This is a genomic window from Candidatus Agathobaculum pullicola, assembly GCF_052117205.1.
Taxonomy (GTDB): domain Bacteria; phylum Bacillota; class Clostridia; order Oscillospirales; family Butyricicoccaceae; genus Agathobaculum; species Agathobaculum pullicola.
Window position 1 is genome coordinate 1 of sequence record NZ_JBQKJP010000014.1, and the last position, 55,657, is coordinate 55,657.

Annotated in this window: 57 protein-coding genes, 1 tRNA gene, 1 pseudogene and 1 riboswitch; of the genes and pseudogenes, 33 read left to right on the forward strand and 26 right to left on the reverse strand. The window is 53.5% G+C overall.

Annotation, left to right across the window (positions count from 1 at the left end; translation table 11 throughout):
- Positions 1-158 precede the first annotated feature (158 nt).
- The 6 genes from ACTQ3V_RS06760 (at position 159) to ACTQ3V_RS06785 (ending at position 4,781) form a co-directional block, all read left to right on the forward strand.
- Entirely contained in the window at positions 159-1,025 is an 867-nt protein-coding gene (locus ACTQ3V_RS06760) for a hypothetical protein (protein ID WP_441466837.1), read from the forward strand.
- A 312-nt stretch (positions 1,026-1,337) separates the two neighbouring features.
- Positions 1,338-2,054, forward strand: a complete 717-nt coding sequence (locus tag ACTQ3V_RS06765) for a hypothetical protein (protein WP_441466838.1) — start codon at positions 1,338-1,340, stop codon at positions 2,052-2,054.
- 112 nt (positions 2,055-2,166) lie between these two features.
- A complete protein-coding gene (locus ACTQ3V_RS06770) occupies positions 2,167-2,796 on the forward strand; it encodes a manganese catalase family protein (protein WP_441466839.1) in 630 nt (209 codons plus the stop codon).
- A gap of 216 nt (positions 2,797-3,012) precedes the next feature.
- The gene (locus ACTQ3V_RS06775; protein WP_441466840.1) at positions 3,013-3,570 is read left to right on the forward strand and encodes a TetR/AcrR family transcriptional regulator; all 558 of its coding nucleotides are present in this window, start codon (positions 3,013-3,015) and stop codon (positions 3,568-3,570) included.
- A gap of 68 nt (positions 3,571-3,638) precedes the next feature.
- Positions 3,639-4,091 carry a hypothetical protein gene (locus ACTQ3V_RS06780; protein WP_441466841.1) on the forward strand — a complete coding sequence of 151 codons (453 nt, stop codon included), beginning with the start codon at positions 3,639-3,641 and terminating at the stop codon, positions 4,089-4,091.
- A gap of 3 nt (positions 4,092-4,094) precedes the next feature.
- Complete coding sequence (locus ACTQ3V_RS06785; RefSeq protein ID WP_441466842.1) at positions 4,095-4,781, forward strand: hypothetical protein; 687 nt, start codon at positions 4,095-4,097, stop codon at positions 4,779-4,781.
- A gap of 62 nt (positions 4,782-4,843) precedes the next feature.
- On the opposite strand, the gene ACTQ3V_RS06790 is transcribed toward ACTQ3V_RS06785, so the two are convergent.
- The 3 genes from ACTQ3V_RS06790 to ACTQ3V_RS06800 all read right to left on the reverse strand — a co-directional run bounded on the left by ACTQ3V_RS06790 (position 4,844) and on the right by ACTQ3V_RS06800 (position 7,575).
- Positions 4,844-5,572 (reverse strand): hypothetical protein, encoded by a 729-nt coding sequence (locus ACTQ3V_RS06790; RefSeq protein ID WP_441466843.1) that lies wholly within the window; start codon positions 5,570-5,572, stop codon positions 4,844-4,846.
- Positions 5,573-5,823: 251 nt separating this feature from the next.
- Entirely contained in the window at positions 5,824-7,401 is a 1,578-nt protein-coding gene (locus tag ACTQ3V_RS06795; RefSeq protein ID WP_441466844.1) for a recombinase family protein, read from the reverse strand.
- Positions 7,402-7,428: 27 nt separating this feature from the next.
- Entirely contained in the window at positions 7,429-7,575 is a 147-nt protein-coding gene (locus ACTQ3V_RS06800) for a hypothetical protein (protein ID WP_441466845.1), read from the reverse strand.
- A gap of 355 nt (positions 7,576-7,930) precedes the next feature.
- Between ACTQ3V_RS06800 and ACTQ3V_RS06805 the strand changes: the two genes are divergently transcribed.
- From ACTQ3V_RS06805 to ACTQ3V_RS06860, 12 genes are all read left to right on the forward strand, one after another.
- A complete protein-coding gene (locus tag ACTQ3V_RS06805; RefSeq protein ID WP_441466846.1) occupies positions 7,931-8,716 on the forward strand; it encodes an ABC transporter permease in 786 nt (261 codons plus the stop codon).
- Positions 8,692-9,483: an ABC transporter ATP-binding protein gene (locus ACTQ3V_RS06810; protein WP_441466847.1), complete on the forward strand. Its 792-nt coding sequence runs from the start codon at positions 8,692-8,694 to the stop codon at positions 9,481-9,483. The genes ACTQ3V_RS06805 and ACTQ3V_RS06810 overlap by 25 nt, the downstream gene beginning before the upstream one ends.
- A 79-nt stretch (positions 9,484-9,562) precedes the next feature.
- Positions 9,563-10,606, forward strand: coding sequence for an ABC transporter substrate-binding protein (locus ACTQ3V_RS06815; protein WP_441466848.1), 1,044 nt, complete (start codon positions 9,563-9,565; stop codon positions 10,604-10,606).
- A gap of 125 nt (positions 10,607-10,731) precedes the next feature.
- Positions 10,732-12,252, forward strand: a complete 1,521-nt coding sequence (locus ACTQ3V_RS06820; protein WP_441466849.1) for an ATP-binding protein — start codon at positions 10,732-10,734, stop codon at positions 12,250-12,252.
- Positions 12,249-12,914: a response regulator transcription factor gene (locus ACTQ3V_RS06825; protein ID WP_441466850.1), complete on the forward strand. Its 666-nt coding sequence runs from the start codon at positions 12,249-12,251 to the stop codon at positions 12,912-12,914. The genes ACTQ3V_RS06820 and ACTQ3V_RS06825 overlap by 4 nt, the downstream gene beginning before the upstream one ends.
- 33 nt (positions 12,915-12,947) lie before the next feature.
- Entirely contained in the window at positions 12,948-13,763 is an 816-nt protein-coding gene (locus tag ACTQ3V_RS06830; protein ID WP_441466851.1) for a sugar phosphate isomerase family, read from the forward strand.
- A 9-nt stretch (positions 13,764-13,772) separates the two neighbouring features.
- Positions 13,773-14,915 carry an N-acetylglucosamine-6-phosphate deacetylase gene (gene nagA, locus ACTQ3V_RS06835; protein ID WP_441466852.1) on the forward strand — a complete coding sequence of 381 codons (1,143 nt, stop codon included), beginning with the start codon at positions 13,773-13,775 and terminating at the stop codon, positions 14,913-14,915.
- Positions 14,916-14,928: 13 nt separating this feature from the next.
- A complete protein-coding gene (locus ACTQ3V_RS06840; RefSeq protein WP_441466853.1) occupies positions 14,929-16,077 on the forward strand; it encodes a class II fructose-bisphosphate aldolase in 1,149 nt (382 codons plus the stop codon).
- Between the two features lie 12 nt (positions 16,078-16,089).
- Positions 16,090-16,926 carry a triose-phosphate isomerase gene (locus ACTQ3V_RS06845; RefSeq protein WP_441466854.1) on the forward strand — a complete coding sequence of 279 codons (837 nt, stop codon included), beginning with the start codon at positions 16,090-16,092 and terminating at the stop codon, positions 16,924-16,926.
- Positions 16,927-16,937: 11 nt separating this feature from the next.
- Positions 16,938-18,398 (forward strand): lactate racemase domain-containing protein, encoded by a 1,461-nt coding sequence (locus ACTQ3V_RS06850; protein ID WP_441466855.1) that lies wholly within the window; start codon positions 16,938-16,940, stop codon positions 18,396-18,398.
- Between the two features lie 13 nt (positions 18,399-18,411).
- Complete coding sequence (locus tag ACTQ3V_RS06855; protein WP_441466856.1) at positions 18,412-19,575, forward strand: 6-phosphofructokinase; 1,164 nt, start codon at positions 18,412-18,414, stop codon at positions 19,573-19,575.
- A 6-nt stretch (positions 19,576-19,581) separates the two neighbouring features.
- Complete coding sequence (locus tag ACTQ3V_RS06860) at positions 19,582-20,361, forward strand: sulfite exporter TauE/SafE family protein (RefSeq protein ID WP_441466857.1); 780 nt, start codon at positions 19,582-19,584, stop codon at positions 20,359-20,361.
- 63 nt (positions 20,362-20,424) lie between these two features.
- Here ACTQ3V_RS06860 and ACTQ3V_RS06865 read toward each other — a convergent pair whose 3' ends face one another.
- From ACTQ3V_RS06865 to ACTQ3V_RS06905, 9 genes are all read right to left on the reverse strand, one after another.
- The gene (locus tag ACTQ3V_RS06865) at positions 20,425-21,027 is read right to left on the reverse strand and encodes an ABC transporter ATP-binding protein (RefSeq protein WP_441466858.1); all 603 of its coding nucleotides are present in this window, start codon (positions 21,025-21,027) and stop codon (positions 20,425-20,427) included.
- Positions 21,017-21,952, reverse strand: coding sequence for an ABC transporter ATP-binding protein (locus ACTQ3V_RS06870; protein ID WP_441466859.1), 936 nt, complete (start codon positions 21,950-21,952; stop codon positions 21,017-21,019). The genes ACTQ3V_RS06865 and ACTQ3V_RS06870 overlap by 11 nt, the downstream gene beginning before the upstream one ends.
- 10 nt (positions 21,953-21,962) lie before the next feature.
- Positions 21,963-22,787 carry an ABC transporter permease gene (locus tag ACTQ3V_RS06875; protein WP_441466860.1) on the reverse strand — a complete coding sequence of 275 codons (825 nt, stop codon included), beginning with the start codon at positions 22,785-22,787 and terminating at the stop codon, positions 21,963-21,965.
- On the reverse strand, positions 22,784-23,779 hold the full coding sequence (locus ACTQ3V_RS06880; RefSeq protein WP_441466861.1) for an ABC transporter permease: 996 nt from the start codon (positions 23,777-23,779) through the stop codon (positions 22,784-22,786). The genes ACTQ3V_RS06875 and ACTQ3V_RS06880 overlap by 4 nt, the downstream gene beginning before the upstream one ends.
- 132 nt (positions 23,780-23,911) lie before the next feature.
- Positions 23,912-25,501: an ABC transporter substrate-binding protein gene (locus ACTQ3V_RS06885; RefSeq protein ID WP_441466862.1), complete on the reverse strand. Its 1,590-nt coding sequence runs from the start codon at positions 25,499-25,501 to the stop codon at positions 23,912-23,914.
- A gap of 108 nt (positions 25,502-25,609) precedes the next feature.
- Positions 25,610-26,896, reverse strand: a complete 1,287-nt coding sequence (larC, locus tag ACTQ3V_RS06890; RefSeq protein ID WP_441466863.1) for a nickel pincer cofactor biosynthesis protein LarC — start codon at positions 26,894-26,896, stop codon at positions 25,610-25,612.
- Positions 26,893-27,657, reverse strand: coding sequence for a nickel pincer cofactor biosynthesis protein LarB (gene larB, locus ACTQ3V_RS06895; RefSeq protein WP_441466864.1), 765 nt, complete (start codon positions 27,655-27,657; stop codon positions 26,893-26,895). Before larB ends, larC begins: the two co-directional genes overlap by 4 nt.
- Positions 27,654-28,400, reverse strand: coding sequence for an ATP-dependent sacrificial sulfur transferase LarE (gene larE, locus ACTQ3V_RS06900; RefSeq protein ID WP_441466865.1), 747 nt, complete (start codon positions 28,398-28,400; stop codon positions 27,654-27,656). The genes larB and larE overlap by 4 nt, the downstream gene beginning before the upstream one ends.
- 358 nt (positions 28,401-28,758) lie before the next feature.
- On the reverse strand, positions 28,759-29,412 hold the full coding sequence (locus tag ACTQ3V_RS06905) for a sigma-70 family RNA polymerase sigma factor (protein ID WP_441466866.1): 654 nt from the start codon (positions 29,410-29,412) through the stop codon (positions 28,759-28,761).
- Between the two features lie 148 nt (positions 29,413-29,560).
- Here ACTQ3V_RS06905 and yajC point away from each other — a divergent pair, with 148 nt between their 5' ends.
- The 6 genes from yajC (at position 29,561) to ACTQ3V_RS06935 (ending at position 33,182) form a co-directional block, all read left to right on the forward strand.
- Positions 29,561-29,893, forward strand: a complete 333-nt coding sequence (gene yajC, locus ACTQ3V_RS06910) for a preprotein translocase subunit YajC (protein WP_441466867.1) — start codon at positions 29,561-29,563, stop codon at positions 29,891-29,893.
- Positions 29,894-29,954: 61 nt separating this feature from the next.
- The gene (locus ACTQ3V_RS06915) at positions 29,955-30,368 is read left to right on the forward strand and encodes a TIGR04086 family membrane protein (RefSeq protein ID WP_441466868.1); all 414 of its coding nucleotides are present in this window, start codon (positions 29,955-29,957) and stop codon (positions 30,366-30,368) included.
- Positions 30,369-30,381: 13 nt separating this feature from the next.
- Positions 30,382-30,525 carry a six-cysteine ranthipeptide SCIFF gene (gene scfA / locus ACTQ3V_RS06920; RefSeq protein WP_078096990.1) on the forward strand — a complete coding sequence of 48 codons (144 nt, stop codon included), beginning with the start codon at positions 30,382-30,384 and terminating at the stop codon, positions 30,523-30,525.
- An 82-nt stretch (positions 30,526-30,607) separates the two neighbouring features.
- Positions 30,608-31,987, forward strand: a complete 1,380-nt coding sequence (gene scfB, locus ACTQ3V_RS06925) for a thioether cross-link-forming SCIFF peptide maturase (RefSeq protein ID WP_441466869.1) — start codon at positions 30,608-30,610, stop codon at positions 31,985-31,987.
- 103 nt (positions 31,988-32,090) lie between these two features.
- Positions 32,091-32,582: a hypothetical protein gene (locus ACTQ3V_RS06930; protein WP_441466870.1), complete on the forward strand. Its 492-nt coding sequence runs from the start codon at positions 32,091-32,093 to the stop codon at positions 32,580-32,582.
- Positions 32,583-32,642: 60 nt separating this feature from the next.
- A complete protein-coding gene (locus ACTQ3V_RS06935) occupies positions 32,643-33,182 on the forward strand; it encodes a hypothetical protein (protein ID WP_441466871.1) in 540 nt (179 codons plus the stop codon).
- A gap of 88 nt (positions 33,183-33,270) precedes the next feature.
- On the opposite strand, the gene thiH is transcribed toward ACTQ3V_RS06935, so the two are convergent.
- From thiH to thiS, 4 genes are all read right to left on the reverse strand, one after another.
- Positions 33,271-34,461: a 2-iminoacetate synthase ThiH gene (thiH, locus tag ACTQ3V_RS06940; protein ID WP_441466872.1), complete on the reverse strand. Its 1,191-nt coding sequence runs from the start codon at positions 34,459-34,461 to the stop codon at positions 33,271-33,273.
- Positions 34,462-34,688: 227 nt separating this feature from the next.
- A complete protein-coding gene (locus ACTQ3V_RS06945; protein WP_441466873.1) occupies positions 34,689-35,453 on the reverse strand; it encodes a thiazole synthase in 765 nt (254 codons plus the stop codon).
- 43 nt (positions 35,454-35,496) lie between these two features.
- The gene (gene thiF / locus ACTQ3V_RS06950) at positions 35,497-36,132 is read right to left on the reverse strand and encodes a sulfur carrier protein ThiS adenylyltransferase ThiF (protein ID WP_441466874.1); all 636 of its coding nucleotides are present in this window, start codon (positions 36,130-36,132) and stop codon (positions 35,497-35,499) included.
- A 4-nt stretch (positions 36,133-36,136) separates the two neighbouring features.
- Entirely contained in the window at positions 36,137-36,331 is a 195-nt protein-coding gene (thiS, locus tag ACTQ3V_RS06955; protein WP_441466875.1) for a sulfur carrier protein ThiS, read from the reverse strand.
- Positions 36,332-36,398: 67 nt separating this feature from the next.
- Positions 36,399-36,501: riboswitch (TPP riboswitch) on the reverse strand.
- Between the two features lie 88 nt (positions 36,502-36,589).
- Here thiS and dinB point away from each other — a divergent pair.
- Positions 36,590-37,819, forward strand: a complete 1,230-nt coding sequence (gene dinB / locus ACTQ3V_RS06960) for a DNA polymerase IV (RefSeq protein ID WP_441466876.1) — start codon at positions 36,590-36,592, stop codon at positions 37,817-37,819.
- Positions 37,820-38,090: 271 nt separating this feature from the next.
- Here dinB and ACTQ3V_RS06965 read toward each other — a convergent pair whose 3' ends face one another.
- The 4 genes from ACTQ3V_RS06965 to ACTQ3V_RS06980 form a co-directional block, all read right to left on the reverse strand.
- Positions 38,091-39,734: a class I adenylate-forming enzyme family protein gene (locus ACTQ3V_RS06965; RefSeq protein WP_441466877.1), complete on the reverse strand. Its 1,644-nt coding sequence runs from the start codon at positions 39,732-39,734 to the stop codon at positions 38,091-38,093.
- Positions 39,735-39,747: 13 nt separating this feature from the next.
- On the reverse strand, positions 39,748-40,983 hold the full coding sequence (gene fabF, locus ACTQ3V_RS06970; RefSeq protein WP_441466878.1) for a beta-ketoacyl-ACP synthase II: 1,236 nt from the start codon (positions 40,981-40,983) through the stop codon (positions 39,748-39,750).
- Between the two features lie 422 nt (positions 40,984-41,405).
- On the reverse strand, positions 41,406-42,002 hold the full coding sequence (locus ACTQ3V_RS06975) for a 4Fe-4S binding protein (RefSeq protein WP_441466879.1): 597 nt from the start codon (positions 42,000-42,002) through the stop codon (positions 41,406-41,408).
- Positions 41,999-42,211, reverse strand: a complete 213-nt coding sequence (locus ACTQ3V_RS06980; protein ID WP_441466880.1) for a 4Fe-4S dicluster domain-containing protein — start codon at positions 42,209-42,211, stop codon at positions 41,999-42,001. Before ACTQ3V_RS06980 ends, ACTQ3V_RS06975 begins: the two co-directional genes overlap by 4 nt.
- A gap of 273 nt (positions 42,212-42,484) precedes the next feature.
- Between ACTQ3V_RS06980 and ACTQ3V_RS06985 the strand changes: the two genes are divergently transcribed.
- Positions 42,485-43,168 (forward strand): Crp/Fnr family transcriptional regulator, encoded by a 684-nt coding sequence (locus ACTQ3V_RS06985; RefSeq protein ID WP_441466881.1) that lies wholly within the window; start codon positions 42,485-42,487, stop codon positions 43,166-43,168.
- 138 nt (positions 43,169-43,306) lie between these two features.
- Here ACTQ3V_RS06985 and ACTQ3V_RS06990 read toward each other — a convergent pair whose 3' ends face one another.
- Together ACTQ3V_RS06990 and trxA are read right to left on the reverse strand one after the other, a co-directional pair.
- Complete coding sequence (locus ACTQ3V_RS06990; RefSeq protein ID WP_441466882.1) at positions 43,307-45,037, reverse strand: FAD-dependent oxidoreductase; 1,731 nt, start codon at positions 45,035-45,037, stop codon at positions 43,307-43,309.
- Between the two features lie 95 nt (positions 45,038-45,132).
- Positions 45,133-45,441 carry a thioredoxin gene (gene trxA, locus ACTQ3V_RS06995; RefSeq protein ID WP_441466883.1) on the reverse strand — a complete coding sequence of 103 codons (309 nt, stop codon included), beginning with the start codon at positions 45,439-45,441 and terminating at the stop codon, positions 45,133-45,135.
- Positions 45,442-45,943: 502 nt separating this feature from the next.
- Here trxA and ACTQ3V_RS07000 point away from each other — a divergent pair.
- Positions 45,944-47,227 carry an O-acetylhomoserine aminocarboxypropyltransferase/cysteine synthase family protein gene (locus ACTQ3V_RS07000; RefSeq protein ID WP_441466884.1) on the forward strand — a complete coding sequence of 428 codons (1,284 nt, stop codon included), beginning with the start codon at positions 45,944-45,946 and terminating at the stop codon, positions 47,225-47,227.
- A gap of 120 nt (positions 47,228-47,347) precedes the next feature.
- Here the strand turns inward: ACTQ3V_RS07000 and ACTQ3V_RS07005 are convergent, their stop codons facing one another.
- Positions 47,348-47,587 (reverse strand): hypothetical protein, encoded by a 240-nt coding sequence (locus ACTQ3V_RS07005; RefSeq protein WP_441466885.1) that lies wholly within the window; start codon positions 47,585-47,587, stop codon positions 47,348-47,350.
- Positions 47,588-47,737: 150 nt separating this feature from the next.
- Between ACTQ3V_RS07005 and ACTQ3V_RS07010 the strand changes: the two genes are divergently transcribed.
- Entirely contained in the window at positions 47,738-49,075 is a 1,338-nt protein-coding gene (locus ACTQ3V_RS07010) for a methyl-accepting chemotaxis protein (protein WP_441466886.1), read from the forward strand.
- A gap of 648 nt (positions 49,076-49,723) precedes the next feature.
- Here ACTQ3V_RS07010 and ACTQ3V_RS07015 read toward each other — a convergent pair.
- The 3 genes and pseudogenes from ACTQ3V_RS07015 to ACTQ3V_RS07025 all read right to left on the reverse strand — a co-directional run.
- Positions 49,724-50,071 (reverse strand): annotated as a pseudogene (locus ACTQ3V_RS07015) (replication initiator protein A); the annotation flags it as partial.
- The gene (locus ACTQ3V_RS07020) at positions 50,061-50,258 is read right to left on the reverse strand and encodes a hypothetical protein (protein ID WP_075671632.1); all 198 of its coding nucleotides are present in this window, start codon (positions 50,256-50,258) and stop codon (positions 50,061-50,063) included. The pseudogene ACTQ3V_RS07015 and the gene ACTQ3V_RS07020, both read right to left, overlap by 11 nt.
- Before the next feature lie 638 nt (positions 50,259-50,896).
- A tRNA-Arg gene (locus tag ACTQ3V_RS07025) sits at positions 50,897-50,973 on the reverse strand.
- Between the two features lie 594 nt (positions 50,974-51,567).
- Between ACTQ3V_RS07025 and ACTQ3V_RS07030 the strand changes: the two genes are divergently transcribed.
- From ACTQ3V_RS07030 to ACTQ3V_RS07050, 5 genes are all read left to right on the forward strand, one after another.
- The gene (locus ACTQ3V_RS07030) at positions 51,568-52,935 is read left to right on the forward strand and encodes a pyruvate carboxylase subunit B (RefSeq protein ID WP_441466895.1); all 1,368 of its coding nucleotides are present in this window, start codon (positions 51,568-51,570) and stop codon (positions 52,933-52,935) included.
- 2 nt (positions 52,936-52,937) lie between these two features.
- Positions 52,938-53,267, forward strand: a complete 330-nt coding sequence (locus ACTQ3V_RS07035) for a hypothetical protein (protein ID WP_441466887.1) — start codon at positions 52,938-52,940, stop codon at positions 53,265-53,267.
- 14 nt (positions 53,268-53,281) lie between these two features.
- Entirely contained in the window at positions 53,282-53,662 is a 381-nt protein-coding gene (locus ACTQ3V_RS07040; protein ID WP_441466888.1) for a biotin/lipoyl-containing protein, read from the forward strand.
- 16 nt (positions 53,663-53,678) lie between these two features.
- Positions 53,679-54,830, forward strand: a complete 1,152-nt coding sequence (locus ACTQ3V_RS07045) for a sodium ion-translocating decarboxylase subunit beta (RefSeq protein ID WP_441466889.1) — start codon at positions 53,679-53,681, stop codon at positions 54,828-54,830.
- A 162-nt stretch (positions 54,831-54,992) separates the two neighbouring features.
- Positions 54,993-55,568, forward strand: a complete 576-nt coding sequence (locus ACTQ3V_RS07050; RefSeq protein ID WP_441466890.1) for a TetR/AcrR family transcriptional regulator — start codon at positions 54,993-54,995, stop codon at positions 55,566-55,568.
- Positions 55,569-55,657 lie beyond the last annotated feature (89 nt).

A 55,657-nucleotide genomic window follows, 5' to 3' on the forward strand; every position in this document is an offset into this window, starting at 1 on the left:
ACCATCTTTGTCTTTTCTTCAATACTTACTTTTGACTTTTGTGACATAGAAGTGCCCCCTCCATGATTGACAGTGTTTTATTTCACTGTCTCTCATAGAGGGAGCATATCAAAATATATCGTGGTGGCTTTCGGCATCGTTACTCTGCATTTCATCCGATGCTATCGGAGATTATTGCTTCGTCAGATGCAGAACAAGGAGTAGCAGAATTCCTTATCTATAATCTCAATGTGATTAGTGCATATATCGAAAATAAGTATATTACTAATGGCCAAAGTGAGGATACTAAAATATATCGGCCAATCTATAAGTTATGCGATTATATCAATTTAGAGATGGCTCGTATAAATGAACAACGTGGGCAGGAAATACGGTTGCAGGAATTGTATGCCCAAATTCAGGTTGCTCAGAAAAACCAAGAACGAGCAAGTGCGGATGCGGAGGAAGCAGCGCGACGCGCTGCAAGTGCGTTGGAAAAATCAGCAGAAGCATCTAAGCATTCAGAGAAAGCTCGCAAAAAGGTGAATAGGGCGCAAACAGATGTGTTGGCAATTTTAAGCGTTTTTGCAGCAGTCATTTTGGCATTTATGGGCGGCATGACTTTCCTGAGTGGTGCGATGAGCAGCATCAGTGAAACGAGAATCTATAAGTTTGTGATTGCGTGCTGTATATGCGGATTTATCATTTTCAACACGATCTTTCTGTTGCTGTACATCGTATCGAAAATCATCGAGAAACCAATTTATGCTCGGTGTGAAAGTCCTGATTGCACTTGCAATAATGGGAAACCCAAATGCCGTGCGCTAAATCGATTGCGGAAAAGACTGCCCTATGTGTTCTATTTCAATGTTTGTACATTGGCCTTACTTCTGTCGGTTGTCTTTGTCCAGTATGGAGTTCCTGCGATGAAATCGTGGGGCGATACGCAAACGGTAACGAATGTGTCGGTACCAGAGGCTGTTTCCGATAAGGTTGCAAGCGATGATGGCGTAATGAGTTCAGAGAATGCACAGGTATCAGAATAAAATAACGGTGTTCAAATTGGACACGAGAAAGTCCCGGCCGGATGGTCGGGGCTTTTTGTAATAATTTGCATTATTGGGTAGCGTATGGTATGATGATCGCATAATAGGAGACAAAACGAGGGAATCAACATGGCTGCCAAGAGAATGCAGGAACAGCGCTTTATGGATCATGTGTACGATGGTTATCACGTCGGAGAGCGCTATTGCTTCATATTAGGCGCAGGCGCATCTCGATCCTTTGGAATATGAAACAGTGAACGGCTCTTGCGGGAATGGGATGATTTCTTAGAAAATAATAGAAGGGAACTTGTGATGAATAAGATTTGGCGCTGGATTCTTATAGTTATTTGTGTATTTGTTGCGATGCCTTTATTGTTAAGGCTATCGTTTATCCGCTTCGTGGTAACATGGTTTTTGCAGCCATTGGATGATGTAGGTTATAAGAGTATTTACATAGAAACATTGGGCGCACTTTTGGGTACATTTTTAGCTGTAGTGGGAGCTCTATGGGTGCAAAGAAAAGTGGATATGACGAAAGAAGAAAAAACAGAGCGAGAAACTGCGCTAGTTGTATTCTATGATTTTTTCTTTGCATCTAATGAAATCATTAAGTTCATGCAGGAATACCATTCATGCGATCTTAGAATGTTGACTAACGTCGTTTTGGATTGGGAGAATTACAAAAAAAGAAAAAGGAAACATCAATTATATATAGATGCCGCATGGATTCATAATGTTGCAAAATTGTCAAATGTGTTAGAACCAACGGAAATACAAAAAATATATGAGTTGTATGGCGATTTGTCGACCATTCAGAAAACCTTTGATTTGTTATCAAATAGTGTATCAAAAGAAGAAGATCAAGCAGCTTTCTCCATTATGCTCAAAAAATTTTGCTGCACAACGATGTCGCATGACGATTCCAGTTCCATTACAGTGACACTGAAGCCTGACGTTCAAGAAATAATTGACAAGCTAAAGCAAAAAGCCAAAATATCGGACGCACAAGTTGTGGGTAGTGAGAATTAGTAACGTATCCATATAAGTTGATTGCTAAAAACTATACATCTATGACGATGATTATGGTATTAGTGATAAGATACACGTTATTGGATCAGATTGTAAAGCAGCAGTGTTCCATTTGGACACGGAAAAGTCCGGGGCGTATGCCTCGGACTTTCGTCATCTGTTTTTGAAATTAGGTGGACCAGATGGAGAGATTGGAGCGGCGATGCGCTATCTCAACCAGCGCTATGCTATGCCCTATAAAGAGGGTAAGGCAATCCTCACCGACATCGGCACAGAGGAACTTGCGCATCAGGAAATGATTGCCGCGATTGTCTATCAGCTAACGCGCAATCTGACCCCGGAGCAGATCAAAGAGGGCGGCTTTGACGCTTACTTCGTCGATCACACGACCGGCATTTATCCGCAGTCCGCGGCAGGCATCCCGTTTTCGGCCGCGGCGCTGCAAAGCAAGGGCGACCCGATTACCGACCTGTTTGAGGATCTGGCGGCCGAGCAGAAGGCACGCACGACGTATGACAACCTGCTGCGTTTAATTGATAACCCGGATGTGCGAGAGCCGCTCAAGTTCCTGCGCGCGCGTGAAATTGTGCACTTTCAGCGCTTCGGCGATGCGCTGCGCGTCGTACAGGATCATCTGGACAGCAAAAACTACTATGCGTTCAATCCCGCGGTGGACCTGCGCAAAACCGCGCGCAAAACCGCAGTGTCTGCGGAGACGGATACTGCCGTCACGTCAGACTAAAGCGGGCAGCCGATATTTGCAGACATCAAAAGCGTGAGATAAAATCAATACAGGTAGGGAAAAGGGTGCTGATGGAATATCAGCGCCCTTTTTTTCTTAAAAATATAGGGGAGCGCAGACATGGGGATTTTCCGAATGAATACGCTTCATAGTATTTTGCTTGACATGCAGGTAATGACAGACTATAATGAACAATGTTCATATAGGGGTGAAAAAATGAATACCATCGTGACGTCAAAAGAAGAAATTCTGAAAACGAGCCGGGAACTGATGCAGCAGCAAGGATGGTCGGCGGTGCATATCCGTTCGGTTGCAGCGGCCTGCGGTGTATCGGTCGGTTCTATTTACAATTATTTTTCCTCTAAAACAGAGCTTGTCGGCGCTATTGTAGAAAGCGTCTGGTGTGAGATTTTCCATCGGCCGGAGGACGAGGCGGCATTTCAGGATATCCAAACATGTATCGCCTGGATGTATGAGCGCATGGAATATGGCTGCAAGCGATATCCCGGCTTTTTTGCGCTGCATTCTTTGGGCTTTATGCCGGAGGATAAGCCGGACGGAAGACGTCGGATGCAGCAAATATGGGAGCATATTTTGGACGGATTGTGCGCTGTTTTGAAGCGGGATACCAACATTCGGCCCGATGCCTTCGATGAACAGTTCACGGCTGAGAAGTTCGCGGATGCGCTGTTTTCTCTGATGCTGTCTGCATTGCAGCGGCAGGAATATGACCCCTCGGTCGTTTTGGAAATTGTGCGCAGGACACTTTATTGATGAAGCACTGTTCCGCGGAGGTTTTTGTCCCGAAAACGAAGCGGTATTCACACGAAAGGAAACAGAATATGAAAGTAAAGCGCAATACACTGCTGCTTATCGCCTGTCTGGTATGGTGCGCGGCGGGATTTAATATTTTCCGTATCGGCGTTCTGGCCTATCCGGCTTATATCACGGTATGGAATCTGCTGCTGTCCGTGCTGGTTTTTGCCATTTTCCAAAAGTTTATCTTTGGGAAATTGGTGCGCAAGCATACGGCGCGCATCACTGGCTATGCAGAGGAGCGGCAATTTTTCCTCAAGTTCTTTGACGGAAAGGCTTTTGGTATTATGGCAGTGATGATGGCTGGCGGAATCGGTCTGCGGGTGTCCGGCATCGCGCCCGACCGGTTTATCGCCGTGTTCTATTCCGGATTGGGCGCCGCGCTGCTGCTGGCCGGTGTCTGGTTTGGCCGCAACTATGGCAAAGCGGCCTTGGACGCTGTCAACATGCGGAAACGAGCGGAAGGAAAGGAAGTGTAACATATGCAGGCAATGATGGAAACGCTGTTTGATATTGTATATCTGTCCTTGGTCATCACCGTTGGGGTTTTGATGATTCGGGGCAGTCGTGGCAGCCGCCAATTCCGATTGTTTGGATGGATGGCTGTGATATTGGGAACCGGCGATGCCTTTCATCTGGTGCCGCGTGCAGTGGCGCTTTGCACGACCGGTCTGGAAAACTATACAGCCGCGCTGGGGATAGGGAAGTGCGTCACTTCCATTACCATGACCATTTTCTATGTGCTGCTGTATCGTGTTTGGCGGCAAAGGTATCAGGTCAGCGGACGTGGCGGTCTGACGGCAGCAGTGTATGGTTTGGCGGGCCTGCGCATTGTTCTGTGCCTGATGCCGCAGAATCAGTGGCTGCGCGCGGACGCGCCGCTCTCGTGGGGGATTTACCGGAACATTCCCTTTGCGCTTTTGGGACTGGTGGTCATTGTGCTGTTTTATCAGGCGGCGAAAAAGCATCATGACCGTGCCTTCCGTTGGATGTGGCTGACGATCGTGCTGAGCTTTGCGTTCTATATTCCGGTGGTTTTGTGGGCCGATGCTGTGCCTATGGTCGGGATGCTGATGATTCCCAAGACCTGCGCTTATGTATGGGCCGTGCTGATGGGTTATTTCGCCATGAAGCAGGAATGTCAAAAGGGAAAAAAGAAAACGGCATAGCGAAAGCTATGCCGTTTTTGCTGCTTGGTGATAGGAGACACCGTGGCGCGTCTCTCTTATATTCAGTTGAGAATCTTGAGAAACAGATCCCGGTTAAACTGCTTGTGGAACTGCTCTATCTGGTCGGCGATGCTCTCGCAGCATTGCTTGACTTCGGGGTTAGCGGAACCGGTTGCATTGCGTTCCTTGAAAACATGCCCCCATTCGGTCAGGTCAATTTTAAAAATGAAGTTGCTCGGAATACTCAGCATATACAGCCCGCGCTTGACATCCGGGTTGTCCGCCACGTCCTCTCGAATATAGCCATTGACCGCCTTGACGTATTTCACCCCGTCGTGCTCGATGGTCTGCGGCACTGTAAGCCCAAGCTCCTGCAGAGCAAGGTCGGTCGGCAGAATTTTGTCCTGATACCACGCCGACATCTCGTAAGAAAAGGAGGCAAGGCGGGTGCTCGAACGGATGATGCGGTTGTTAAAGCGCTTGGCGTGTGCGTCCCAGTCGTCCTGACCGGCGCGGTGCAGTCCCTCCACGGTGACAGACATATCGATAAACCGCAGCATGGTGGTGTGTTTCCAGCCCCATTTGGTCAGCTTGTCCATCCAGTCTGCGAATTCGGCAAAGGCATCGGCCAGTGTGCTGTCATACTCCCGCAAGCCGCCGTCCGCACGCAGTACCGTGCGGCAAATTTCGCGAATATGCAGTTCCTTTTCGCGCGTCCAAGACCGTTTGCTCATAAACATGGAAACGATTGCGTCGTCGATGCCCGAAATCTGATTCAAATACGTTTTCATCGGTGTTCCCTCGCTTTTTTACGTTGATTATAGCATGTTTGCCAATGCACCGCAATATCAGACCGGATAAATCCGTGCGGGACGGGCCAGACCGATGCTGTGGCCGCCGACACCACAGCATTGGCCTGTATAAAGCGGGGGGATATGCCCGGTGCAGCTATACGCTTTCGCGGAGCGCGTCGCGCAGCTTTTCCAGCGCGCGTTTTTCAATGCGCGATACATAGCGCCGCGCCTAATGTAAACGATGCCCGTTAAGAAATCGCCTCCAGCTCGTGGAAGCGGAATGTGAGGAGGATCTCTTTTTCCTCGGTCAGTTCGACCCGTTCGATGAGGCTGACCAGCAGTTCCCGGCTGGTCGGTGCCGCGTCCAAAAAGCGTTTGACCAGCGCCTTGGCTTTTTCATCGATGTTCACCGGTTGTTTTGCCTGCTCGTGCAGGCGTTTCAGCCGCTCCTCCAGAGCGGTGCGGTCCATCTTGACCTTTTGATAGATGCGCTGGAAGTCATCTTCGGAGAGCAGACCGCCCAGCCGGTCCAAGTACATCTGATCCAAATGGGTGGTCAGAGCCGTGATTTTGGCTTGCAGGGCTGGTATCTCTGCTTCACAGCCGGCGGATTTGCCGGCATGCTCTAAGGCCGCTTGCGCAATCGGGCGCAGCCGGTCGGGATTGAGATAGGCCTGACAGATCTCCCGCACCTTGGCGAGCACGGCTTGATTTACCGTTTCTTCCTTGATGGAGTGGCAGGTGCAGACGCCGGCCTTGGTAAACCGCTGGTAGGTTCGGCAAACAAAAAACAGGCGATCCTCACCAGCAGCATTTTTGCGGTTGAGCACCGCCAACGGATAGCCGCACTCGTGGCAGAAGATCAGCCCTTTCAGCAGAAAGTCGTATGTCCGGCTTCGGGTGTGCTTGCGGCTCTTTAGCAGCATCTGCACCTTTTGAAAGGTTTCCGGGTCAATGATCGGCTCGTGGGTACCTTCCACCACCACCCAGTTTTCCGGTGATTGCCGCAAACACTTCTTGGACTTATAGCTGATCTTCACCATGCGTCCCTGCACCATGTTGCCGATGTAAGTCTCATTTCTCAGCATTTCAGCGATTCGCTCGCCGCTCCACAAGCCGGTGTAGGGGCCGGGGTTCCTAACCTTCCAGCCGCAATAGGTGGCCGGTGTGGGTATGCCTGCATCATTGAGCGTCATCGCAATCTTTCGGCAGCTCATGCCGGAAAGCGCCAAGGCAAAGATGCGCCGCACCACCGGAGCTGCTTGCTCGTCAATGACGATCTTGTTTTTCTGCGTCGGGTGCATCCGGTATCCGTACAGGGGCTTGCCGCCGATAAACTGTCCCTTCCGCTGTTTATCCCGCTTGACCGACTTAATCTTTTTGGAGATATCCTTGGCGTACATGTCGTTCATGATGGCCCGGAAGGGAGTGATATCGTTGGCGGTAGAGTCCACGCCCGTGTCGATCCCGTCCAATAGAGAGATGTACCGCACCCGGTGTTCCGGAAAGTACCGCTCCATATAGTGGCCGGTCATGATGTAATCGCGTCCCAGACGGGAGAGGTCCTTGGTGATGACCATATTGACCTTTCTGGCCTCAATGTCAGCGATCATCCGCTGGAAACCGGGGCGGTCAAAGCGGGTGCCGCTCCAGCCGTCGTCTACATAGGTATCGTAAACAGACAAGCGGTGCTGCTCAACGAACTGTTGGAGCAAGGACGCCTGATTGGTAACGCTTTGGGATGGCCCTTCGTTCTCATCCTCCTTTGATAGTCTGATGTATAAAGCCACATGGTAGTCCGTGGGGTTGCTTATCTCTAAGTACATGCCAGACCTCCCGGGATAAGCGGCCATTTACGGCCGATTTTGTCCAATGGGTTGCTCCGTTACAGCAAGGGCGCGTGCAAGATAAAGCCGAAAAGATTCTTCCAAAATATCTGAAAGGCTTTTATCACCATCGGTGTAGTAACAATGTACGACAGGCAAGTCTCTTTTTTTCATACGCGTTCCCTCCTGTATTCATCGTATGTATAGAATTTGTCCGCTTGCCTGTCCGCTTAAAAAAAGTAAATTGCCTCTTGAAAAAATCATCCGGCAGTTTTTTAATGTATATATAAGCTTGAAACTTTTTCCGTCTCTTTCCGACGCCCTTTCAAATGGGCCATCAGCGTTCCACTCCGGTAAACCAGTAAACTTATGGGAAAGCATGGATTTATTGGAAGGCGAGAGATCTTGGGATGATAAAACTTCATACTTCCTATTTTACCAGAAACAACTATACTGGATATACAAAGGGTTGAGTACAGCTGTCTCAATCCTGCAAGCAGCAGATAGAAAGTAAGAAGGAGCGAAGAGAATGGAACAGAAGAAACCGTCCCTGGCTAACCGGATCCCACCAAAAGTCTGGTTGCTGATCTCTTTTGCGGTGGCCATGCTGGTTTGGTATATCATGTCCATCGTCCCCCAGACATCCCGGGCATTCCCCAACGTAGTTGTGACCTTTGAGGGTCTCGTGCGCATGGTGGAGGTAGGTGCCTTTTGGCAGGATCTGAGCAGCAGCCTGATTTCGGTAGGTATGGGCTATGCTATCGGCTTTATCATCGCACTGCCTGTCGCCATCCTGATGGCATGGTACGTGCCGGTGCGTAATATCTTGGAGCCTTGGATTCAGTTCGTCCGTAACATCCCCCCGCTGGCCTACGTACCTCTGATCGTTATCTGTGCCGGCGTAGGTCGGCGGCCTCAGATAATCGTTATTACCATCGCCTGCTTCCTCATCATGTGTGTGACCATCTATCAGGGTGTCATCAATGTGGATGAGACGCTTATCAAAGCCGCTCGGGTGCTGGGCGCTACCGATAAGGACATCTTTATCCGGGTCATCACCCCCGCAACCCTGCCCTTCATCCTGACGGCAGTCCGGCTGGGTGCATCGGTTGCGCTGACCACTCTGATTGCAGCCGAATCTACTGGTGCGATGGCCGGTCTGGGCATGCGTATCCGCTCGCTCAACAACACGTTTGACTCAGCTCCTATGCTGGCCTACGTCATTATCATCGGTATCATCGGCATTACATTGGAAAAAGTGATTAAATTCTTGGAAAGGAAGCTGACGGGATGGCAGGAGAAGAGAGAAATCTGATCGTCAAAATTGATAACGTCCGCAAGGTGTACAATACCCGCAACGGCGAGATGGTTGCCCTCAACGGGGTGAATCTGGATATCTATGAAAATGAGTTCATCTGCGTGGTAGGCCCTTCCGGCTGCGGTAAATCCACCCTTCTGAATATCATCGCCGGCTTGCATGACGCCACCTCCGGCGCCGTCTACTGCAAGGGCAAAAAGGTCACCGGTACCGGCACTGAGCGCGGCGTAGTGTTCCAGCAGTACGCTCTATTCCCTTGGCTGACGGTCAAGAAAAATGTCATGTTCGCGCTGGAGATGAAGGGTATCAAGGGAAAACAGGCGGAGGACGAGGCCATGAAGTACCTTGAGAAGGTGGATCTGGTCAAGTTCGCCGACCACTATCCCAAGGAGTTGTCCGGCGGCATGAAGCAGCGCGTGGCCATTGCCCGCGCCTACGCCGCAGATCCTGAGGTGTTGCTGATGGATGAGCCGTTTGGCGCCTTGGACGCACAGACCCGCACCCAGCTGCAAACCGAGCTGCTGGAGACTTGGGAGAAGGATCGCAAGACCTGCTTCTTCATCACGCACGACGTGGAGGAGGCCATCATCCTGGCCCAGAAGGTCATCATCATGTCCGCCCGTCCCGGACGCATCAAGTCCATCGTCAACATCGATATTCCTTATCCCCGTACACAGGAGACCAAGATGACTCCCCGTTTTCTGGAACTGAAAAACGAGATCTGGAGTCAGGTATATCAGGAGTATCTGGAGGTTCGGAAATAAGTTCGGTTGGAACGGCATAGGCCGTTGCAATAAAAAGAGGAAAAGAATCTACAAAAAATTGTAAACAGGAGGAATCAATGTGAAAAAGTTTTTTGCTATGCTTCTGGCTACTGCGATGCTGGGCGGTGCGCTGGCAGGTTGCGGCAATAATACCCAGGGTACGAATTCCGGCGGTGAGAGTGCCGAAGGTGGTTCCGGGTCATCCGCCGCTGAGACTGTGGACATCAACATCGGCTACATGCCGAACTATGGCGGCATGTGGAGCATGATGACCGCGCAGCAGAAGGGCTACTTCGCTGAGGAAGGTCTGAACGTCACCTTCACGCAGTTCGAGGACGGCCCCACCATCATCGCCGCTATGGAGAATGGCTCGGTCAACTTCGGTTACATCGGTCAAGGCGCCCATAAGCTGTGCGTTCAGGGCAACGCTACCATCATCGCCCTGTCCCACATCTCCAACGGCGACGCCCTCATCGGCGGCCCTGGCATCACCACCGTACAGGATCTGAAGGGTAAGACCGTGGCCTACTCTTCCGGCACCTCCAGCGAGGACATCCTGCGCAACTCTCTGACCGCCAACGGCATGACCATGGACGACATTCAGGCCATGGATATGGATGCCCCCTCTATCGTGACTGCTATGATGTCCGGCGGCGTGGATGCCTGCGCTACCTGGTCGCCCAACAGCCTGACCATTCTGGAGGGTATGCCGGATGCAACTAAGCTCACAGACAACCTGACCTTTGCCGACACCACTGTTTCGCTGGCAAGCTGGATCGCCACTCCCAAATATCTGGAGGAGAACGGTGACGTAGCCACCCGCTTTGTGCGCGCTCTGTTCAAGGCGATGGATTACGCTGCTGACGAGCATCAGGATGAAGTAGCACAGTGGTGCGCCGATCAGGCTAAGCTGGATTATGACACCATGTACAGCCAGCGCGGCGATGCAGACTGGCTCACCGGCAAGGAAGTAGTGGAAGGCGTTGCCGATGGTACTGTGAAGGGCTACTATGAGCTGCAGCAGCAGAATCTGCTGAGCGGCGGATCCATCACCGAAGCGGATGTATGCCCCGTAGAGGACTACGTTGCCTTTGATGTGATGACCGAAGCCGGCAACTATTAATGTGACCCCAAGAAGGGGCGGCGGCGGAACACCGCCGCCCCTTTCCTGCGTAATTCGATCATTTACAAAATGGGCGACTCACGCTACAATAGCATCAGACACCGTAAACATAAGGAGGGTGTGCCATGCTTTTGCTGCTGGCAGTAGGGCTGTTGATCGGCTCGATTCTGGTGCTGTGTGTGAAAAAGAACAAAGAGACCCTGCTGCTGATGGGACTGTGCCTGAGCCTGACGGTCTATTTCGTGGGGCTGATGATTTTCATTGCCAAAAAGGGCGGTTTGTCCCAAGAGGTTATGAATTTCCTGTTTTTCAACTGGAAGATCCGTACTTGGGTTCAGTACCGGTTTGTAACACTTGGGCAGCTGGGCTATACTGTGGCTTTGGGCCGCTATCTGTTTCCGCTGTTTCTGGTGCAGCTGGCCTTTCAGTACTCTATGCTTTCCGCCTTGCGGAAAGCGCCGCTGCTAAGTCGGCTGTCGCTGGTGTTGCCGGCGGTTTCTCTGGTGATCTATTACCCCAACGTCTACCGGGCGCTGGTGGCACGGTTTCCGGTGGCTCAGGACATACTGGTGCAGTTTTCCTACAGCTGGGTGCTGTGCTACGTCGTGGTATCGATGGTACTGCTGGTGGTGGAATACTGCTCCACTACCATGCGCTTCTCCCGGCGTAAGTTTTTGCCCATCGTGATATCGCTGACGGTGCTGTCCGTTTTGTACGTACTCTACTGCGGGCAGGATCCCGGTCAGATTTACCGTTTTTACAGCTATGATTACACCTGGATCAAGGGGGTAGGTTACCTCCAGTTTGCCCTCGGCGTGGGGGGCTATGTGATCCTGGTGGTCATCAACATCGTCTGCGGGATTTTCGGCTTGGGCAGCCTGCTGCGTTACACCCAGACCAGCTTTGTATCCGACCGGAACGAGGTGGTGCTGGAGCGCAAGTTCGACGTGGCCCGCACAGGGGCGTCGGTATTCGTGCATAGCATAAAGAACCAGCTGCTGGCTAACCGGGTGCTCTACAAGCGTATCCGAGGCGAACTGCAGAAGGAGGAGCCCAATCTGGACAAGGTGCGCGGTTACGCCGAAAGCCTGTGTGACAATAACGAGCTGCTCATCACCCGGTCGGAGGAGCTTTACCGCACGGTCAAAGCCAAGTCGGTGCGTCTGGTGCCGGTGACGCTGGGCCGTCTGGAGGAGATCACTTTGGATCGGTTCCATAAGAAGTACCCGGATGGCCGGGTGCGGTCGCTGGTGGATCGGCAGATCCAAGTCTTGGCCGATGAGAACTATCTGAGCGAGGCTCTGTACAACCTGCTGATCAACGCATGGGAGGCCACCATCGGATATGAGAAGGATAAGCCGGTGGAGCTGGTGAGCCACCAAGAACGGCTGTACACCGTTCTGGAGGTCAAGGATCACGGAACCGGCATCGAACCGGAGGCGCTCAAGCATATTTTTGAGCCCTTCTATTCCAGCAAGAATACCAACTTCAACTGGGGCATGGGCCTATACCATGTCCGTACCATTGTGCGCAGCCATCTGGGTTCTCTTCGGGTGGAGAACAGACCGGAAGGAGGCGCCTCCTTCTTCGTCCTGCTGCCCCGCTATGGTACTGCCCGCCGGAGGAAGGGAGGAGAAAAAGAATGATTCGCATTTTGGTTGCAGAGGACTTTGACCTGATCCGCGAGGATTTGTGTGATGTCCTCAACCAGCAGGAGGACATCACCGTAGTGGGGAGTGCTGCCAGCGGCAAGGAGATCGAAGCCTTGTCCATGGAAACTGACTTCGACCTTCTGCTAATGGACATCGAGATGGAAACCACCACCGCCGGCATCCACGCCACAGAGCACATTCTGGAGAAGAAGCCGGATGCTAAGATTCTCTTCCTGACCGCCCACGAGACCGATAACATGATCCTCACCTCAATGGGCGCGGGAGCGGTGGATTATATCGTCAAGGGCTGTGCGGATGAAGAATTGCTTCAGCACATCCGCAGCGCCTACGCTGGCCAGCCCATGCTGGATGGCAAGATACAGAACCTGCTGCTCAAGGAGTACTCTCGTCTTCGTACCTCGGAGCGCTCCCTGCTCTTCTTCATCAGTACAGTCTCTCAGCTTACCACCGCCGAGCGGGATCTGGTGCGACTGCTGCTGGAGGGAAAGAAGATACGGGAGATTGCCGCTCAGCGGTGCGTGGAGGTGGTCACCGTCAAGACACAGATCAAGAGCCTGCTGCGCAAGTTTGGCTGTACCCGCACCAAGGAGATCGTGGATACCATCCGGGATCTGAACGTATCCCACCTATTTTAATGTTGTTAAACCGTTATAGAAAGGAAGAACCACATGGACTATTATCACATTTCTGCGCAGGATCTGGGCAAGGATGCCAAGATCCCGGTGATTAAGCTGGGGGACTCCGGCGAAGTGTTTTATGAAATCGCCATGGAGATGATTAACACCATCAAGGCCCACAACGAGAAAGGGGAGAAGACCGTATTTATCTGCCCTGTGGGTCCGGTGGGCCAGTATCCTATCTTTGTCCGTTTGGTGAACCGAGATCGGGTCAGCCTGAAAAACTGCTGGTTTATCAACATGGACGAGTATCTCAATGACGATGATACCTACATTGACAAGGAGAGTCCGCTGTCCTTCCGAGGGTTCATGGAGCGCACCGTATACACCAAGGTGGATTCCGAGCTGCTGATGCCACCCGAGCAGCGAGTGTTCCCCAACCCCGCGGACCCCGGGTATGTGGATCGCCTCATCGAAGAGCTGGGGGGCGTGGATATCGCCTTCGGCGGTATCGGAATCAACGGGCATCTGGCCTTTAACGAATCCCGTGAGGACAAGACCGCAGAAGAGTTTGCTGCGCAGGGCACCCGGGCGCTCTCGCTCAACCCCGAGACCCGTACCGCCAATGCCATCGGCGACCGGTGCGGCGCCATTGACGCCATGCCCAAGCGGGCGGTGACCATCGGGATCAAGCAGATTCTGGGAGCACGCAAGGTTCGTCTGGGCGTATTCCGGGAGTGGCATCGCTCGGTGATCCGTCAGGCGGCGTATGGCGAGGTAACCGCCCATTTCCCTGCCACTTTGCTGCAAAACCATCCGGATGCCGTCATCTATGCCAACGCTGTTGCAGCCGGTCAGCCATTCTGAGGTGAGACTATGAGAAAAACACTCTTTACCCATGGCAGAGTTTATGTGAATGGATATTTTCAGGAGACCGATCTGCTGGTGCAGGACGGGCGCATTGCCGGATTCGGCGGGAAGGCCGATGAGGTGGTGGATCTGGAGGGACAGATGCTGGTCCCCGGTTTTCTGGATTTGCACACCCATGGCGGCGACGGGGTGGACGTTAACGCCGCCACAGCAGAGGATCTGGCCAAGATAGGACGGTTTTTCGCCAAAAACGGTACTACGGGCTGGCTGTGCTCGATTTTGACGGACACAGAGGAACAGACCCTGTGGTGCATCGAGCAGGCTAAGGCCGCCATGGGCGCTCCGGTGACCGGAGCACAGCTGATGGGTATTCATCTGGAAGGCCCCTTCCTGTCGGTGGAGTATAAGGGGGCCATGCCGGAGCATCTGCTGCAAAAGGGGAACGCCGAACTTTTCCGCAAATATCAGCAGGCCGCCGACGGCGCCGTGCGCTATATCACCGTCTCCCCTGAGGTAGCGGGGGTGGTGGATATGATTGGGGAAATCGCCGGTCATGTCACCGTGGCCATCGGCCACTCGGGGGCGGACTATGAGACCGCCTGCGCCGCCATTGACAAGGGGGCCGCCTGCTGTACGCATACGTTTAATGCCATGGGCCTGTTCCATCAGCACCGCCCCAGTATCATGGGGGCAGTGCTGGAGCGTCCCGTGTGCTGCGAGGCCATCTGTGACGGACGTCATCTGCATCCCGGCTCGGTCCGGATGCTGCTGGCCTGCAAGGGCTGGGACAAGGTGGTGGCGGTCACCGACTCCATTCAGGCCGCCGGCCTGCCCGACGGACACTATAAGCTGGGCGTCAATGACGTGGTGGTAGAGGATGGCGATGCCAAACTGGTATCAAACGGCGTCCGTGCCGGTTCCACCCTGACCACCGGGCAGGCCCTGAAGAATCTGGTGAAGTTTACGGGGGAGAGCGTGGAGAAAGTGCTTCCCTTGCTGACCGCCAACCCGGCCCGCCTCATTGGGATGGATCACCGAAAGGGAACGATCGATCTCGGTAAGGACGCCGATCTGGTGATTTTGGATCAGGATTTGAATGTAAAAGCAACCTATGTAGCCGGCATCAACGTGTACGCCGGAGAAAATTAAGGAGGAACTTATTATGCCGCTGGTACCCCTGAGACCTTTGATGGAAGCCGCTGAGAAGTATAACTACGCCCAGGGCGCCTTTAACGTCAACGCCGTGGCCCAGGCCAAGGCCGTAATCGAGATGCACGAGACCTTCCGTTCCCCTGCCATCCTGCAGGGCGCCGACCTGGCCAACGCCTTCATGGGCGGTCGGGTGGACTTTGCCAACGGCACGCTGGAGGACAAAAAGAAGGGTGCCCGCAATATTGCCAACGCCGTGAAGAAGTACGGCGAAAATTCTCCCATCCCTGTGGTGCTCCATCTGGATCACGGTAAGGACTTTGACTCCTGCGTGGCCGCCATCGATGGGGGCTACACCTCCGTCATGATCGATGGCTCCTCTCTGCCGCTGGAGCAGAACATCGAACTGACCCGTGAGGTGGTCAAGTACGCGCATGCCCGGGGCGTGTCTGTTGAGGGTGAACTGGGTGTGCTGGGCGGTCAGGAAGATCATGTTTTCGCCGCCACTTCCACCTACACCAACCCGCTGGATGCGGTGGAGTTCATCCAGAAAACCGAGGTGGACGCGCTGGCGATCTCCTATGGCACCCAGCACGGCGCCAACAAGGGCAAGGACGCCAAGCTTCGCCGGGAAATTCCCATCGCCATCAAGGAGTGCATCAACCGTCTGGGTATCTTCTGCGCGCTGGTGTCCCACGGCTCCTCTACCGTGCCCCAGTACATTGTCAAAGAGATCAACGACCTGGGCGGCGATATCCAGAACGCCTATGGCATCAACGTGGATGAGCTGGTTTCCGCCATCCCTTGCGGCATCCGCAAAATCAATGTGGACACCGATATCCGTCTGGCTGTTACCCGCAATATGAAAGAGCTGTTCGCGCAGCAGCCCGCTCTGCAAAAGAGCCCCTCCATCGGTGGTGTGTATGCCCTGCTGGAGGAGAAAAAGTCCGCCTTCGATCCCCGCGTGTTCTTCCCGCCCATCATGGATACGGTTCTCACCGGCAACGTGCCCGACGACGACGTGGCCCAGTTGATGAGCAGGGTAGAGGCCGGCGTGAAGGAGGCCGTAGGCTCCCTGATCGTCAATTTCGGCTCTTATGGAAGAGCGCCTCTGGTGGAGCAGAAGTCCTTGGAGGACATGATTGACTTCTATAAGAAATAAGGAGTGGCCGGAATGAAGCATCTGTATCTGAATTTGAAGCGGTTTGACGTGCCCGTGGAATTTGGCGGCGTCAACCGTATTGCTCCGGTGGCTGACTGGGGCAGATATATTGTGGAGCATACGCAGGAGGGTTTGAAGAAGTACGACCCTGCGGAGGCTGAGTTTGTCCAGTATTTCCCCGAGGCCCATATTCTGGGCGCTGTGGCTGCCCGCTGTGAAAACAGCCCGGTTCAGGTAGGCTCTCAGAGCGTTTACCGCATGAATACCGCCGTGGGTGGCAACTTCGGCGCCTTTACCACCAACCGCCCCGCCTCCATCGTCAAGGCCATGGGGTGCACCTCTACCATCATCGGACATTGTGAGGAGCGCAACGACAAGATGGGCGTGCTGGCTGAGGCCGGCGTCACCGACACCGCGGCCGTCAATCGCTTGCTCAATCAGGAGATCAAGCTGGCCATTGAGCAGGGCCTGAGCGTCCTCTACTGCATCGGCGAGAAGAGCGAGGAGCAGGAGCAGTGGCAGCAGGTGTTGGGCGATCAGCTGCGCATCGGCTTGGATGGCGTGGACACCTCCAAAGTGGTCATCGCCTATGAGCCGATCTGGTCCATCGGCCCCGGCAAAACGCCCGCTGACAAGCCCTATATCACCAAGATCGCCAAGTTTGTCAAGGAGCAGACAGGCGGTCTGGACGTGGTGTACGGCGGCGGTCTGAAGGTGGACAACGCCGAAATGCTGGCCTCTATTGACGAGATCGACGGAGGGCTTATTGCCCTGACCCGCTTCCAGGGGGAGATCGGCTTCTACCCCGATGAGTACCTGGAGATCATTAAGACCTATCTTGGAAAATAAGGAGAACACCCATGAAGCTTGATTTTGAATATGGCCACGGCCTGATGAGCGCTGAGCTGCCCGACAGCACCGATGTGTTTATCCCCGGTACCACCGTACCCGACCCTGCCTGTCTGCCACAGGACTGGGACAGCTTGTACAACGCTACGCTCGAGTCCATCCGGAACCCCATGGGCATGCCTCCCCTAAAGGAGCTGGCCGGCCCCGGCAAGACCGTGGTTTTTGTCATCCCGGATATCGTCAAGGGCGGCTGTCAGCCGACCAGCCATCGGAAAGTGTCCATCAAGGTATGCCTGGATGAGCTGTACGCTGCCGGTGTGGAGAAGAAGGATATTCTGTTCATGTTCTCCAACGGCCTGCATCCCCGTGCCACTGTGTCCGAGATGAAGCAGATTCTGGGGGAGGAGCTGTTCAACGAGTTCTATTACACCAACCAGATCACCAGCCATGACTCCGAGGACTACGAGCACATGGTGGATCTGGGCGTCACCGACCGGGGCGACCCGGTGCTGATGAACAAGTATGTCTTCGACTGCGACATCCCCATCCTCATCGGCCACACCCAAGGCAACCCCTATGGCGGCTATTCCGGCGGCTACAAGCACTGCGCCACCGGCATCACCCACTGGCGGAGCATTGCCAGCCACCATGTGCCTAAGGTCATGCACCGGGATGACTTCACTCCCGTGTCCGGCCACTCCCTGATGCGCACAAAGTTTGACGAGATTGGTATGCACATGGAGGAGAAGATGGGCCATCCCTTCTTCTGCTGTGACGCCGTGCTGGATACCTACTCTCGACAGATCGCCATTTACTCCGGCTATGCCAAGGTGATGCAGCCTGAGTCCTGGAAGATTGCCAACAAGCGTACCTATGTGCCGTTCGCGGATAAGAAATATGACGTGATGGTATTCGGCATGCCCCAGAACTTCCATTATGGCAACGGCATGGGCACCAACCCGATTCAGATGATGCAGGCTCTGTCCGCGCAGGTGATTCGCCACAAGCGAGTGATGAAGGACAACTGCGTGATTATCTGCTCCTCCATCTGCAACGGCTATTTCCACGACGAGCGGTGGCCCTACCTGCGGGAGCTGTACGAGATGTTCCAGCACGACTATATGAATATCCTGCCCGATATGAACCGGTACGGCGAATATTTTGCCACCAATCAGGAGTATATCCGCAAGTACCGCTTCTGCAATGCCTTCCATCCCTTCCATGGTTTCTCTATGATGAGCTGTGGTCACATCGCCGAGATGAACACTTCTGCCATTTACATCGTGGGCGCGCAGGAGCCGGGTATTGCCCGGGGCATGGGACTCAAGACCCGCGCTACCTTCGAGGAGGCGTTGGCCGATGCCATGAAGAAGTATGTAGGCCCCAACCCCAACATTCTGGCCCTGCCGCAGACCTTCAAACTGGGTGCCGTCCATCTGTGCATGAAGGACGACGATCTGACAAACGTGTAAGGAGGGGCCCGATATGCTGAAAGGAAATATGCTCATCGCTCACGGTGGCGGCCCCACTCCGGTCATCAACAGCTCTCTGCTGGGAGCGGTGCGGGAGGCCAAGACCCATGGTGAGATCGAGACCATTTACGGGGCTCGTTTTGGGGCCGAGGGTATTCTGGCCGGGGATCTGATCGATTTGGGCCGGTTTGCCGACGAGGAACTGGCCTTGCTGGCCAAGACGCCCGCTTCCGCTCTGGGTTCGTGCCGCCGTAAGCTCACCGATGCCGACTATCCTGCCGTGCTGGAGTGCTTCAAAAAGTTCAACATCCGCTATTTCTTCTACAATGGCGGCAATGACTCCATGGATACCTGCAATAAGATTTATCAGCTCTCCGTCCAAACCGGGTATGAGCTGCGGGTCATCGGTATCCCCAAAACCATCGACAACGATTTGGACGTCACAGACCACTGCCCCGGCTTCGGCAGCGCCGCCAAGTATGCGGCTGTCTCTGCGCTGGAGTTGGCGCAGGACGCTTCCGCTCTGCCCATCCACGTGGTGGTGATGGAACTGATGGGGCGTAACGCCGGCTGGATTACCGCCGCTTCCGCTCTGTATGCCGACCTGATGCCCTGTGAGCATCTGGTGTACCTGCCTGAGGTGGCTTTTGACAAGGAAAAATTCCTCGCCGCGGTGAAGGAGAAGTTTGCTAAGGGGAAAGGCCTGCTGGTGACCATCTCCGAGGGCATTCACTATGCCGACGGCTCTCCTGTGGCCGATTCGGGCGTAGTCGACGGCTTCGGACATAAGGTGCCCGGCGGTGCCGCTCAGGCCCTCAGCGACATGATTATGCAGGAAACCGGCCTCAAGTCCCGTTCCGAGAAACCCGGCCTGCTGGGCCGTGTCAGCGTGGCTTTGATGTCTGATATCGACCAGAAGGAGGCCGAAGAGGCTGGCGCTTGTGCGGTCCGCTCCGCTGTGGAGGGACAGACCGGCTTTATGGTGGGATTTGAAACCACCCGGAATCCCTATGTCTCCAAGACCTGCCTCATCCCGCTGGAAAAGGTGGCCAATGCCGAGAAGAAGTTCCCGCTGGAGTGGATCGGCGAGGACGGTGCCAGCATCAAGCCGGATTTCAAAGCCTACTGCGAGCCCCTGCTGGGGGACTATGACAGCCGGTTTATTTCTCTGCGGTAATCCGGAATGCAAACTTTGTTTTATTTTCTGGTCGCCATTCTGGCCACCACCATCGGCGGCATCAGCGGCGTGGGTGGCGGTGTCATCATCAAACCGGTGATGGACGCCGTGTCCGGCCTACCCGTGGACACCATCAGTTTTCTGTCCGGCTGCACCGTGCTGGCCATGACGATTGCCTCCATGCTCCGCAGCATTGGCGGTGAGGTGAAGGTGGAGCCGCGGCGGGGTACTCTGCTGGCCATCGGCGCTGCCATTGGCGGCATCGCGGGCAAGCAGATGTTTGACATGGTGAAGGATGCCGGCGGCTCCGCTGTCTCGGTGGCTCAGCAGATCCTGATGATTGTGCTCACGCTCGGCGTGTTGGCCTATACCTTGAATCGGCCGCGTATCCGCACACTGGATGTGCGCAACGGAGTGGCCTGCGCAGTGATCGGTCTGGCTCTGGGGGTGTTGTCCTCCTTTCTGGGGATCGGCGGCGGCCCGATCAATCTGGCCGTGCTCTACTACTTCTTCTCCATGGACTCCAAGACAGCAGCCCTCAATTCTCTGTATGTGATTCTGTTCTCTCAGGGAGCCAGTTTCCTTAACACCCTTATCGGGCACACAGTGCCTGAATTTGAGTGGTTCGTCCTCATTGCCATGGTAGTGGGCGGTGTGGCTGGCGGTACAATAGGCCGCAGTTTCAGCCGCCGTATGGATAATAAGGCAGTAGACAGACTTTTCTTCTGGTTGCTCTTGGTGATTACCGGTATCAGTATATACAACCTGATTCGGTGTTTCCTGTAGCATAAGCCGCCGCTCTATTTTGAACAAAACGCCGTAGGCAAGATGCCTGCGGCGTTAGTCTGTCTATGCAGACAGGTCTATAGTTCTTGTTGCAATTCTCTGTGCAAGATGCTTATTATGTGTGACCGCAATGATTCCCATATTGCGTTTTTCGGCTTCCTGCAAAACAACATTCCAAATCTGAGCTTGTGTAATCACATCCAGCATGGTACTGATTTCATCGCAAATCAGAAAATCCGCACCGCTCAATAAAGCTCTTGCTACGCAGAATCTTTGCAGTTCACCGCCGGATAATTCGCGTGGAAATCGGTCAAGCCATGCCGGTTCAATCCCGAAAGCACCCAGCATATCTCTCCGCAGCGCACCGCTTTCTTCCAATACGCTTTTTAATCGCCAACGGGGGTTGATCGCCTTTTCCGGATGCTGATAAATCAGCTGCACGGGGCAGATTCCTTTTGATGGCAGTGGTTTGCCATCCAGCAAAATTTGTCCCTGATCCGGCTTCAGGTAACCTGCCAGAAGCATGGCAAGGGTGGTCTTGCCATAACCGCTTGGGGCAAAGATCGCCAGACGTTCCCCTTTATCAACGGTTAAACTCCGGTCCTGCAGAATCCAAGGCTGTCTTTTGTCATATCGGAAATAGATATTCTTGGCTTCAAGTCCCATGATAACACCTCACTTCACCACCTCGGATTTCACGCACCGGGGGAACCTTTTTCACACAGTCCTCTGTTCTGTATGGACAGCGAGGTGCGAAAAGACAGCCCGCTGGCAAGTCTCCAGCGTATGGCTGGAACCCGTCAATGGGCTGAAAGCCGTTTTGCGGCAATGCGCGCCATAGAGCCTTGGAATAGGGGTGCCGCAGCGCGTCAGGACCTGTTTTGAAATCCGATGCGGGAGCGGTTTCAACGGTAGTTCCTGAATAAAATACAGCAACCCTGTCGGCAAATTCAAATGCAAGGTCTATGTCATGCGTGATGAGAATGATTGCCTTGCCTTCATTTGCCATTTCGCGGAACATTTTCAGCGCTTCCAGCGCCTGTTCAAGACTCATGCCCGGCGTTGGTTCGTCCGCAATGAGCAGCTGCGCGTCTGTAATCAGAGCGGTGGAAACGAGTACACGTCTTGCCATACCGCCCGAAAGCTGAAAGGGATAGAGCCGTTCGGTTTTATCAGGTAATCCCAAACGCTTAAAAATTTTTTTTCGCTTTTCTGTTGGTCGGGGATTTCGGTGCCCATCTGCCTGCTCGCCTACTTTCAGGAGGGGATCGAAATAAGCAACCGACTGTGGCACAAGAGCGATTTCGGTTCCCCGAAGCTGTTGCTGCCTTTTTTCAGACAATTCCTGTCCTTTATAGTGCAGATGGCCCTGTACCGTTGCGTTGCCGGGCAGAATACCGAGAATCGCAGAAGCCAGCAAACTTTTTCCCGAACCGGAAGAGCCTGCAATGGCAACGATTTCTCCGGGATATACAGTCAGGTGCAAATCCGAAATAACCCGCAAATCCTTTTGCTTTAAGCCGCGATCATACATGCGGAAAGAAACAGATAAATCATGTATTTCAAGTAGAGTTTCTTTTTTCTGTTCCATGTCTGCCTCCTTATTCCTGTGCGCTGTACGGGTCAAGGAGCATGCGCAGGTTATCTCCCAACTTGTCAACCAGCAGGACGATAAGCACAAGAGCGAGTCCGGGTAAAACCGCGGACCACCACATCCCCGTTGAAATATACCGCATACTTTCCGAAAGAATGATTCCGATTGCCGGCTGTTCCGGCGGTAGCCCAAAGCCCAAAAACGAGACCGATGCTTCATGCAAAATTGCATGGGGGAACATCAGGATTAAACCAACGAAAAACTGAGGAAGCAAATGGGGCAGCAGGTGATTGACCAATATCCATCCGCTGGACTTTCCAAGTTTACGGGAAACCGCCACATACTGCTGGGAGCGCAGCTGCAAAACCTCTCCTCTTATCAAGCGGGCAAGGCTGCACCAATGGGTAGCGGCAATACCGATGAGCAAGCCTCGCAATCCTCGTCCCAAAGCAAAAGAAATGAGAATAATCAGAATGGTATGCGGAACGCCCATGACAAGATCAATCAACCAGTTCATGCAAGCATCTACCCGCTTGGATCCCGTGGCGGCTGCAATACCCACAAAGACAGCCACGACTGCACTGATCAGCGATGCCGCAAACCCCACCGTCATACTGACGGACAGCCCTTTGAGTGTGCGCATGAGCAGATTGCGTCCCAACGCATCTGTGCCAAAAGGAGATTGCCATGATGGCGGCTGTCTGGCATTGAGAAAGTTTCCGGCAACGGCGTCGTCAGGAATCAGGACACCACAGGCATATACGGCAATCCAAACGATTACCATAACAACAGTAAGGAGGATAACCTTTGTGTAACGGTTGAACCGTTTCATGCCCCCACCTCCCGTATCTGCGGATCGATGATTCCGTAAAGCAGATTTGCGATCATATTACCGACGCATACGAACAACGCGGAAAACAAGGTGATGCCGAGAAGCAGCGGTACATCACAGCTCAGTCCCGCGGCAGATACCGTGCTGCCAAGTCCGGGATAGCTGAATACATTTTCCGCCAATACAGAGCCGCCGAACAACTCGGCAAAAGACGCAAATTGCAGCGTCAATGCAGGGATTAGAATATTTCGCAGTCCATGGCGGCGCAGAATGGTCCACTTTCCTTCCCCTCTGGCTCGGGCAAATAAAACATATTCGCTGTTCAATACATCCACCAGCTTTTGCCGGGTATGCAATGCTATATTCGCAAATGACAACAGACTGAGTGTAAAGGCAGGCAATATCAGATGATATATTTTCTGCCAAATCGTCACATTGTCGCTGGTAATGCCGATGGGGCTGGAAAACCCGATAGGAAACCATTTCAGCCAGACCGAAAATATCAGCAGAAACACGAGGCCAAGCCAGAAGGTGGGAACGGAGCTTAGGATATAACATATTTTTTTCAGTATGTTATCCTGCCATTTATCCTGATACATCCCCATGATACATCCCAGAACAAATCCAATCGCACCTGCCAGTGTCCATGCACACAGCATCAATGCCAGTGAATTAAAAAACCGTTCCCTGATGACATCCGAAACGGGTCTGCGATATATAGAGGATTCGCCCATGTTTCCCTGTAAAAGCTCGGAAAGCCAAGTAAAATACCGTTCCACCGGCGGCTCGTTCACGCCCCAATAATCCTCGATTTCCGCACGCTGCTCCGGGGAAACTGCGGTTCCCAGCCCTATGATATATTGCTGTACCGGGTCGACTGGAGACGCGCAGACCAATGCAAACGAGATAATGCTGACCGCCAGTAACAGAGAAATAATTTTTATACTGTATGTAACGAAAATGCGGGCAAGCCGCCTTAAGGTTTCTTGCATAAACACACCTCGATCCCATCGCTTTTTACAAACAAACGGTAGGCCGTTTCCTTGTAAAAAACGACAGAGTCATTTTAAGAACAGCCTACCGCACACCTGTGATGCGGCAGGCTGACTCTCATCGTAGTAGAGTTATTCCATCCAAGTCCACTCGTGGAGATTCTGAATCAGCGGCAGGCCATGACCGTGACCGTGGATTGGCTGCTCTCCAATGGAAAGGCCATCACGGACATAGGTCACATGATCCAGATTGACAATCCATACCCAAGGACATTCTCCCCGCATGGACGTTCCGGTTGTGCCGTCCCACTGTACTTTCTGCCAATTTTCATTTGCTTCTTCTACGGTAAGCGCCTCCATAGCGGCATTCAGATAGCCGTCCGTCACATCGCTCATATAGCCTTCCGGATTGTAAAAGTCATCTAAAAGAGCGCCTTCCGAACGATACAGATAGTAGGTTTCGTTAGGAATTGCGGACCCCCATCCCATCAATACGGCGTGAGAGAACATGACATTCATGATTTCATCCCAGCTCATGCCTTCGATATTGACTTTGATGCCAATGGCCAGCAGCTGTTCAGCGGCAGCCATACCAACCGCCTGACGCACAGAGTCCCCGGTAGGATAAACACAGTCAAACTCAGCCTTCAAACCATTCTTTTCAACAATGCCGTCGCCATCGGTATCGGCCCATCCCGCATCAGCAAGGAGTTTTTTGGCATAATCCACATCGGTTTCAATCGCGACTTCGGGGTTGTTCCAAGGCATACCGTCATTCTCAGAATAAGCGGGCCGGCCAAAACCATTCAGCACAGCGTCAACCACCTGCTGGCGGTCAATGGCATAGGCGATTGCCTGACGAATTTCGATATTGCAAGTTACATCGTTACCAATCGGTGCGCCGCTTTCCGTGGTATTGCCTTCATTCGGAAGAACCGGAAGGGTAAAGCCGCGGTTGTCTGCGGAGGTAATGGCTTCTACATGATATCCCTCGACTTCTGTTGTGCCGAGTGTGGCGGTAGAATACGCAACATCTACCTCTCCGGCCTGAACGGCAGCAAGAGCCGCATCCTCCGACATAAAGACAACCGTTACATCCTTGATGGCAGGGGCATCGCCGTAGTAATTTTCGTTTGCGGTAAAAATGATCTGTTCCTGTGGTCTCCATTCAACAAACTTGTATGGGCCGGAACCAATCGGGTTGGTGCCGTAATCCTCGCCATATGCGTGCTCGGGAACGATACCGATGGAGGCAAGGGTATTGAGGAAGATGGAAGTAGGTTTAGAGAGGGTGATGACAACAGTGGTATCATCCTGCGCAACGGCGCTTTTCATATAAGTAAGATCAACAGAACCCTGTGCAGCTTTTGCGGTTTCCAAGGTGAATGCAACATCAGATGCGGTCACCTTTTCACCATCAGTAAAGAAGGCGTCGTCCCGAATGGAGAATGTCCATGTCAGTCCATCCGGGGACAGTGCATATTGCGTTGCCAGATCGTTCTCAAAGGTCAGATCGGCGGTGTATTTTACAAGGGTGCTCTGGACAATCGGCGAGTTGCCATGCCCCCAGCCCTGGGTAGGATCGAGCGTTTCCGGCTCGGAACCAATCGCAATCACAACGCTGTTTTTGGGGCCGTTATTTGCTGTTTCATTTCCGCATGCGGCCATACCGCTCACCATAACCACAGCAAGGAGCAAAGCAAAAAGTCGTTTTATGTTCATCCGTAATGGTTTCCTTTCATTTATGCGCATTTGCATCGGAATCATGTCAGCGGCAGCAGAGTAGTCTGGATACTGTTCCTACCGTACGCTGCCCTGACGAATCTGTTTTTATATTTTTCCTATCTTTGCCAGAACCTCTTCCACAGAGAGGTTGTTCTCTTTCGCAATACGGAAAATATCCTCATATTCATATTTTCTGCGTTCAACGCTATAACCGGCAGATACCTTGCAGCGAACAGCCCCATACGCGGTATCAATGGTTTCGATTCGCCGGTCAAGGACATATCTGCGGAGTATATTCTCACGGATGCCGATTGTTGTGGTGTACTTGAAAATAGCCTGAATGATCGTTTCCTTATCGTTCACCCGGCACATGACCTGAATGAGGGTGCCGGGGCGAGATTTTTTCATGCCAATAGGTATTGTGCACACATCCACCGCACCGGCTTGAAACAGCCTGTCCATGGCAAATCCAATCGCTTCTCCGGTCATGTCATCCACGTTGCAGCTCAGTTCGCAGATTTCGTCTCCGGCACCCTCGCGCTCACCGAGCATCGCACGAACGCAGTTTGCGGCTTCGAAATCTTTTTTGCCCATACCATAGCCGATGGTCTGTGTTTTCATAATTGGCATGCTCCCGAAACGTGTTGCAAAGTGTTTGAGCAAAGCTGCCCCGGTTGGCGTACACAGTTCTCCGCGAATATTTCCGCCATAAATCGGTGTATCTTTGAGAATAAATGCCGTTGCCGGTGCGGGAACAGGGAGGATGCCGTGCGCGCATTTGACCTGACCGCTGCCTACATGAACAGGGGATACGACTACCTCATCCGGCGACAGGCGATCCATCAGCATACATACCGCGGTGATGTCCGCAATCGCATCCATTGTCCCGACTTCGTGAAAATGGATCTCTGATACCGGAATACCGTGCGCATGACTCTCGGCTTCTGCAATCAGTGTATATACCTGCATGACATCATCCTGCACTTTTTGCGTTAGGGAAAGATGTCCACGCACAATGTGCTCAATATCATGCAGTCCGCGATGGTGATGGCTGTGATGATGCGCATGGTGATGGCCATGTTCGTGCTCGTGGCTGTGTTCATGCTCGTGGCTGTGTTCGTGCTCGTGGCTGTGTTCATGCTCATGATCATGCGCATGCTCGTGATGACAGTCATGACTTTCTTCCTCCTTGCCATGTATCATCACAGTCATATGCGTTCCGGTGATCCCGCATTTTACGGAAGGTTCTGTTTTGAAAACAACGCCCGGAATCCCCAGCTGATTGAGTTCCCTTATCAATTCATCGGGATTGGGCAACAGTTCAAGCAGTGCAGCCGCCAGCATATCTCCTGCCGCACCCATACCGCAATCAAGATATAGCGTTCGCATCATTCACTCTCTTTCCTCACATTCATGTGATTGATCATATTGGCAAGATATCCGGCTCCGAAACCATTATCAATATTCACTACCGACACGCCGCTGGCGCAGGAATTGAGCATGGATAAGAGCGCAGATAATCCATGAAAGGATGCACCGTAGCCAACACTGGTCGGCACGGCGATAACAGGGCAGTCGGCAAGACCGCCTATCACGCTGGCCAGCGCCCCCTCCATACCGGCGATGGCGATAATAACGCTTGCGCTCATAATATCATCGAGATGCGCAAGCGTCCTATGAAGGCCGGCAACCCCAATATCATACAGGCGTACAACCTGATTGCCGAGAACCGAAGCGGTCAACGCCGCTTCTTCTGCAACCGGGATATCACTGGTTCCGCCTGTTACCACTACGATTTTTCCAATACCGTCAGGGACAGGCATCTGCCCGATAATGCCGCATCGAGCATCCTTATAATAGGTAAGCGGATGCACCTTTTTTACCGCCTCAGCAGCGTCCTCAGCCAGCCGGGTGATGAGAATGGTATTCTGTCCGTTACGCAGCATCGTCTCTGCAATGCCAACGATCTGTTCGGCGGTCTTTCCTGCACCATAGATCACCTCTGCCACACCTTGACGCAGCTTACGGTGCATATCCACTTTTGCATAACCGATGTCCTCAAACGGTTTTGTTTTCAGTTTTAGCAGGGCATCGTCGACAGAAACACTGCCTGTGCTGACACCTTCAAGCAGCTTCCTGATATCAGTATTCATCCTCGCACCTCCAGATCCAGCGATACGGTTTTGTAATATTCCTTCAGCTTTGTCAGGATTGCGCGGCGATGCTCCAACAGCAGTGTAAGCTGTGACTCGGGCAGTTGTATTCTTGCGTGACCATTTTGGGAACGGACACGAAAATCCGAAAAACCAAGGGAAAACATATAATTTTCAGCAGTTTCAGTTGCCAACAAATTTTCCGGTGTGATTTCCTCGCCGTGCGGTATTCTTGTGGCAAGACAGGCATATGCAGGCTTATCCCAAGTGAACAGCCCTGCTTCCTTTGAAAGCTGTCGTACCTGTGATTTCGTCAAGCCACATGCACGCAGCGGGGAAAGAACAGACAATTCTGCCAACGCCCGCATGCCCGGACGGTCGGCGGCGTCATCGGAGGCGTTCGTTCCGTCAAGCAGAACGGTGAACCCGTCTGATTTTGCAGCCTCCATGATAGCCCCGAATATCGCTTTTTTGCAGTAGTAGCATCGGTTAGATGGATTTTCCTTTACATACGGTGCAGAAAGAACGTGCAAGTCAAGACGCTGCATATCTGCGCCCAGCTCGTTGGCTAACCGCACTGCATCATCCAGTTCAAATTGAGGCTGAAACTCTGCTTTCACGTAGTAAGCCTTTACTTCCTCCGCGTATTGCTTTGCGGCATACAGCAGATATGCGGAATCCACACCGCCGGAGAAAGCAAGCGCAACTTTTGGATGCAGTTTGAAAAATTCTTTTAAGTTCAAATCATCACCTCTTACTCAAAAAAATAAAGCACACAAATCCCCTTCAGAGGAAGTGTGTGCTTTCTAAGCATACGATTCATGCAATATTGGTTGTTGACACATTGCGAAAACCTAATGCTTTTGCATTAGCAAGGATAGCTTCATACTACCTGAGATAGTATACACTTTCTTCACCAAAAAATCAATACCTGTTTTGAGTAAATAAACAGCGTTTGCGAAACAAACCATTGCGCTGGTTTTGATTGCAAAACAAGCGTTTGATAGAATAAAGCATAAAATGCGAAAAATGCGCCACCTTCACACATAAAACAGAAGCGGAAACAATAGCAGCTTTTCTGCCTTCCGGTCTTCGTTTACATTAGCCGCGCTCTGATACATACGATCGCGAGATGCCGAAGCGTTTGGCAATCTCGCGCTGGGGCAGCGGTGCGGCCATGCCGAGACCGTACCGCAGCCGTATGATTTCCCGCTCTCTCGGGGAAAGCGCGGCGGATAGTGCGCGATTCATGGCAAGATAGCGGTCGTGCTCTTCCACGGCGGCAAGGCCGTCGTCCTCGCAGCAGATGATATCCTGCAAAGCCAGTGCATTGCCGTCGCCGTCGGTTTCGAGCGTGTCGGAAAGGGATAACTCTCCTGCGTTTTTGCGTTTTTGCCGAAAGTGCATCAGAAGCTCGTTTTGGATACATTTAGAAGCATAGGTTGCCAGACGGATGCTCTTATCCGGACGGAAGGTGCTGACCGCTTTGATCAGCCCGATGGTGCCAATGGAAATCAGGTCATCCTGTTCGGCGCTGGAGGCATAGTATTTCTTGACAATATGCGCCACAAGCCGCAGATTGTGCTCAATCAACTGCTCGCGGGCCTTTTCGTCTCCCTCCTGCTGCATTTTTCGCAGCAGCTCGGCTTCTTTATCCGGCGGCAGCGGCTTGGGGAACGACCCGTCCGCGCCCTGCACGCGCAGGACCAGAAAAATGAATGCGCCGCCCAGCGCAAACAGGGCGGGAAACAGCATGCAAACGCACCTCGCTTTTTTCAAGATACCGTTACGTTATGCGTGTCGATGGCTGTCCTATGACGGAGAAAATAGGGCTTGTAATTTGCATGGGAATCCATTATAATATGGTAGTATTCATGGCTAAATGCACGGGGAGGTGTAAGCAATGCCAGGTGCTCAGGAATACCTGACAGCGATTGGGCAATTCGCGCCGTTTGTCGTTCTGATCGTTTTGTTCTACTTTCTGATAATCCGTCCGCAGCGTAAGCGCGATAAGGCCGAACGCGATATGCGCAATTCGATTGATGTGGGCGATGAGGTTTCCACAATCGGCGGTTTTATCGGCCGTGTTGTCAGCATAAAGGATGATGTGTTGGTAATCGAAACGTCCAGCGATCGTACTAAGCTCAAGATTTACCGTTGGGCCATTCGCGGCAAGGAGGCTCCGGCGACCGAAACGGTCGAGGCGCCCAAGGATGCGGATAAGAACGCAAAGTAATAAACCGGTTTCTTGCCGAATAGGATAAAGCAAAATCATTCGGCGGGAGGATGCGTAAGTTATGAGGAAAACCAATGAAGGACCTTCGCCTGTCGGCGTATTGCTGCCGGCGGCAGTGGTCGGCCTGCTGGCAACCTTTCTGCTGATGCTGGTTGGTGCGATTTTCGTGCATCGTCGTGTGTTGGCGGAACAGGCAATCGCGCCGTGTGCGCTGATCTTTATGGCAGTCGGCTGTGCGATAGCGGCGCTGATTTCGGCAAAGCGCGCTCCGGGCGGGAAATTCCTGTGGGCGATGGGCGCCGGAATTCTGGTTTTTCTGATTCTGCTGTTGGTGAGCATCATGCCGCTCGCCCAGCCAATCGATGTTGTGCGTATGGCGGTCAGCTTGCTTTGTGCGCTGGCGGCTTCGGCGATCGGCGGTTTTGCCGGCGCCAATATGCGTAAACGGAACAAATATCGTCATTTGAAAAAGTAGGAGGGAAATTTCCATGAAGCATGTTTCTACCCTGACCTCTGCAACTCTGAAGCAGACGGCGGCACACGGCGGCTGCGGCGAGTGCCAGACTTCCTGCCAGTCCGCATGCAAGACTTCTTGCACGGTGGCGAACCAGAAGTGCGAGCACGCGAAGTAATCGCGGGTTTTATGAAGTCAATCGCAAGGCGTGCCGGTTGCGGCGCGCCTTGTTTGTTTCGTATCGGAGGAAGATTAAAGAAATGATTCATCGCTATCAAAAAAACGGCTTGAATTTTGTGCTGGACGTCAATTCGGGCGCGGTGCATGTGCTGGATGATATCAGCTATGCGGTGTCCGGTCTGATTGACGAAAATATGGCGGATACCTGTCCGCAGCAGATTGTGGACCAGCTTTCGCAGTATCCGGCGGACGAAGTGCGCGAGGCGTACGGCGAACTGGCGGAGCTGAAAAAGGCGGGCCAGCTGTTCGCGCAGGATGATTACATCGACGTGAGCAAGTACATTCCGGTCGGCGCACCGGTCAAGGCGCTGTGCCTGCATGTCGCGCATGACTGCAACCTGCGCTGCAAATACTGCTTTGCATCTACGGGTGACTTCGGCCAAGGCCGCAAGATCATGCCACCGGAAATTGCCAGAAAGGCGATAGACTTTGTCATCGCGCGCTCGGGCAAGCGGCGTAATATCGAGGTGGACTTCTTCGGCGGCGAGCCGCTTATGGCGTGGGATACGGTTGTGCAGACGGTGGACTATGCGCGCAGTTTGGAGGAGAAGTTCGGCAAAAAATTCCGCTTCACCATCACCACCAACGGCTTGCTGCTCGATGAGGACAAGCGCGCTTATATCAACGAAAATATGGACAACGTCGTGCTGTCGCTTGACGGCCGCCCCGGGGTGAACGACGAGTTCCGCAAGACCGTGTCGGGCGCGGGCAGCTATGACGTCATCGTGCCCAAGTTCAAGGCATTGGTGGATGCGCGCGACCCGCAAAAGGATTACTATGCGCGCGGCACGTTCACCTCGCATAATCTGGACTTTGCCGACGATGTGGTGCACATTGCGGATGCGGGCTTTGACCGCCTGTCGGTCGAGCCGGTGACGGCGGAGTCCGGCTGCGGCTATGATTTAACCGAAGCGGACCTGCCCAAAATCGAAGCGGAATATGACCGCCTGACCGAGCTTATGCTTGAGCGCAGAAAGGCCGGCAAGCCGTTCTCGTTCTTCCACTTCATGGTCGATTTGGATCAGGGTCCGTGCGTGGTCAAGCGTCTGCGCGGCTGCGGCGCAGGCTACGAATATGTGGCGGTTACGCCGGACGGCGACATCTATCCCTGCCACCAGTTTGTCGGCAAGGATGAATTTAAGCAGGGCAGTGTGCTTGACCAGTCGTTTGATATGGACATTGCAGCCAAGTTTGCGGGCATGAATATTTACACCCGCCCGAAGTGCCAGAAGTGCTGGGCGAAGTTCTACTGTTCGGGCGGCTGCTCGGCGGCAAACTACAATATGAATCACGATATGGATGATTCGTACGATCTCGGTTGCGAGATGGAGCGCAAGCGATTGGAGTGTGCAATTTATCTGAAAGCGACGGAGAAAATTTGCGCAGATTCGGTATTGTGACAAAAATATATCAAAAAACCGTAAAAGTCGTTGCGGAGAGCTGTAAGACTGCCGTATAATGACTACTGTATTTTCAATGTCCCTCTGTGAAGGAGATGATGATATGCCGCAGAACGTATTGGTGTCCGTGCTGGGTGAAGGGGAATATCTGCCCCATCTGGTTCGTGCCATTCTGGAAAAAGAGGTAATCCCTGCGCGCAACTTGTTCCTGTCCTCTAAAAATCAGGTGGCTTGTCAGGCGGCTGAGGGCTATGATGCGCGCATCTGTGAGGATGACCTTTCCGCTGTGATGAAAAGCGAAATCGTTTTGGTAACAGCGTCCAAGCGCGAGATGCCGACCCAGTTGGCTATGATCTCCAGCAGTTCGCAGAAGCGTGTGGTTGTGAGTGTATGCGATAGCGAAAAGGTGGATTTGGCTTATATTGCCGATCGCATCGCAGCCGCCACTGAGCTGATTGCCGCGGTGCTGCATCGGGACGAGAACGGAAAACTGTATGCTACATATGAAATCAGCCAGAAAGCGCGTCTGTTCCTGCATCAGCCGTGCCGCGATTTGGTCAACGCCATGTGCGAGCGGATCAATGAAATGGGCTGAGTTCTAAAACGGTAAAACCGGGAATATGCTGTATCATGACCTTCCACGAGGGGGAGACGGATGAATAAGCAGCATATTCTCGGTTTTTTTGATGATCTGGTGCGCACGCCCGCATTTCTGTTTTTGTGCGCAATGTTTTTGTGCGGTGCGGTAGCGGGAGGACTGACCGGCCTGCGCGCCAGCGAAGGGGACAGCGCGGTAGAGCTGACAGCGTTTCTGGCGCAGCTGCCGGGACAGGCACTGAAAAGCATGTTGTGCGCGCTGCTGTGGATTGTGCTCGCGCCGCTGTGTGCGCTGCTGCGCCCGGCACCACTGTTCCTGTCCGCTGTGGTAGCCGCGCGCGGCTTTGTGCTGGCGCTGACGATGGCGGTCGGGCTGGGGCAGGAGGAAGGGGCGCTGCTGTCCCTTGGCATGGCGGCGCTGCCCGCGATGCTGGGTGTGCCTGCGCTGCTCGCCGCCTGCTCAATGGTGTGGCAGAGCGGGGAGGCAATGGGACGGTATTCGCTGCGCGCCTGTCGCGTACCGTTTGCGGTGTGTCTGTTGCTGGCGGCAGCGGGTGCGCTGTTGCGCGTGGTCTTTGCGCTGCTGTGGAACATATAGCAGGAGCCGGACGCATATGCGTCCGGCTCCTGTTCATTCTGCGGGGCAAAGCGGTGGGGAGAGGAGTGCCGCACTTGCCGGGGGATTGTCATACATACAGGTAGTCCGCCATGACAGGCTGTAAGCCGTGGGCCTTAATGGCCTGATAGACCTCGTCGACCGAGCGGTCGTCCGAAATCTCAAACTGCTCGTCGCCCTTGTCCTCGCCCGAGTGGCCGCCGATGCCGACGTCCACGCCCGCCGAAATCTTGGTCGCGGCAAGGCCGATGATGTGGTCGCGGAAACCCGCGCGCTCGCGTGTCGAGATGGTGATGGATGCGAACGGCATGAAGAGACGATAGGCGCACACGACCTGTAATAGCTGCGGCTCGTGTACGTCCTTGGGATTGATGGTGTCATTGTTGATAATCGGACGCAGACGCGGGCAGGAAAAGGCGATTTCCGCGTGCGGATACTTGCGCTGGAGGAGATAAGCGTGCAGACCGGTGGCAAAGGCGTCCTTGCGGAAGTCGGACAGGCCCAGAAGCGCCGCAAAGCCTACGCCGCGCATGCCGCCCATCAGGGCGCGCTCCTGCGCGTTCAGACGGTAGGGAAAAATGCGCTTGTGCCCGCCCAGATGCAGCGTTTGGTATTTGTCCGCATCGTAGGTTTCCTGAAAAACGGTGACGTAATCCACACCGCACTCGTGCAGGTAAGCGTATTCGCTGACGTTGACCGGGTAAATTTCGACGCCGATGACGCGGAAGTGCTGGCGCGCGAGCTTGACCGCTTCACCAATGTATTCCACGGGCGACATTGTGCGGCTTTCGCCGGTCAGCAGCAGGATTTCCTGCAAACCGGTTGCGGCGATGGCCTGAAGCTCCCGTTCGATTTCATCCATGTCGAGCTTGGCGCGGCGGATTTTGTTGTGGCAGTTGAAGCCGCAGTAGATACAGTAATTTTCGCAATAGTTGGCGATGTACAGCGGCGTGAACATCTGCACCGAATTGCCGAAATGCTTGCGTGTCTCCATCTGCGCGCGTTGCGCCATCTGTTCGAGGAAGGGCGCGGCGGCGGGGGAGAGGAGTGCTGCAAAGTCCTCGGGCTGGAGTACATCGCGGTTTAAAGCGCGCTGCACGTCAGCCGAAGTGTAGCAATCTGCATCGTAGGCGTTCATGCGGGCGATAACCTCGTCCTGAATGTCCGAGCCGATGTTGTCCATGCCGGGCTGGTAGGCCATGTGGTCGGTTTCGGCGGTGATATATTTTGCGGAGATAACCTCCGGCTTTGGTTCATACATGACAATACTCCTTTCTTGTTTTGTGCTCCCCACAAGGCGGTGCGGGCAATGCCGCTGCGCGCGGCGGGCGCACAAGAAGGGGACAACCTGCGGTTTTCTCCTTCTTGTGAATCATCCACTTTCCCTTGAGGGCGCGCTGCGCGCGCAAAGCAGGGTTCCGGTTTGCGCTTGCCGCCCGGTTTGCTGGTTAGAACAGCAAGGGCGGCTGCCACCCCAGAGGAGGTGCCTTAGTCGTGCAAAAAGCCGGTCAGCGGGGAGGAGGCCGCCGCGCTGTCGCGCACGCGGCCGAGTCCTGCGAGATACGCCGTGCGGCCGGCCTCAATCGCTTTTTTGAATGCCTCGGCCATCGCAGGAATATCGCCCGCCGTGGCGATTGCGGTATTGGCCATCACAGCCGCCGCGCCCATTTCCATGGCTTCGCAGGCCTGCGACGGGCGGCCGATGCCCGCGTCTACGATGATCGGCAGGTCAATCTCGTTAATCAGGATTTGAATAAACTCGCGCGTGGCAAGTCCCTTGTTGGTACCGATGGGCGCGCCGAGCGGCATCACGCAGGCCGCGCCTGCGCTCACCAAATCGCGCGCTACATTCAGGTCGGGATACATATACGGCATGACGACAAAGCCCTCTTTTGCGAGGATTTCGGTCGCGCGGATGGTTTCCTGGTTGTCCGGCAGCAGATATTTGCTGTCGCGCATGATCTCGATTTTGACAAAGTCGCCGCAGCCGACTTCACGCGCGAGCCGCGCGATGCGCACGGCCTCGTCCGCGTTGCGCGCGCCCGAGGTATTGGGCAGCAAGGTTACGCCCTTGGGGATGTAATCGAGGATGTTCGCCGTGCCGCCTTCATTGGCGCGGCGCAGTGCGAGCGTGATGATCTGCGCGCCTGCATGGTGTACGGCGGCGTTGATTAAATCGAGCGAATATTTACCCGAGCCCAGAATAAAGCGGGAAGTGAATTCATGCCCGCCCAGAATCAGCTTATCTTCCATTGTTTTTCTGTTCTCCTTTTTATCATATCTGGATATCTTACGTTTATGGGTCGGTATGTCCGAGCAGCAGCCGCAGCACCATGGTGGCCTGCTGCGCAGCGCAGACGGCGACGCGCGGCGCCATCAGGCCAACGCCGTCCGCGATGTCGCTGGTTCCGTCTCCGCAGACGTACAGCTGCCCGAAACGGCGCTTGGTGCGCATCTGGTTGGTCGAGCCATAGCCTGCCATGCCGTTGCCCGACACAATGGGGGTGTCCGGCAGTTCAGAGAGTAGTGTTTCAATCAGCATGGCTTTCTGGTCGGCGCGGTCGAATGCTTCGCAGACTACATCGCAGCCGGCAAACAGGCGCGCGGCATTGGCCGGGATGATGCGTTCGGTGTGTGGGTCGTATTGCAGATAGGGGTTGATAGCTTCGAGCTGCTCGAGCAAGGCCAGCGTCTTGGGGATACCGATGTCCTTCATCGTGTAGTGCTGTCGGTTGAGGTTGCTTACCGCCACCGTATCGAAATCGACCAGCACCAGCCGTCCCACACCCAGCCGCGCCAGATGCACGGCGATGTTAGAGCCGAGGCCGCCCAGCCCCGCGATGCCGACCGAAGCGTGGTCGAGCTTTTGCTGGATGTCCGCGCCGTGCCGCTCGACGAGCGCGGCGTGCAGTTCTTCTTTCGTCAGATACATGGTTTCAGCCTCCGCCGACGAATTGCACAATTTCAATCACATCGTCCTCGTGCAGCGCCTCTTGTGAAAACCGTGCGCGCGGCACAATTTGTCCGTTGCGCTCGACCGCGACGCGCTGTGGGTCGTGTCCGCGCTGTTCCAGAAGAGACAGAACAGTCATGTCCGGGGAACAGGTGTATATTTCGCCGTTTATCTTCATAAAATCCCTTCTTTCAGGCAATAAAAATACCCCGGTTTCACCATGCGGCAAAACCGGGGCATTGAGTTTTTGCGATGCGACAGCTTCCCTACGATGGTGCTAACCAACAGGTTCAAAAGGTTAGGCTCTCGCCCTCTCAGCCGCTCATCACGGCACCCTTGCTTGCAAATCCAGTATAGACCGGTGGAAAGAGGTTGTCAAGGCGCAAATTCTCTGCTACAATAAAAGAAAACAAATGTTCGATTGGAGGGAAGCCGTGTGGAGCGTACCATTTTGCATTGCGACTGTAATTCGTTTTACGCATCGGTAGAGACCTTGCTCGACCCGACGCTGGCCGATGGGCCGAGTGCGGTCTGCGGCGATCCGGAAAGCCGCCACGGCATCATCCTTGCCAAAAACGAAAAGGCCAAGACATTCGGGGTGCAGACGGCGGAAACCATCTGGCAGGCAAAACGAAAATGCCCCGATTTGCGGCTGGTTGCGCCGCACCGTGAGGAATACGTCAAGTATTCGCGCCGCTGCAACGAGCTGTACCTGCAATACACGGATTTGGTCGACCCATTCGGCATTGACGAGTCCTTTCTGGACGTGACCGGTTCGATGCACCTGTTCGGCACGGGTGAGCAAATCGCGGACGAGCTGCGCCGCCGCATGCGCGAGGAAATCGGGCTGACGATTTCGGTGGGCGTGTCGTTCAATCGCGCGTTTGCCAAGCTGGGCAGCGACTACAAGAAACCGGATGCGACGACCGTCTTTTCGCGTGAGAACTTCCGGGAGCGCGTCTGGCCGCTGCCGGCCAATGCGTTGCTGTATGTTGGCAGGCGCGCCGCCGCGCGGCTCGACGGGCTGGGCATACACACGATTGGCGACTTAGCGGCCTGTGAACCGGTATTTCTGCATAGCATTTTCGGCAAGCAGGGCGATATGCTGCTGCGCTATGCCCGTGGCGAGGATGACGAGCCGGTGCGCTCGTTTTATGCCGAGCGCGAGGTCAAGAGCGTGGGCAACGGCATGACCTTTGCACATAATCTGGTGGGGGAAGAGGCATGCCGCATGGGATTGACCGCGCTGTGCGATAACGTCGGCCGCCGCCTGCGGGCGCGCGGGATGGTGTGCCAAACCGTGCAGATCGGCATTCGGGACCCGGCGTTTCACAACCGCTCACGGCAAGTGACACTCGAGCAGCCAACCAATTCCACCCGCGTGCTGTTTGAAACGTCGCTTGCGCTGCTGCGCGCGCATTGGGCGATGGATAAGCCGGTGCGGCTGCTGTCGGTTACGGCCGCCAACCTGCTGCCGGAAAATCAAGCCTGCGAACAGCTTTCTCTATTTGATGGTCCGCAGCAGGCGCAGACGCGGCAGAAGCAGCGTGAGCTGGATAAGACCGTGGACGCATTGCGGCAGCGGTTTGGAAACCGTTCGGTGATGTTTGCCAACTCGGTGCGGAAAGACAAAAAAGGCGAACCGAAAGAACAAAAAAAGCCGTGAGCATGCAAAGTCTGCGAATCAGCGCTACCATGCCGGCCCTGATTGTTAAGCAACCGAAAGGGCTTGCTGCCCATTAACGTGCTATGCGTCCTTCAGAAAAGCCAGAAAAAACAAAGCTGTCAATGGTAGAGGGGGTATTGTTGTGTCAAAAAATACTTCAGCCCAAAAATAAGAGCGGGCATCTGACGATGCACCGCTCTGTATCAAACGGAATAAGTTCCAGCTTGGGGGAGCTGTTTACACAAGCCGGGACGATTCACTCGGGCTGTCTTTATTGTGATTCCTGCACCTGCTGACGCAGCTTATAGTGCATCAGCTTGCCGGTTGCCGTATGTGGCAACTCGTCAACAATGTGATAAATGCGGGGCCACTTGTAGGAGGACAGCATCGGGCTGTGCACGCAATAGTCCTTGAGTTCTGCCACGCTCAGGGTGTCATCCGACGGAACAACATAGGCCGCGACTACCTCGCCGCGCAGCTTATCCGGCACGCCGATGACCGCGCTTTCCGCGACCTTGGGGTGTTCGTTGAGTACCGCTTCAATCTGGGTGGGGTAGATGTTCTCGCCCGCGGACACAATCATGTCATCCTTGCGGCCGGACACAGTGATAAACTCATTTTCGTCCCACACGCCTACGTCACCCGTGTATAGCCAGCCCTTGTAGAACTTCTGTGCGGTCATCTCGGGATTGTTAAAGTAGCAGAACGCGCTCTTGGCGGGCGAGGAGATGATGATTTCGCCCGGCGTTTTGCCGTCGTGCGGCACGGTTTCCTCGGGCTCGGCGTGACTGCCGTCCTCGTGGATGGCGACCAGCCGCACCTCATCGTCCGTACACGAACGTCCGGCGGAGCCGGCCATATCCGGCAGGTCGAACGGGCGCAGGAAGGTATTCCAGAAGGTTTCGGTTGTGCCGTAGCCGTTGAAAATATTGGGAGTCAAAAGCTGCATGTATTTTTCACATGCGGCTTTCTCAAACGGCGCGCCCATTGTCACAATGCCGCGCAGCGCAGACAGGTCGGCGGGGGTGCGCTCCTGCGTGCGGGCGAGCATCGCGATGATGGTCGGCACACCGATGAGGAAGGAAATCTGATACGTTTCCGCATATTCCAGACAGCGCTTGGGTGCAAAATCGCGCAGAATGACGACCTCGCCGCCTGCATACAGCGTCGGGCACGGACCGCCCGCATGGATGCCGCCTCGGTGGAACCACGGGGTCATATTCATCGTGCGGTCGGTCGGGCCGAGCGGGAAGTGCATCATCACGTCATGCGCGGACAGCACTTCGTTGATATTGTTGATTGGCACGCCTTTGGGACGGTTGGTTGTGCCTGAGGTGTAAAGCCGCGTGGTTTCGTCATAGATGTGCGGCGAAAAATCGATGGGAGGGTTGGTTTCGGGCTGCCCGGCAACATAATCCGTATAGCGGGTATGGTCTGCGGGCGCGGTGGCGTCGCCTTTGTAATCGACCATGATGACACGGGCGGGCTTGTGTTCACACAACTCGAGCGCGCCGCCGGAGAGTTTGCCGAATTCTGCATCATAAAGGAACGCCTTGGGGCGGCTGTCGTCGATTACGAGCGCGATTTCGCCCGCGCCCTGCCGATAGTTGACCGGACAGGCAATGGCGCCGATCTTGTGCGCCGCCAGATAGCAGAACACAAACTCGGGCGAGTTGAGCAGAGTGAACATAACCACGTCATTTTTCCCCACGCCGTCCGTGCGCAGCGCATGCGCCAGACGGTTGGCTTCCGCGTTGAGCTGGGCATAGGTCCAGCGACGGCCGGAGAGAGGGTCGTGCAGTGCGGGGCGGCTGCCGAAGCGGGAGACGTTGCGCAGGAACCCGTTGAGATAGGTGAAGCGCGTTTCAAATGTCTCCCGGAACATGGTGACATCATAGGTATACTGATTTTGCAAAGTGGGGTTCGCCTCATTTCTGGTAGTTACAAACGATAATGCTGGAGTTTTGTCCGCCGAAGCCCAGCGAGTTGGACATCGCGGCGGAGATTTTGGCCGAGCGTGCTTTGTTGGGCACATAGTCAAGGTCACAGTCCGGGTCGGGAGTGGTCAAATGCAGCGTCGGCGGCAGGATACCGGTCTGAATTGCCTTGATGCAGGCAATTGTCTCGGTCAGGCCGCCCGCGCCCATCAGGTGACCGGTCGCGGATTTGGTCGAGGACACCGGAGGCGCGCTTTCCCGTCCGCCGAACACGGATTTCACCGCAAGCGTTTCTGCCTTGTCGCCCAGTGGAGTGGAGGTGCCATGGGCGTTGATATAGCCGATGTCGGATGGCTGCATGCCGGCTTTTTTGAGCGCCAGCTGCATGCAGCGCGCCGCGCCCGCACCGTCCGGACAGGGGGCGGTGACATGGTGCGCGTCCGAGGTGTTGGCATAGCCTGCAAGCTCCGCGTAGATGTGTGCGCCGCGTGCCAGCGCGTGCGCTTCGGTTTCGATCAGCAGCGCGCCGCCGCCCTCTCCGATGACAAAGCCGTCCCGCTCCGCGTCGAACGGACGGCAGGCGGTTTTGGGGTCATCGTTGCGGCGGGAAAGCGCCTTAGCCTGTGACAGGCCGGACACAACTATCGGACACAGGATGCTTTCGCCGCCCACCGCCAGCACGGCGTCCGCCTCGCCGGAGCGCAGCAGCATAGCGGCGGTCATGATCGCGTCGCCGCCTGCTGAGCAGGCAGTGTTGAGCGTCAGGCTCGGCCCGCGAATGCCGCGCGCAATCGCGATCTGCGCCGCGGCAATATTGCCGATGGTCATGGGCACAAAGCGCGGACCGACACGGTGACCGGCGTCATATGCTGCCTGTGTCTGCGCGACGGTAGTCACGCCGTCCATAGCGGTGCCCATGACGATACCGATGCGCTCCGCTTCCGGCTCAATGACAAGGCCGCTGTCCGCCAGCGCTTCCTGCGCCGCTACGAATGCAAACTGCATAAACGGGTCCATCGTGCGCGCAAGCGTTTTGGGCATATGCTCGGCGGGGTCAAAGCCCTTCAGTTCAGCGGCGATTTGCACCGGTAGGTTGGATGCGTCAAAGCGTGTGATTCGGTTGATGCCGCAATGGCCGGAAACCAGCGCCTCCCAGTAGGCCGAAACACCGATGCCAATGGGTGTCAGCGCGCCCATGCCTGTGATGACCAGTTTCTTTTCTTTCATAGTATTTCCCCATCTTAATATAAAGACTTCCACGCGTTTTTTGCGACAGTTTTGCACTGCCGTATAGCAAAACGGTGGATATTGATATATTTTTCTTATCTATTATACCAGAAAGTGGTGAAAAGTAAAAGTGCATTTCAGGTGAGGATTGCACGTTATGTAGTATTGTAGCCTGTGATTGTACATATATTCAGCAAATACGGGCCGGTGAAAACCGGTCCGCATGTTGCAGAGCAGAGCGTGGGAGAAAACCAGTCTGGCGTCAGGCTATTCTTCGATGGATAAGCGCTCGGTAATGATAGGTTTCATGGCGCTGCGGAGCGATGCGTGGGACAGCGGGCTTGAGAAGCATAAACGGGGCACGGTTTCCACCGCCAAAGGGTGGCAAACCATGCCCCGCATGATGCAAGAAAAGGAGGTATTTACTTTTCGTCGGGAGTATTGTTTTTTCCGATTTGCTTTGCTTTGCAAATCAGCTGTGTGGTGGTGCCCATCGGGCAGTAGACGCACCAGCTGCGCGGCTTGAACAGAATCATCGTAATAAAGCCAAGCAGTGTTGAGGTCAGCATCACACTGTAAAAGCCGAAAGCAAACTGCGAAACGCCGGGATGCAGCATCTCACCGTGATATGCCCACTGCCACGGAACCTTAAACGTCCACAGAAGGGTTACAACCTCCTTAAGATTGGACGCTCCCGCAAACACCAGATAGGTATTCCACAGCATTTGGAAGAACATGGCGAAGAAGAAAATGAGAAAACCATAGCGGAACCACTTGCTCTTCATCCACTTTGGGATATCCCGCTTGCGGGACAGACCAAAGCGGCCGCCCAGCAATCCCAACAGCTGGCCTCTGCCGCAATACCGGTTGCAGTAGCCCTTTGTGCCCGATGCAACCGAGATAATGAGCGGAATGAAAAAGCACAAAAGCCCCAGCCATGCAAACAGGATGTTGAAAAAGCCGAGTGTTAGGTACACCAAGGTTACTATCCACAGATAATCATACCATTTCTTTTTCATACCGTTACCTCCTGAATGGTAATAATCGATGCCGGGCACTCTTTGGCACATTTACCGCAGCCGACACATTTGTTGATATCCACTACTGCGTGAATTCCCTTGTATATAGTGATGGCATGCAGCGGGCATATCTTTGCGCAGCAACCGCATGCAACGCACTGTTCTTGTAAAACAGTAGCTTTGCGGGGTATTCTTTTTTCATTTGCCATGATGAAACCTCCAAGTTACAGAATATGTTTTCCTTACTGTCTGCATCAAGAGTGAGTTATGTTGCAGCATATGCGACACAATGTGCGTTTTGACTGCTTTTGCGGTCGCACTTATGGAAAATAGTATATCGGAAAAACGCCGCTGTTTCTGTGTGTCAATCACAGAAACGTCGGGTAACGGGGTGGCGGATTGATTGACCTGTGCCGTGAAATGTGTTACTTTATCGGTATCGGACATATAAACAATTAACTGCATATAAAGGAGATGGAGCGATGCTGCAAAACGAGTCCTGCGAGGCGTACCTCAAACAGTGCGCGTTCTGGGAGCATTTGGATGAAAAAGAAAAGCAGCAGCTGTGCGAGAATACGTTTTCTGCCCATTATCACAAGGGAGCCACGGTTCATGGCGGAAATACGGATTGCATCGGCGTTTTACTGGTGAAACAGGGGCAGCTGCGCACCTATATGCTCTCGGAAGAAGGGCGCGATGTGACACTGTATCGTCTATTCCCAGGCGACACTTGCATTTTGTCTGCTTCCTGCGTGCTGGATGCCATAACCTTTGATGTTTTCATAGATGCCGAGGAGGATACGGATGTTCTTTTGATAAATTCTGCGGTTTTTCATCAAATCGCCGAAGAAAATATCTATGTGAAATGCTTTGGTTATGAATTGGCGACCACACGTTTTTCCGATGTCATGTGGGCCATGCAGCAAATTCTGTTTATGGGCGCAGATAAACGTCTTGCGATCTTTCTGTGGGATGAAATCGCCAAGACGGGAAGCGACAGCATTAAAATGACCCATGAACAAATTGCGCGTTATATGGGAAGCGCACGGGAAGTGGTGTCGCGGATGCTCAAATACTTTGCCGGGGAAGGAATTGTTGCGCTTTCCAGGGGAGAAATCCGAATTATGGACAAAGAAAAGCTCCATAAGCTGATTTATGAGACGTAACACAGACACAACTCTTTCGATGCGGCAAAATGAACCGTCCCGGTTTGTGCGGAAAGCACAAACCGGGGCGGTTCAAACATAAGGGTGATGTGATGGTGTCAAAGGAAATATACGCAGCTTGCAATGCGTTATAAAGGCTTAGGGAGCGTCACTGCTTTTCACATCTCCCGTGTCGGAAATCCGCTCTGTTCCTGAAAGAGCGGGGGCGCCGGATCGCGGATAAAGGGATCGATAGAACCGTGATCCGCCGGGATATACCTTTACTTTTTCAAAGCCATGCTGCATCAGGATTCGGGCGGCGTTGTAAGCGCGCACGCCAATGGCGCAGAAGGTGATGATTTCCTTTTCGGGACTGAGCTCCTGCAAGCGGCTGCGTAGTTCACCCAATGGGATGTGAACGGCGTTGGGCACAGCATATGCCATGACTTCGGCGTTTTCACGCACATCCAGTAAAACAGCGTCGTCATTTTCCTTGGAAAGATCCCAGTTGGAAAACGTCACCAGATGACGCAGGACGTTTTCCGCGACAAAGCCCGCCATATTCACCGGATCCTTCGCAGAGGAGAACGGAGGTGCGTATGCCAACTCCAGATTTTTCAAGTCCCGAACGCCTGCGCCCAAACGCATGGACACAGCCAAGGTGTCGATGCGTTTGTCTACGCCGTCACGGCCGACAATCTGCGCACCGAAAATCTCAGATCCATCCATGGAGAAGAGCAGTTTCAACGTCAGCGGCACCGCTCCGGGGTAATAGCCGGCATGAGAATTTTGCGTTATGATAATGCTTTCGTAGTCTGTGCCTTTTTTCAGACCGAGCTTTTGCAGTGTTTTTTCATTTGCACCGGTAGAGGCTGCGGCCAGATCGAATACTTTGGCAACGCTTGTGCCTTGCGTGCCCTCATAGATTTCCTGCCCTCCGGCGATATTGTCTGCCGCAATGCGGCCCTGCTTGTTGGCTGGCCCAGCCAAAGGAACCATAGTGCGATTTCTAAAGGTGAAATCCTCTACCTCGATGACATCGCCAACCGCATAGATGCAAGCGTCCGAGGTGCGGAGCGATTCATCCACACAAATACCGCCGCGCTCATTGAGCAAGAGTCCGGCATCTTTCGCCAGCTGGCTGTTGGGGCGAACACCGATTGCCAGAATAACAATTTCGGCTTCCACCTTTTTGCCGCTGTTTAAAACCATGGTGACCGAATGATCGTTTTCTTCAAAAGCAGCTACGCCATCGCCCAGATAAAGGTCGACACCATTCTCGCGGATGTTTGCATGGAGCATGGCGGCCATTTCGGGGTCGAGCGGCGTCATGACCTGATCGGCGGCCTCGATCAAAGAGACGGTAAGGCCGACGTGGCGAAGGTTTTCAGCCATCTCCAGACCGATGAAGCCACCGCCGATGACCGCTGCTGTTTTTGCATACTGCTGCGTAACGGCCAAACGAATCCGATCGGTATCGTTTACCGTCCACAGCGTCTGAATACGTTCGGACGCAATACCGGGAATCGCAGGACGCAGCGGGGAAGAGCCGGTTGCTATCACCAAAGTATCGTAAGACTCCTCGTAGGTTTCACCGCTGTCCAGTCTCTTGACCGAAACGATTTTTTTATCCCGATTAATTGATACGACTTCATTTCGGACGCGGACATCAATGTTGAATTTCTTCTTCATCGCTTCCGGGGTTTGCACCAGAAGGGCGTTTCTCGACGCAATCACACCGCCTACATGATACGGCAAACCACAGTTGGCATAAGAGATGTAATCGCCCCGCTCGATTATGATGATTTGAGCGGTTTCATCTAACCTTCTCAGTCTGGCGGCGCAGCTGGCGCCACCGGCCACACCGCCAATAATTACAGTTTTTTTCATATGATGATCTCCTTACCCCATTCTCAATCGTCGTGCGCGGCAGTTCCGCAAAAACCAACGGAAAGGAACTCCTTTCCGTTGGTTCAGTTCAATACTTATCGTATCATGCTCATGATTGCTTCTTTGGGCTGAACACCGACAGACTGCTGCACAATCTTTCCGTTTTTCATGAAAACCAGTGTCGGAATACTCATCACGCCAAACTGACGCGCCAGCTCCGGCTGCTCATCCACATTGACTTTTCCGATTTTTACATCGGAAATTTCATCCGCAATCTTGTCGATGACAGGAGAAAGCATTTTGCAGGGGCCGCACCAGCTTGCCCAAAAATCAATGAGAACGGGCTGCTCGGAAGTCAGAACCTCAGAATCAAAATTTGTATTGGTAATGGTTAAAACAGACATTTTTAAGCGCTCCTTCATGTATCTTGTTGATGGTTATAGTATAGCCATCCGGTATGTCTGATTCTGTAATTCAGTCACAAAAAGAGAGAAGGGATTGAGGGCGCGAGTGTTTTAACAAATCCTCCAAGCGGGTGAGCGGAAGAAGGGGCGCAAAGAGCGTTTACGATTAGAACAAATTGGTATTTATTTTCTGAAAAGGGTTGACATATAAAATGCGGTACGCTATAATACCTGTAAACCAATCGAAAAAGTAGGTAATCATAGAAGGGGTGATTCGGTATGCAGAGCATTTTCTTTCATCTTCTGCGAAGCAACTTCCGCTGTGGACGAATGCTATACTCCCGGACTGACAAGATGGCCGGGCGCTTTGTAACGCCCACAACTTCCCTCTATTGTTGCTGAATCAGAGGTATTGCCATGTTGCGGTCCGGGAGCTGTTGCAAGTTTCCGGGCTTTTTCTTTGCCCAAATCAAAATAAAAACGTTGAAATGAGGTACATACCATGAATAACTATAAATTTGAGACCCTTCAGCTTCATGTTGGACAGGAGCAGCCCGATCCCGCGACCGATGCGCGTGCGGTACCGATTTATCAGACCACATCCTATGTGTTCCGCAACAGCCAGCACGCAGCCGACCGCTTTAGTCTGGCGGATGCCGGAAATATCTATGGTCGCCTGACCAATTCCACCCAAGATGTTTTGGAAAAGCGCATTGCGGCGTTGGAGGGCGGCGTTGCAGCACTGGCGACCGCATCAGGTGCAGCCGCGATTTCCTATACCATTCAGGCGCTGGCGCAGGCGGGGGAGCATATTGTCGCGCAGAAGACCATCTATGGCGGCACCTACAACCTGCTGGCCAATACACTGCCTCAGTACGGCATCACGACCACCTTTGTCGATGCGCATAATCTGGCCGAGGTGGAAGCGGCTATTCAGCCCAATACCAAGGCGATCTATCTTGAAACGCTGGGGAATCCGAACTGCGATATCCCGGATATTGATGCGCTGGCAGAGTTGGCACATCAGCATGGCCTGCCGCTCGTTATTGACAACACCTTCGGTACGCCTTATCTGATCCGTCCGATCGAGCACGGTGCGGACATCGTCGTACATTCCGCCACAAAGTTCATCGGCGGCCATGGAACTACTCTGGGCGGTATCATCGTGGACTCTGGTAAATTTGATTGGGCGGCATCGGATAAGTATGCCCCGATCAGCCAGCCCAACCCGAGCTATCACGGCGTGTCCTTCACCCAGGCTGCCGGTCCGGCGGCGTTTGTCACCTACATTCGCGCTATTCTGCTGCGTGATACCGGCGCGGCAATCTCGCCCTTTAATGCGTTTCTGCTGCTTCAGGGCGTTGAAACATTGTCACTCCGTATCGAGCGCCATGTAGAGAACGCCAAAAAGGTGGTTGCGTATCTGGCCAAGCACCCGCTGGTCGAGCATGTCAACCATCCGTCCCTGCCTGATCATCCGCAGCATAACCTGTATGAGAAATATTTTCCCAACGGCGGAGGATCGATCTTCACTTTTGCGATCAAGGGCGGCACGGCAGAAGCGCATCGGTTCATCGATAGTCTGCAAATCTTCTCCTTGTTGGCAAATGTCGCGGATATGAAGAGTCTGGTGATCCATCCGGCGACAACGACTCACTCTCAGCTTTCTCCCGAGGAGCTGGCAGATCAGGGCATTCAGCCTAACACGATCCGACTTTCCATCGGAACCGAGCATATCGATGACATCATCGCCGATTTGGAAAACGGCTTTGCCGCTGTCAAGTGAGAAAAGAGAAGCTGTGTCATAGGAATATGGGCACCCCAGCTATATTTTGGCGCGATATCTTTATGCCACCATGGCTTTGTGAAGGTTAGCGTCGCATACGGTATGGAGTCGAGATTCGGACTACACAGCGTCCCGGTCTGTCGCTTGGAACCACTGGTGCGACGCCGGGTTAAACAGCGCCGCCAGCAGGAGGAACAGGCGGCAAAAGCGGAACGCTCCCAAGAACTGAAAAAGGGGCAGCAAGAGAGAAGTAAGGCTGAAAAGCGGGTGTTTACCGCCGGAAAGCAAGCAGGGCTTCTCATGGCTGAGAAGGTGGAACGGCTGGATGCAGCCGCAGTCGGAAACATCCAGAAATTTCAAAAAGCATCTGGAAAAGTAAGGAGTAGAGTGAGTGTGCTTGCTCCAAGCATTAACTTTTTTAGAAAAATGTCGATACAGAAACTGACATCCGCTGAGACCCCCGCCGGGTTGTATCCCCTAATTGAGACAGAAAATGGGAGGAATTGCGCAATGATTGACCAAATGAAGGTGCTCAGAATCTGCTCCACCATCGTCAGCGCTGCCATAGCGCTATATGCAGTGATTTACGCTCTCTCCGGTAGCTGGCTGCTGGTTGCGATGCTTTTAGTGATGGGAGCCATACTGCTAATCCCGTGTCGGCTCCTGAACCGGCCTGAGACCATCCGTCCTTTGAGTTCCTTCATGGTGGTCTGGATTGGCATTGTCATCTTCGTCACGCAAATGTTTTCTCAAGAGCTGGCGCCGGGAACAGCTCTGTACGTCTGCTGCATGGCGCTTTCGGCGCTGTTCTTGTCCCGACCGCTGGTGCGGCTATCCTGCGTCAGCAACGTGGTGCTTTTCGTTGCCGAGTGCGTCATCCTCAGCGTGCAGAAGGGCCAGCCGATAGAGGCGCCCATGGTTTTGGGCGAGTGCCTGTTGGCAATTCTCGTGGCGTATATTCTTCTGGATCAATGCGTGAAGAACTGCAACTTCTACCTTACTGAGGCTAATACGCAGAAAGACTCCTCCACCCGTCTCCTTTCAGAGCTGGATGAAAAGCAGAAACAGAATCAGCAGGTTCTGGATAGCCAGCAACAGCTGCTGGCACAAATTGTTCAGGTATCCGCGCAAGTCTCCCAAGAGGCCAAAAGTCTGGCTGACCAGTCTGAAAATCTGGCTACCGGATCCACCAGTCAGGCGGCTTCCGTCGCCAATGTCTCCACAGCCGTGGAAAAAATTTACCAGCAGATTTCCGACACGGCCAGTCAGGCTGCCCAGGTGCGCAGTGCGTCAGAAACCATGCGCCGGAACGCTGGTGACGGCGACACCCAGGTTCAGGCCCTGCTTGCCTCCATTTCGGACATTGAATCCAGTGTGCAGTCCATCGAATCCGCTATCAATTCTATTCAATCCTTGGCGTTCCAGACCAATATCTTGGCGCTGAACGCTGCTGTGGAGGCGGCCCGCGCTGGCACATCTGGCAAGGGCTTTGCCGTGGTGGCCGATGAGGTTCGCAATCTGGCAAGCCACAGCAGCGAGGCTGCCCAGCAGATTATTGAGGTTCTCTCCAGTTGCCGGGATGCTGTCAGCTCTGGCAGCACTGTGGCCACACAGACCTCCGCCGTCATGGGACGGATTCGGGAGAGCGTAGAGACGGTCGCCGCCCAGTCCGTTCGCATCTCAGAACGGACTACCGCACAGTTGGATGCGGTCAATGGCATTAAGGAGGATCTGCAGCGTGTCTCCGATGTGGTTCAGTCTAACGCCGCCGCTTCTCAGCAGTGCTCCGCCATGGTGCGAGAACTATCGGAGCAGGCACATATGCTGGATAAGCTGAGCAAGGCATAATTTGAATAACATTTAAACCGCTAAGGGCAGCCGAGAAAATCGACTGCCCTTTTTCTATGCCTGCGGGCAGGAAGGAGCGACCACCCATGACAAAACCGAGAGAAAACCGGTGACAAACTGGCCGTAGGGATTGAGGACAGGAAGAAAAAGCGGCAATTTGAAAGCCGGGGAAAAAGGTGTTGCGGCAAAGCGATCCTAAGAGGAACGCAGAATGCACGGCGGGAAAAGCGAATAATCCTTTTGGAACAAAGGGCGCACTGATACATCCTTGCGGGTGTGTGCGCGCGTCGTCGCAAAGTCTGATTAGTCCGATTGCCTTCGTTTCTGCCTTGCGGCGAAAACTGCGTCCGCTCCATTGCGCCGCCTTTCCTCACAAAATAGTACACCTCCCCGGTGTTTGTGCTATCGAATGTTGCGATATAATGATATTTTGTTGAGAAATCGATATATTTGTGGTAGAATTATTTCTTGAGGGTGGATTGCAAAAGTAACTTCCAATTTGCACGATTTGCTTCCGGACTTCGAAAAGCCTTGCAAGATTAAATTCCGGGAAAGAAGCATTACCCCCTCAAACCCGGAAGTTAGTTTTACAAACAATACCGAAACCGGAATTTACTCTTGCAAAGGGAATTGTCTTTCCACAGAACCGGAAATGAAATTCTTTACATAGATCAGGTTCGGTTTCCCAAGTCCCTGTCGCTTGCGTTCTATCAGACCGCATTTCTTTTCCAGCTCATCCAGCAGCTTCACCGCTTTCTTTTCAGCACAGCCTAACGCACCTTTGATTTCTTCTATGGTGAATATGATATAGACACGGCCTTCCTCGTCCAGCCAACCGTTCCGGGCTGAGAGGTTCATGCGGTCAAGCAGAATACCGTAAAGCAGCTTGGCATCGGTTGATACATTCCAGAAGCAATCCTCGGTGAATAGCACCTTCGGAACACGGTAGAATGCGAACATCTCCGCTTGCTGCCCATAGAAATAATCATACGTCACTCATCCTCACCACCTCTTTCTGCGGGAAATACTCTTTTTTCAGAGGGGTTCTGCGGAAAGTCGTATCCTTCAGTTTGTACGGACATCTGACAAAATAGCAGAAGCGGTACTTCCATCGGGGCTGATAATACTCGCAGTCTTTGCAGCATTTCGGCTTGTCACGGCGATTGCGTTCATACTCATACATATCAACGCACCCCCACTTCCTTCATAATCTTCCTGGTACACCAGCCGATGCAGGGATGATCCCGCCCATAAGGACAACCTTCACATTCCGACTTCGGCTTTGGGGATACGGAGATTAAGTAGTAACATTTTTCTTCGCCCAGACAGCAGCCCGTTTTATTGTTTTTCCAGAAATGGCAGTAACGGCAGTCGTTTGGCTTGTCTGGGGAATAGACGATCTTACTCAAAAATCAAACCTCCAATCTTTCAGATTTACCCATGAATTTTGGACATAAAAAAAGAGCGTCTATCCATCCCCGATACAGGGGCAAATAGACGCTCTATGTACATGGTAATATTCAATTTTATTTCTTATAACGGCTTAGCACTCGGAACATCCGCCTTTTGTATTAGCAAGGTTTTTAGCACGATTTTTCGCCTAATTAGCTGGAAGGGCATTTTCATTAGCAAAAACGGCCCTTTTTCTGCTAATGATTAGCAGGATTTTTTGTCTTATCACAGCAGTTCGATTTTTTAGGGCTTGTCAAAAATCAGAATTTGAAGTAAAATTTGAAAACATAATTTCGTCTCAGCAATCACACTGGAATTTGTTAAAAAAGCCGAAAACCCTTGAAAACAAAGGCTTTCGGCGTTGTTTGCTGGCGTCGCTAAGAGGATTTGAACCTCCGGCCTACCGCTTAGGAGGCGGTCGCTCTATCCAACTGAGCTATAGCGACGTATGGCCATCTATGATTATAGCCCGACAAAAGTCGAACTGCAATCCCTTATTCAATTTTTCTCCGGTGGCCGTTGTAACGTAACCTTAGGAGGCGACCGCTCTATCCAACTGAGCTACGGGGGCTTATACAGAAATTATTCAATTTTGCAGGGCTCCAGGATTCGAACGATTCGATTTTTAGGAGGCGACCGCTCTATCCAACTGAGCTACGGGGGCTTATACAGAAAATATTCAATTTTGCAGGGCTCCAGGATTCGAACGATTCGATTTTTAGGAGGCGGTCGCTCTATACAACTGAGCTACAGGGGCATATACTTTATTCTGCGCCACGGGAGTGTGCAAAGTGCTGTTGGGTTGGCAAGTAGAAACACATCGCAGGCTATTTATTTATCTTACTGCATTTGAAATAAAATGTCAATCAAGCAGCGAGAGAAAATTAGAACAAAAAAAGGGTCAAAAACTTTGTGAAAAGAAAAACATTGCGTGTCGAATGAGAACATGCTATGATACAGTTATGTAAAATGGGGGAGTAGGTATAGTTTGACTCAATCCTCTGTTTTTCGGCTATAAGGAGGGCATATTTGTGAAACAAATGCATATCACCGAAACTGTGCTTCGTGATGCACAGCAGTCGCTGATCGCAACCCGTATGCCGTTTGATGACTTTGAAGCCGTGCTGGATGAAATGGATAAGGCCGGCTATCATTCTATCGAATGCTGGGGCGGTGCGACCTTCGACAGCTGCCTGCGTTATCTGAACGAGGACCCTTGGGAGCGCCTGCGAAAAATCAAGTCGCACATGAAAAATACCAAGCTGCAAATGCTGCTGCGCGGACAGAATTTGTTGGGATATCATCATTATTCGGATGATACGGTGCGCCGGTTTGTACGCAAGAGCGTGGAAAACGGTATGGACATCATCCGTATTTTCGATGCGCTCAACGATTTGCGTAACATCGAGACCGCTGTGGACGAGTGCCTGAAGGCGGGCGGACATGCACAGGGCTGTATCTGCTATACGCTCAGCCCGATTCACAATCTGGATATGTTTGTCTCACTGGGCAGACAGATCGAGCGGATGGGCTGTAATTCTCTGTGTATTAAGGATATGGCGGGTATCATGTCGCCGCAGGAGTGCTATGATCTGGTCACTGCGCTGCGGAAGAACATCCGGCTGCCCATCTATGTGCATACGCATGCGACGACAGGGCTGGGCTATATGACCTACCTCAAGGCCGCCGAAGCGGGTGCGGCCGGCATCGACTGTGCGACCTCCTGCTTCTCGGGCGGTACCAGTCAGCCTGCAACCGAGTCGGTGGTTTACGCACTCCGGCAAATGGGCTATGACTGCGGCGTCAATGCGCAGGAGCTTAACCGCATCAACAATTTCTTCCTGCCGATCAAGGATAAGTTTGCAGCAAACGGTATGTTCGATCCATATGTCCTGTCCACCAAGACGGATGCGCTGATCTATCAGATTCCGGGCGGTATGCTGTCGAACCTGGTGGCGCAGCTCAAGTCGCAGAATGCAATCGATAAGCTGGATGCGGTGCTGGATGAAACGCCTCGCGTGCGTGCTGATTTGGGTTATCCGCCGCTGGTGACGCCGCTGAGCCAGATGGTCGGCGTACAGGCGACCGTGAACGTTTTGCTGGGTGAGCGCTATAAGTCCATCGGCAAGGAAATAAAGAACTATATCAGGGGCGAATACGGAAAAGCGCCCGGTAAGATTAATCCGGAGTTGGCGCAAAAGGTGTTGGGCGATGAGCAGCCCATGACCGGCCGCTATGCGGAGAGTCTGGAGCCGGAGTTTGAGGTAGCCAAGGCGTATCTGGGCAGCCGTGCACGCTGCGACGAAGATGTGCTTTCTTTCATCGCCTTTCCGCAGCAGGCCGAGCAGTATTTCGATCGTCGTGAAAAAACCTTCACGGCAAGCTATTCGTTTAAGGAGGTCGGCTGATTATGGTTCGCGATCCTTTGAGTCAGTTGGATGCGCTGGTTGTGGCGTTATCCGGTTTTGTCATCGTGTTCCTCATGCTGGCATTGCTGTGGGGAGTCATTTTGGTCATTTCTCGCGCGGTATCCGGTATGGAGCGTCATCAGGTGCCCGCCATGTCTGCGTCGATGCAGGCGACCGCTTCGGCGCGTGGAGCAGCATCGGCTGCGGCATCGCCGCAGGTGGTGCTGGAGGGCATCGACGAGACGCAGGCGGCTTGTGTGATGGCGATTGTCAGCCATGAAACGGGCATCCCGATCGATCAGCTTGTGTTTAAATCCATCAAGGCGGTTTAAGGGGGAAATAAACGATGAAATATATGGTTACGCTCAACGGGAAACAGTATGAAGTGGAAGTGGAAAAAGGTTCAGTCAGTGCGGTAGCCGTTGGTAAAGCACCGGCTGCGCCGACGGCGGCACCGGCCGCGCCCGCTGCCGCTCCGGCGCCTGCCGCCGCCCCGGCATCTGCCGCGCCGGCAAGCGGTGAGGTCGTATCCGCGCCGATGCCCGGTACCATTTTAGATGTGCGCTGCACAGCGGGACAGGCTGTGAAGGCGGGTGACGTGCTGTTCATTCTGGAAGCGATGAAAATGGAAAACGAAATCTGCGCGCCGCATGACGGTACGGTAGGTTCGGTCAGCGTACAGAAGGGCGCGACGGTGGAAACCGGCGCGGCGCTTTGCACGATGTAACGGGAGGCGCAGGAATATGCAATTTTCGTTTATCGGTGCGCTGGGGGAGATTCTGGCAGGTTCGGGCTTTGCCGCGATGGCGGATGATCCGCGCAGCCTGATCATGATTCTGATTTCCTTTGTGCTGCTATATTTGGGTATTGGCAAGAAATTTGAGCCGCTGCTGCTGATTCCGATTGCGTTCGGTATGCTGCTGGCAAACTTCCCGATTACGGGTCTGCTCAATGCGCCGACGGCGACCTCCAGCCCGGGCATGCTGTGGGTGTTCTATCAGGGCGTGGAGCATGCGATTTATCCGTCAATTATTTTCCTCGGTATCGGCGCGATGACGGACTTTGGTCCGCTGATTGCGCGTCCGTCCTCGCTGCTGCTGGGTGCGGCGGCACAGCTGGGTATTTTCGCCGCGTTCCTGCTGGCGTTGGCACTCGGTTTCCCGGGCGCAGTAGCCGCCGCCATCGGCATCATCGGCGGCGCGGACGGTCCGACCGCCATTCTGGTTGCCTCGCGTTTGGCGCGTGATTATCTGCCCGCAATCGCTATTGCAGCGTATTCGTATATGGCGCTCATTCCGATGATTCAGCCGCCGCTCATGCGCTTGTTGACCACCAAGGAGGAGCGCGAGGTCAAGATGGAGCAGCTTCGTCCGGTTTCCAAGACTGAAAAAATCGTATTCCCGATCGCGGTAGCAACCGTGGTCATTCTGCTGATTCCGGATACCGCACCGCTGATTGGCATGCTGATGCTGGGCAATCTGCTGCGTGAGTGCGGCGTGACCGAGCGCTTGTCTGACACCGCGCAGAATGCGTTGTGCAACATCGTGACCATCTTCCTCGGCCTGTCGGTTGGCTGCAAGGCGGTTGCCAGCACGTTCCTGACGTGGGATACCATCAAAATCATCATTCTCGGCCTGATTGCGTTTATGTTCTCCACCATCGGCGGCCTGATTTTTGGTAAGATCATGTGCAAGCTGACCGGCGGCAAGGTCAATCCGCTGATCGGTTCCGCGGGTGTTTCCGCAGTACCGATGGCAGCGCGCGTGTCGCAGGTCGAGGGGCAGAAAGCCAATCCGGCCAATTTCCTGCTGATGCACGCCATGGGCCCCAATGTCGCAGGCGTTATTGGTTCTGCAGTGGCTGCGGGTTTCATGCTCAAGGTTTTCGGTGTATAAGAAAAATCAGTCCATGCGTCAAAGGACGCCGGTATGCTCCGGCGTCCTTTTTTTGCCCTTGTTGCGGTCTGATAATATCCAATGGGAAAGAAATCGATCGATTGTTGACAAAGAATGAAGAAATGCTATAATGAAATAAGAAATGAACAGGTGGTCTTTATTGTGCAGGTGTTAAAGGATGAACTTCGGCATAAGATTTTGCTGGAAGCGGAGCATTTGTTCTTGCAGCGGGGATACGACCGCACATCCCTGCAAATGATTGCGGATAAGGTCAATATCAGCAAGAGCAACTTGTATCATTATTTCAAAAACAAAGAGGAATTGTTTTATGAACTGACCGACGGGGCGGCGGCGGGACTGAAAAAGCTGATTTTGCGCTTGAAAGATAAGCGGTTTGATCTGCGTACCGGTCAGCGGGAATATCAGGTGCTGCTGACCGAAGAGGTCATTTCGCTGCTTCTGGCGGAAAAGTACGGGCTGCTGCTCATCATGGAGCAGTCCCACGGCACGCGGTACGAGGATCTTCGTAAGAGCATGATTGACCTGCTGGCGGCTAAGGCCGCTCCACTGCTTGCAGATGAGGATAACAGTATGCTGCTGGCGCAGATTATGGCCCGTAACTTGCTGGATGGCACCGTGCAGATTCTCAAAAACCGTGTTCGACCGCGCGAGGTGCGCACGAACCTCAATCGTCTGGTGGAATATCATACCAATGGCATCAATGCGCTGCTCAAGTGAGAGCAGCGCATTGTTTTTGTGTTATGCAGACGCTCTGATGGGACGGGCTGCAAACAACGACATAAGCCGCGTTCTACACGGCCGAGATG

Bases quoted from the DNA above. Each gene is read 5' to 3' on its own strand.
- ACTQ3V_RS06760 (WP_441466837.1), top strand. From the start codon at position 159: ATGCTATCGGAGATTATTGCTTCGTCAGATGCAGAACAAGGAGTAGCA.
- ACTQ3V_RS06765 (WP_441466838.1), top strand. From the start codon at position 1,338: ATGAATAAGATTTGGCGCTGGATTCTTATAGTTATTTGTGTATTTGTT.
- ACTQ3V_RS06775 (WP_441466840.1), top strand. From the start codon at position 3,013: ATGAATACCATCGTGACGTCAAAAGAAGAAATTCTGAAAACGAGCCGG.
- ACTQ3V_RS06780 (WP_441466841.1), top strand. From the start codon at position 3,639: ATGAAAGTAAAGCGCAATACACTGCTGCTTATCGCCTGTCTGGTATGG.
- ACTQ3V_RS06785 (WP_441466842.1), top strand. From the start codon at position 4,095: ATGCAGGCAATGATGGAAACGCTGTTTGATATTGTATATCTGTCCTTG.
- ACTQ3V_RS06790 (WP_441466843.1), bottom strand. From the start codon at position 5,572: ATGAAAACGTATTTGAATCAGATTTCGGGCATCGACGACGCAATCGTT.
- ACTQ3V_RS06795 (WP_441466844.1), bottom strand. From the start codon at position 7,401: ATGTACTTAGAGATAAGCAACCCCACGGACTACCATGTGGCTTTATAC.
- ACTQ3V_RS06800 (WP_441466845.1), bottom strand. From the start codon at position 7,575: ATGAAAAAAAGAGACTTGCCTGTCGTACATTGTTACTACACCGATGGT.
- ACTQ3V_RS06805 (WP_441466846.1), top strand. From the start codon at position 7,931: ATGGAACAGAAGAAACCGTCCCTGGCTAACCGGATCCCACCAAAAGTC.
- ACTQ3V_RS06810 (WP_441466847.1), top strand. From the start codon at position 8,692: ATGGCAGGAGAAGAGAGAAATCTGATCGTCAAAATTGATAACGTCCGC.
- ACTQ3V_RS06820 (WP_441466849.1), top strand. From the start codon at position 10,732: ATGCTTTTGCTGCTGGCAGTAGGGCTGTTGATCGGCTCGATTCTGGTG.
- ACTQ3V_RS06825 (WP_441466850.1), top strand. From the start codon at position 12,249: ATGATTCGCATTTTGGTTGCAGAGGACTTTGACCTGATCCGCGAGGAT.
- ACTQ3V_RS06830 (WP_441466851.1), top strand. From the start codon at position 12,948: ATGGACTATTATCACATTTCTGCGCAGGATCTGGGCAAGGATGCCAAG.
- nagA (WP_441466852.1), top strand. From the start codon at position 13,773: ATGAGAAAAACACTCTTTACCCATGGCAGAGTTTATGTGAATGGATAT.
- ACTQ3V_RS06840 (WP_441466853.1), top strand. From the start codon at position 14,929: ATGCCGCTGGTACCCCTGAGACCTTTGATGGAAGCCGCTGAGAAGTAT.
- ACTQ3V_RS06845 (WP_441466854.1), top strand. From the start codon at position 16,090: ATGAAGCATCTGTATCTGAATTTGAAGCGGTTTGACGTGCCCGTGGAA.
- ACTQ3V_RS06850 (WP_441466855.1), top strand. From the start codon at position 16,938: ATGAAGCTTGATTTTGAATATGGCCACGGCCTGATGAGCGCTGAGCTG.
- ACTQ3V_RS06855 (WP_441466856.1), top strand. From the start codon at position 18,412: ATGCTGAAAGGAAATATGCTCATCGCTCACGGTGGCGGCCCCACTCCG.
- ACTQ3V_RS06860 (WP_441466857.1), top strand. From the start codon at position 19,582: ATGCAAACTTTGTTTTATTTTCTGGTCGCCATTCTGGCCACCACCATC.
- ACTQ3V_RS06865 (WP_441466858.1), bottom strand. From the start codon at position 21,027: ATGGGACTTGAAGCCAAGAATATCTATTTCCGATATGACAAAAGACAG.
- ACTQ3V_RS06870 (WP_441466859.1), bottom strand. From the start codon at position 21,952: ATGGAACAGAAAAAAGAAACTCTACTTGAAATACATGATTTATCTGTT.
- ACTQ3V_RS06875 (WP_441466860.1), bottom strand. From the start codon at position 22,787: ATGAAACGGTTCAACCGTTACACAAAGGTTATCCTCCTTACTGTTGTT.
- ACTQ3V_RS06880 (WP_441466861.1), bottom strand. From the start codon at position 23,779: ATGCAAGAAACCTTAAGGCGGCTTGCCCGCATTTTCGTTACATACAGT.
- ACTQ3V_RS06885 (WP_441466862.1), bottom strand. From the start codon at position 25,501: ATGAACATAAAACGACTTTTTGCTTTGCTCCTTGCTGTGGTTATGGTG.
- larC (WP_441466863.1), bottom strand. From the start codon at position 26,896: ATGATGCGAACGCTATATCTTGATTGCGGTATGGGTGCGGCAGGAGAT.
- larB (WP_441466864.1), bottom strand. From the start codon at position 27,657: ATGAATACTGATATCAGGAAGCTGCTTGAAGGTGTCAGCACAGGCAGT.
- ACTQ3V_RS06905 (WP_441466866.1), bottom strand. From the start codon at position 29,412: ATGCTGTTTCCCGCCCTGTTTGCGCTGGGCGGCGCATTCATTTTTCTG.
- yajC (WP_441466867.1), top strand. From the start codon at position 29,561: ATGCCAGGTGCTCAGGAATACCTGACAGCGATTGGGCAATTCGCGCCG.
- ACTQ3V_RS06915 (WP_441466868.1), top strand. From the start codon at position 29,955: ATGAGGAAAACCAATGAAGGACCTTCGCCTGTCGGCGTATTGCTGCCG.
- scfA (WP_078096990.1), top strand. From the start codon at position 30,382: ATGAAGCATGTTTCTACCCTGACCTCTGCAACTCTGAAGCAGACGGCG.
- scfB (WP_441466869.1), top strand. From the start codon at position 30,608: ATGATTCATCGCTATCAAAAAAACGGCTTGAATTTTGTGCTGGACGTC.
- ACTQ3V_RS06930 (WP_441466870.1), top strand. From the start codon at position 32,091: ATGCCGCAGAACGTATTGGTGTCCGTGCTGGGTGAAGGGGAATATCTG.
- ACTQ3V_RS06935 (WP_441466871.1), top strand. From the start codon at position 32,643: ATGAATAAGCAGCATATTCTCGGTTTTTTTGATGATCTGGTGCGCACG.
- thiH (WP_441466872.1), bottom strand. From the start codon at position 34,461: ATGTATGAACCAAAGCCGGAGGTTATCTCCGCAAAATATATCACCGCC.
- ACTQ3V_RS06945 (WP_441466873.1), bottom strand. From the start codon at position 35,453: ATGGAAGATAAGCTGATTCTGGGCGGGCATGAATTCACTTCCCGCTTT.
- thiF (WP_441466874.1), bottom strand. From the start codon at position 36,132: ATGTATCTGACGAAAGAAGAACTGCACGCCGCGCTCGTCGAGCGGCAC.
- thiS (WP_441466875.1), bottom strand. From the start codon at position 36,331: ATGAAGATAAACGGCGAAATATACACCTGTTCCCCGGACATGACTGTT.
- fabF (WP_441466878.1), bottom strand. From the start codon at position 40,983: ATGAAAGAAAAGAAACTGGTCATCACAGGCATGGGCGCGCTGACACCC.
- ACTQ3V_RS06975 (WP_441466879.1), bottom strand. From the start codon at position 42,002: ATGAAAAAGAAATGGTATGATTATCTGTGGATAGTAACCTTGGTGTAC.
- ACTQ3V_RS06980 (WP_441466880.1), bottom strand. From the start codon at position 42,211: ATGGCAAATGAAAAAAGAATACCCCGCAAAGCTACTGTTTTACAAGAA.
- ACTQ3V_RS06985 (WP_441466881.1), top strand. From the start codon at position 42,485: ATGCTGCAAAACGAGTCCTGCGAGGCGTACCTCAAACAGTGCGCGTTC.
- ACTQ3V_RS06990 (WP_441466882.1), bottom strand. From the start codon at position 45,037: ATGAAAAAAACTGTAATTATTGGCGGTGTGGCCGGTGGCGCCAGCTGC.
- trxA (WP_441466883.1), bottom strand. From the start codon at position 45,441: ATGTCTGTTTTAACCATTACCAATACAAATTTTGATTCTGAGGTTCTG.
- ACTQ3V_RS07000 (WP_441466884.1), top strand. From the start codon at position 45,944: ATGAATAACTATAAATTTGAGACCCTTCAGCTTCATGTTGGACAGGAG.
- ACTQ3V_RS07010 (WP_441466886.1), top strand. From the start codon at position 47,738: ATGATTGACCAAATGAAGGTGCTCAGAATCTGCTCCACCATCGTCAGC.
- ACTQ3V_RS07020 (WP_075671632.1), bottom strand. From the start codon at position 50,258: ATGTATGAGTATGAACGCAATCGCCGTGACAAGCCGAAATGCTGCAAA.
- ACTQ3V_RS07030 (WP_441466895.1), top strand. From the start codon at position 51,568: ATGCATATCACCGAAACTGTGCTTCGTGATGCACAGCAGTCGCTGATC.
- ACTQ3V_RS07035 (WP_441466887.1), top strand. From the start codon at position 52,938: ATGGTTCGCGATCCTTTGAGTCAGTTGGATGCGCTGGTTGTGGCGTTA.
- ACTQ3V_RS07040 (WP_441466888.1), top strand. From the start codon at position 53,282: ATGAAATATATGGTTACGCTCAACGGGAAACAGTATGAAGTGGAAGTG.
- ACTQ3V_RS07045 (WP_441466889.1), top strand. From the start codon at position 53,679: ATGCAATTTTCGTTTATCGGTGCGCTGGGGGAGATTCTGGCAGGTTCG.